We start from the raw sequence: 57,671 nt of genomic DNA, 5'->3' as shown, positions 1-57,671 counted from the left end.
AATAAGCGTCGGCTCAATGGATTACAAATTGCGGCACGATATAAATCCTCTATCACAAAGTATCCGTTCGGTTTCAGCACCCTTGCAACTTCCTTAATGGCCGCTTGCCAATCTGGAATATGGTGGAATACGGCAAAATCAAACACCATATCAAACTCGCTATCGGCAAAGGGTAAACATGTTGCATCAGCAACCGAGAAACTCAGCCCTTTTAATCCTTGCGGCCGAGATTGCCAGCGGGATTGTGCGGAGGCAACCATGTCAGGGTCGATATCCACGGCCGTGATATGTCCCGCGCCAAAATGTTCGCGGATCAACTGAATGCCGTTACCAAACCCACAACCTATTTCTAATGCGCGTTCGCACAAAGCCATAGGTTTTGGCATCATAGAGGTCAATAAGGGCGCTTCGAGATGATTTTGTAGCCAAAAACGTAATGGATGCTGAACGATCTTTTTCTCAAATGGATTTAATTTCATGCCATCCTCTCACTATGGGTAAACTACTGTTGAATAATTTTACTGATCGAACTGCCATTATGGTACGTAATGATAGGAACATAAGTTCACCAGAGGCCACGATGAAATTACCTCTTTTTCCATTACCCATTTGTTTATTGCCCGAAGGTTACACGCAACTGCGGGTATTTGAACCTAGATATAAGCGCTTGGTCGCCGAATCATTAAAGTCAGGCCAAGGCTTTGGCTTATGTATGCTTGAAGAGGATGGTAAAACCATTCAGCCCATAGGCACCTTAGTGCATATTATTGATTTTGAAACCTTACCAGACGGACTATTAGGGATCAGTATTCAAGGTTCTAAACGCTTTAAACTTGATAAAATCAGTGTCGAAGCCGATGGTTTAAAACGCGGAGACGTCAGTTTAATCGACAATTGGCCTGCTGTACGTATTGCGACCGATGAACGTTACTTGAGTCAAATGTTACAAAACATTCTTAAGGAATATCCGCAACATCTCAAGCACTACCAAACAGAACAGTTCGATGATATCGCTTGGGTCTGCCAGCGCTGGCTAGAAATATTACCCGTACAAGCATCCGAAAAGTACACCTGCATTAATGCCTTAGATCATATTATGACCCGAGATCTATTGCGGGCCGTCATTAAATAATGCTGTGAATGATCCTTTATTTAAGCCACTTCGTATTGATTGAAAGTTTGACAACAAAAATGGGCTCAGAAGTGCAACACACTTCTCAATTTTGTCGTTACTGATATCACACTCAGCACTCACGACTGCGATAAGAGCGAAAATAATGGAAAATATTCAATCACAAAGCAGGCAAACTCGGTATCATGTCCCAATCACGTCTCTGACTAATTCGGCTATGGATAACGAAATTCCAGCTTCCCAAACCTGCGAGCCTCAAGCGGATGCTTTAATCACGTTTATGCTACAAGTAGCAGACAACCGAGACAGAGCCGCCTTTGGTCACTTATTCCAGCATTTCATGCCCAAGATCCGAGCCTTTGGTTTACAAAGACTGAATCAACAAGGGTTGGCGATGGATTTAGTACAAGAAACCATGACCAGCGTTTGGACTAAGGCTCATCTATATAATGCAGAAAAAGGGTCAGTGACAACTTGGGTGTTTACCATCATGCGTAATCAATGTTTCGATATGCTTAGACGGGTACAACACAATAGAGAAGATACTTTCGGTGATGATATTTGGCCGCTGTGTGATGCGACCATGGCTCAGGACACACTCACTGATCACAAGTTGACGGCTAAATTACTCCAACATCTTGATGCCCTTCCCATAGCACAAAGACAAGTTGTGCAAGGCATTTACATGCAAGAACTCACTCAACAAGAGCTAGCCGATGCCCTAAAGGTACCAATTGGGACCATAAAGTCCCGTTTAAGATTAGGGCTAGAAAAGTTGAAAAGCTTCTTGGAGACACACAATGATTAAACATCATCCCCAACAAGAATTACTCGTGAGCCATGCTAATGGGAACTTACCTTTATCAATGGCGATAGCAATATCCGCACACTGCGACCTATGTGAGACTTGTCGAGAGCAGCTTGCCCTATTCACAGAACAAGCTGCAAATTTAGCATTAAATCCTGATGGCGGTCATGCTGCAAATGATACGGGCGAAGAGTTGATGCACAGAGAGTATGTTAAGGTGCAACACTCAGGCGACAATCAAGAATCGGCATTGGACATTGACGCTATGATGGCGCAAATCATGGCTCAACCGGCAGCGACAAATGTGCCTAATAACGCCCCTATCGATGTCGACATAAAGCAACAGCATTACACTGTGCCCTCGGTGTTTCGTCAGCATTTGGCCCGTCCATGGCAAATATTAGGCAAAGTCAGTCGCATGCGTTTTGATGTCGACGAAACGAACACCCGCGCTAGCCTATTGCATATAGATGCCCAAGGTGAAATCCCCCAACATACCCATAAAGGTTATGAACTAACACTATTACTAGCCGGAGAGTTTTCCGATCTTAATGGTGACTATGTGCCAGGTGATTTTATCGTGCTTGACGGCCAACATCATCACTCACCGAAAACCATTAACGGTTGCTTATGCTACACAGTATTAGATGCACCGCTGCATTTTACCAAAGGTCTGAGTAAGCTACTCAATCCCATAGGTGAACTGATTTATTAAACCTTTTGACTGAGTTTTTAAACAACAGCAAACGCATAGATTCATTTATAAATTCAGTTTAATAATTCCATTACATAAATGACTATGATTAATCCCATTAAAATGACCTATTTTAGTGGGATTTTTTATAACATTTACCTATAAAACGGCAATATTAACCTTAGTCAATTACCACAAAAATAAAAACCAACCTATAAACAGACCTGACTATTCCTCTTTAAATCAAGTAAATAGCCACGAAAAATACACTTTAATTCAACATTAGCAAATAAATAATGACATCGAATAAAAATTAAACTTGCATAAGCCATTTTTATTGATATACTGCACGTCGTTTTGAGATACACCTTGTTGTTTACCTTTTTAACCCAGCCTGATATTTAGCAATCAGAGTTCGGTCCTCATAAAGAAAGCCTACTACAAGCAAAACCCCATAAGCTCAATCATTCGATATCACTAAAATCATGTGGTTATGTCTGTGAACTTACCGTTCTCCTTGTTGTCATAGTATTGTCATTAAGCTATGGTCAACTGGTTGAATCGAGTTATTCCATTGACGTAATCGACAACATGAAATATTTATCGATTAAGCATCTCTTGATTAATGAATCAAAGATGGGGTAACCTCGATACTCAATAGAACGAATCTTTCGCACAATTGCTAAGGATATTTTATAGTTACAACTATCTCACCTATGGGTGAATTAACAAAAAGGAGTGTGGCATATGTCATACAAAATTAATGGACATGAAATTACAGTGAACTTCCCTGTAGATTCAATCTCAGTAAATAAAACCTCAATTGCTTTTACCGATCGTCAAGGTAAAAACAGACAGACTTTTTCTAAACGTACAGAAGCAATCAGCTTTATGAAATGGTTATTGTCCGCGAACAAATAAGTCAAAAAGTAAGTAAAACGATAAGTTAAAAATTAATACCGCAGTACCCGTTTACTCAAGTGTATTTAATCGGTTTCCATTATCTTCGCAGTACCGAGCACTTAAGTAGACTGATAGCCGAATGTCACGAACACGCTATCCTTTTTTACGTCATTATGACGAGCACATTTGGTTCAGGCTGTATCTCTCTCACACAGATACCTGCCGAACCAAATGAGTCAAATCCAGCGTTAGATCACCTCTTTCCATTGCAGCATCCGCTAATATTCATACACATGAATACTGTTCAGCACATCATCTATGCCAAAACCCAATACTCAAATTGCCATGCAAACCTTGATAAACCAGATCAAAGAGACTATTACACTCAATTTAGAAGAAGCACAACTGTGCCAGGGACAATGTTTAGGTTGTTCGAAGAAAATGCTGGAAATGTTAGATGCCGAAATCAGTTATTGGCAATTTAGTGAGGTGACGCCTAGCCTAAAAGATTTAAAAAACCTCGAAAACATTGGCCGTCGTACCTATAAAATTCTTAAACGGAACCAGTTACTGTCTTAATCGCTTGTATTTGCATTTGACTATTTATGGGGCGTTTTACTTACGCGACTTAAAATAAATTCAAAACTTAACTGACAATATGACCCTAATAGAAATCACATTGCCAGTTTTATCTTAGCTATTGTCGATAGCCGTTAAAAATCACAAATCGATAGGCTCAACTTCTAGATTCTGCCAACCTTGCGCGAATATCTGCTAAAGAATATTCCGTTAATAGTTCACCATCGGCAAATACGGGAACAAACTCGCAATTGTTGACATCTTGCCAGCTGGCTTGATCTTTAAGATAAAATTGACCCTGCTCATCTTTAAATACCGCTACTAAACCCTTAGCGGATTTTTTAGTGCCATCATCAGTTTTAGGATCTTTAAATATTTCTCTGTCTTTACCATCAACTTTCGCAAAGGTCGCTTTCACGGCATAACCGTCAGTATCTCGGGTCACGTGTTGATAGGTAAAACTGCCTATCCCAAACACAATATTGGTTGACGCAAAACCTTTTGCCTTTAAGCCAGCACAAATGGCTTCAGCACGTTCAATGGTGATTGAATCGCCATAGATCAGTCCAACATGGCTATTCAGCGCTTTGTAACCTTTGGCAGTTGTGCTACCCCCAAAGACGTCCCACAGACACTCAATAGCGCCTTTATATTCAGGACTCCCGATTGGTGCTTGTGGATCGCCACAAATGATTTTCACAGGGCAACCCGTATCAGGCCTAAACACCACTTTGCCATCGCGGGCAAGAATGCGGTCTTTTAACGCTAAGGTGAATTCTGTCATCACCTGCCAAAAATCCCAAGAATCTGAAACAATGCTGACAATGCCCGTTGGGTAAATATCTTCAATCAGACGGCGGAACGTCTCTAATTCATTCTCCATGCCACCCGCGCACATCACGCTGTGCTCCGTTGCAGGCACACTGCCACCGACAAGTTCTTTATCACTATCGGCACAGTAATATTGCTCAAGAAAATCAATGGCGGGTATGGTATCAGTCCCAGTAAAACTGAGTAAATGTGCGGCGCCGCTCATGATCGCGGCCTCCGCACCATACATGCCACGGAAACTAAAATCGTGACCCTGCCAATCAACAAAAGCGATGTCACCATCGGTTTCTAGCGCGTAAGTCTCAAATATTTTGCGGTATTGCAGCGCGGTAGTGGCACTGGTACACATACCCCACACATTAGCGGAAAGGATGGTTTCGAGATAATTGGTCAACCAAAAGAACCGCTCATCGGTATTGTACAAAATCAAGCAAGGCACTTTTAATGGATATACTGAGCCTTCAGGTAATGCCATAATTTTAATTGGTAAATAGCCTAAATCATGCAACTCCTCAATATGCTGAGTGCCAACATTATTCGGCCCGAGATAGTTATTGATACGGCGGGAGAATTGACGAATGACCTGATCTTTGGGTTGTTGAAAGAAATCACGGTTCCAACTGTCAATCAAGAAATGCTTGATAAAATATTGCAAGCCAAAAAACACCATTTGGTCAGTGTAACCACGACGGGATTTACGGGCAGTCAGGTTACTAAAAATCACCTGAGTATTATCGGGATATTGACGACGGTGGTCGACTTTGTAGCCATCAATGGCGGTAACAGGATTCAAGTACATAATATTTTCCTTAATGATTCATATAACTCAAAACAGCATGGCAATGACAGAACTCGCTCGAAATATGTGTGGGGACACCTAAACTATCGGTACAAAATAATCTGTCTATGCCCGACTCTCGCAGTACCAACTCGCTGGCCTTATCTTCATAATGTGACACGATCAAAATAACGCTTTGTGCACCCTTTTGCTTTAATTTGATGGCAAGTTCAATAAAGGTTCTGCCACCCGCGCAAATGTCGTCAACGATTAAGCAGGTTTTACCCGATAAGTCATCACAGAACACTTCGGTAGCGATAATATGCCCATTGACCACATCACGATGTTTATCGGCCCTGATCACCGGCATTCCCTGTAACGCTTTAGCTAAGCCGAATACTTTTTTATTCGCACCCGCATCGGGCGAGACTAACACTAGCTCACCCGATAATTGGGCAGTGATAGCGGCGACAAAGCTGTGATTGTCTATAACCTGAACTCGGTCTAACAATGCGGCGGTGACATCACTGTGAGGGTCAAATACAGTGACCGAAGCATATTGCTGCTGATTAATCAGGCTAGCATAGACTTTTACCGATAAGGCCTCACCGGCATTACACACTCTATCTTGGCGAGCGCCCGGCATATAAGGCAGTAACAGATCAATTTGCTCGGCCCCACTGCGATGCAATGCATCAGTTAACAACAAGAGTTGCATGATGGAATGATCGCCACGATAACCGAAGAAAACTGTGACGCGTTTCGCTGGAGGAACCAGTAGTTGAACATGGTTTTCCCCCGCACCAAATTGAAATAAACGGTAGTGAGTCTCATCGCTAGCTGCGGGTAACCGATAAAAATCGGCTTGCGAACATTGAGCGTGAGAAGCATCTTGAGACGTCTGAATATGTTGAGACATAGTAACCTCCTGTCTGTGGCAAGATTGCCGAAATTGACGGCGCCCTTGTTGTCTACATGAAGAATAGTGTCTTAAAGACATTATTGTGTAAAGTTGATTTTTAGACTATTTCAGACGGAGCAACCTGAAATGTTATGCTTAAATGGCATATAGTGTCCTTTAGACACTATTGATAGGCGCGACAACTAAGAAACCACAACATGGGTATCGAGTAATACAAGAACCGGAGACATTAAGGCAAAATCAGTAATTAAACAGCCTTTACTGATTCAAAGTCACCATGAATAAGGCATAAGCAGTCGCCGTTACTCATATTGAGCAAGGCGAATATCTGGCTTAAATCCATATTCACTGTGATCAACATTCTAAATTTCTTAAGAAGCGATACGATGCGGTATTGGGTTTCAAGCGGTATAAATTAGCAGGACGACCACGTTCGGTGCGCTTTAATCCCGTATCGATCAATAAATCAGCCTGTTCAACCCGCCGACGAAAAGATTTACCTTGGATAGGCTTGCCCAGTAAAACCTCATGTACATGCTGCAGTTCTGGCAAGGTAAAAGGTTCAGACAGTGCAAATCCTGGGACTAAAGAATATAAGGCTTTTTGTGTTAAACGTTCCCGCGCTTGCTCAATTAACTGCAGATGATCAAACGCCAAGGGCATCTGCAACACATCTGCTAATGGCCACCACTTAACATCACTCACTGAATCAATCTGGATCTGACACGCTTGATAACTCATCAAGGCGGTATAACATACAGTCACAGACCAGCCTCTTATATCACGACTACGATTACCCACAGTGCATAGCTGCTCAATATAAGGTGGCACTACCGCGGTTTTCTCATGTAGTTTACGTAACACGGTTTGCTCAAGGGATTGATCGCAATTTTCATCGATAAACCCACCAGGTAATCCCCATAAACCTAAAAATGGATGATTTGAGCGTTGTACTAAGAGTACTTTAAGTTGCTGATCGTGATAGCTAAACAATACGGCATCCACTGTCAGTAGCTGAGCCTTAAAAACCTTAGGATCATAATTAGCGAGATATTCCGCTTCAGTCATTGATATTCCCCATCGTTACAAATCATCAGCTTAACTTAGTATTACACAGCTTCAAACATATTATGTCTTAGCGTCACTAAGTCAATGATCAGAGGCACAGAATAAGCCACTTTGCCCAAATTTACGCTGATAACGTGGCAACATGGTCTCGTTCCCGAGTAAGCCACCTTGGTGGATATACATCACAGGACGAAAGCCTCCGCCTTGTAAATATTCCTCAAGCACAATAAAACCTAAGGGATCGTAGAGTAATTCAAACTGCACGCCTGAGGCGCAGACCCGCTGCCACATGGCATAAAATTCCGGATAAAGTTTACCAAAATGATATTTTTTGCCGACATTCACAATCTGTGGATGCTCACTGGTATTGGAATTAAGTAAGGAAAATTGCAAGCGCAAATAATCATCGCTACCGACGACGGCACAAGTCACGACGCGAATATCCGTTTGCTGACGGATAAAATACTGATTTAAAAATAACGCTGTCGTTCCCGTCCCCGAAGGTAAAAACACCGTTAAATCAACCAATCCATTCGCCTTCGCAAACTGTACTATCTCTTGCGCCAATCTATTTACCCCGTATTCAGCGTAAGCACAACGACCCCCCTCAGGAATAAAAAGCGCCGTCGGCTCATTCACGAGTACTTGAGCCTCGATATAATCTTGGCAACTCAGTCGCACATCGCCCACTTGCGCTGTAGGGTCAGGCCTAGCATTAAGATTTGACAAAACGTGAGGTTCAGATTGCGACTGAGTGCACGCCTGCTTTTGTGCTATTAACACACTTAAATCGATAATATTAGCGCCATTCGCTAAAGCGGCAGCGTAATTGCCCGTGGGATGTTTAACCACTTGACTGGCAATATGATCTACATAAAAATCACACTGCCAGTCTTTCATCTTTGCTAATTCTGACAATGAATACAGTGAGTTAGCTAATGGCGAGCCGTGACCTATCACCTTGCTGATGCCTGCAAACTCATGATCTAAAAAATAGCCGAATTTGCGAGCTTTATTGCCACTAAACGCCGGATGCAGTAAATCATCACGTTTTAGGAAAATGTCTCTGCCAGCAAAGGCAAATGTATCAACAGGGGAATTTGCAAACATCAAGCTACTCAAACGATTAAATTCTCTGGTTTTTAAACCAGTTAAGGGAAGGCTAGTGTAACTCCGCCCTTCCTGTTACGCCCTTAAGAAATTATCAATTTGGCGAAAAACTAGTGAAAATGACACATGAATCTCGAATACATATAATTAACCCATTGATTATGAATAATTTAAATAGTTGGCATAGTTATCGCTTAGACATTGACATATATTCAATTTATCGAAGCTAACGATAAAGGCTAACAGGGTAAACATAAGGAGCTTTCAATGGCTGTATTACGCTTAATATTCAACATAGCTTGGTTTGTACTCGGCGGATTTGTAATGGGACTCGCTTGGTGGCTCGCAGGTATCCTGTGTTTTATCAGTATCATTGGTATTCCCTTCGGCCGCGCCTGTTTTGTTATCGGCGAAATGACCTTTTGGCCCTTCGGCCAAGAACAAATGAACCGTCGCCACTTAACTGGACGTGAAGACTTGGGCACAGGTGCATTAGGCATGGTAGGAAATATCATTTGGTTCTTACTGTTTGGGATCTGGTTAGCCATAGGGCATTTGATCCACGCCTTAGCTTGTTTTGTGACGATTATCGGTATTCCCTTTGGGATACAGCATCTTAAGTTAGCTTTACTCAGCCTCACACCGATAGGCCAAACCGTAGTGGCTAAAGCTTAATAAGACAATGTGTTAACTGCGCTATTCACTCTCGATTATTTGGTTTCAAGAGTGGATAGCGCTTTGTCATCCCATACAGCAAATATCGCTTCGTTTAAGGCTATTTCTTCCTCCAATAAATCGTTGCAATCATATTGAGTATTGGCAGGCTCACTATCCACAGAAAACTGCACTTGCGGCTTAGTCGCCCCCACAATGTCCAACAGATAATGCGCCAGTTTTGCGGGTGCATCTATAGCGGCATCGTGACCACAATACGCGAGTACAATCAAATCGGTGTAAAAATGCCGTGCTAACGCCTTACTCGATGCCATACTCACCAGCGCATCACGGTCACCGCAGAGCACAGTTATCGGCACTTCCACTGTCAATGGACATTGGTATTGAAAAGCCGCCCAAAGTTGTCGCCATACATTGCGTCTACTTGGTGTGGTATCGCGGCGAAACTCACTCCACTTGACAATTAACTCTCGATCTCGCCGATGACGAAAACTGGTTAAACGCACTATAGTCGACTCGATTGGATGTAAAGCGTTACCCCGAGCCCGCATGAAAAAAGCCTTCAATGCATTCAGCGGATTAAATCTTTGATACCAAGACGATAAATTCGCCGCACTGCTGTTTAATACAAAGGCATGCCTTATCTGCCAAGGTCGCTGGCATGCCATTTCCAGCGCCAACATACCTCCCATAGACAAGCCGAGGAGATAAATAGTCTCCCCTTCCTGTACCAGCTCATCCAATTGCTGCCACACGGCATGAGCATAATCAGCAATCTTAAGCGGACTTAATTCGTGGGATAGCGTCCCATTGCCCGGAAGATCCGGTGTCAGCACTCGCAATCCCTTTTGTCGCAGACGCTGATCGAAACCATTCCAATGGCGCTGATCACGCATTAATCCCCTTAATAACACCCAAGTGGTCATGACTGAGACTCCCGATACCAATAATGCCGTGCGCACTCTGTCAGCTCAGTCAAACGTTCAGGTGTTAACTGCTCTAACGATTGGGCATAGGCCGCTTCCATCATAAATTGCATGAGTACTGTATGCCTGCGTAAAATCCTGTGGTGACGATGTGTTTTTTGTGGATTAAAAAAGCCAGCAAAATTAAATATTTGTCTAGGATTCTTCTTTATCCATGCCCAAGATCCCATCTCTAATGTCAAAGGTAAAAATGGCACCTGAGCAGAAGGATCAGCCACTTGGTGCTGGCGATAGAGATAATCCCAAATATCACCATGAGTGCGATAAAACTGGCTCTGCGGCGCCAACCGATAATGGCCGTGATGGGGATAACTCTGTTCAAATAATTGTTTTAGATGAAAAATATAATTGGCATTTTCGAAGGCGGTACGGGTATGAGCGTAGGGGAACCAGATATGATCACTCAAGCCAAATCCCGAGTGGGCATCGAGCGAAATCAAACTTGTGCTGCGACTCAACAGTTGTTGTACATAGGCAACTAAGCCCGCAGTTTCCAGCTCCATTCCCCCAATACCGCGATACCAGGGCAGCCGTGACGATATACGCTGTCCTCCCACCATAAAGGACACTTTTTCACGGGATTCTATCGGAGCGTTACGCATCAAATCCACTTGATTACCATTGCCCCGCGTTCCCATGAATAACCCAACAGGATTCACTACAGGTACAAAAGCTAACCGAAGGCCCGTTAACATCTGTTGTAGGTGTTTATCCCAAACAAGCCGCTGCAATAAACTGTTTAACAATGCCAAAATAACTTGAGATCCAATACGCTCAACCCCATGCACGCCACCCACAAAGAGCACTGTCGGACAAGGCGTATCTGTACCACCTAACTCAACACTGTAAAGGGGGAAATGCTCTTGGCGGAATGGAATGTCGGCAAGGATCTGATAATCCAACTTAAGATGATGAGTATCAATGAGTTGCTGCAGCGTATCTAACTCAAATGGAAGCTCAAAAGGAAGTTTCTTCATGTCACCTTAATCAATAAAATGAGAGAACAACTCATGCCGTTAAAGTGATACTAATAGTGAACAAAGACAAAATGATGACAAACTGCATATCAGAAGTGACTTTACGGGGAAATAAGCGGAAAAATAGCGAGTAAAACAAAGAATAAACTATCCTAAAACCCTACATTAGTCTTCACGATAAAGTAGCTCTCCAATGATGGTTTCTACGTCAACCTGCGCTAAACCTTGGTCAACAATATCTCGCCAACGCCGTCCCTCTTCTGTATTACGAAACGCGATATAGAGCTGCTTATTCGCCAGAATTTGCCGATTGATTTGCAACTTTGTCGCCAGCGGCTGTAAGGGCTTTTGCTTGAGTAAATAGTGCAGAACGTTGACATCAATCACCGCGGCATCAATCCGACCTGCGGCAACTTTTTTGACATTATGCTCATCCGAAGTCACAGGTTCAGTCCGCTGTACACCGGAAACGATCATGCGATCTAAGGCCTGAGTATTCACATAATCTTTCACCACACCTAAGGTATAGCGATTAAGATCTTCAATATAATTCCAACTTACTGGATGGGACTTTTGCTCCACCAGCCCCAATGGACTTTCGCCAATCGGTTTTGAAAAGATAAACTTTTCTGTCTCTACATAGTATTCAGGAAAATAACCTATGTAGTCAGAGTTCGGCATTGTCGTAAGTTTGACAGCGCGGCTCCACGGATAGAAATCCACGTCTAATTGGTGTCCCATAACGTTCAGCGCCGCCCGTACCACGGCAATACTGGCACCCTGCTCCGTTAATTGCTCTCCTGAATAAGGCGGCCAAAGTAAAGAAGTGAGCATTAAGGTATCCGCTTTCGCTACGCTCAATCCCATAAAGGAAAGACAATACACAAGGAGCATTGAACGCCATCGAACCATTTAGTACTCCTTTGCCTGCATGGATTTACGACTACATCATCGACAACTCAACGCTTTCGTTTTTATCTGCCGAGATTTTATGATTGGTTAGATTTTATGACTGGTTTTAGTATAGCCATCAAGCCACAGTGGGGAAGTGAAGTTTTGTTACAATTAGAATAACGACATTAGCAGCAAAAGCTAACTCAAAGTACAGCTTGGCTTGATGGTATGACTCGCCGACTTTTTCATTAGCCAATTAGCTTGTTCGTTTATCTGCTAACCGAAATAGCTAGACAGAATAAAATTCAAGCCGCATTGCGCGGCTTGGAAGTCAAATATCAATAGTATTAATCAACTCAAAGCCAAATGACTTAAGCATTAATATCTTCATATAACTCTTGATACATCAGCTCACGCATTTTGAATTTCTGAATTTTTCCCGTCACTGTCATTGGATACTGATCCACAAACTTGATGTAGCGCGGCACTTTAAAGTAGGCGAATTTCTCGGTGAGAAAATGACGAATATCAGCCTCTGTAATCACGGCTCCTGAGCGGACTTTGATCCAAGCACACACTTCCTCGCCGTATTTATCGCTTTGAACGCCAAAGACCGCCGCATCCTGCACATCTTTATGGGTGTAAAGTTTCTCTTCAATCTCACGGGGATAAATATTCTCGCCGCCGCGAATAATCATATCTTTAATGCGCCCCACAATTTGCACATAACCTTGCTCATCCATTTGGCCAATATCGCCCGAATGTAGCCAGCCTTGACTGTCTATGGTTGCCGCCGTTTTCTCAGGATCATTCCAATAACACTGCATAATGCAGTAACCGCGACTACAAACTTCACCGGGTTGATTAATTGGCAGCACTTCGCCAAATTCATCGACAATTTTTACTTCGGTATGGGGTAAAGCACGGCCAACGGTGAGAACGCGTTTCTCTACGGGTGAGTCGATTTCAGTAATGTGATTGAGCGGACTGCATTCGGTCTGACCATAGCCAATCAGCACTTCCTTCATATACATGAGATTTTGTACACGTCGCATCACTTCTTCAGGACAAGTTGCCCCCGCCATCACGCCGGTACGTAAGGAACTCAAATCAAAACGAGCAAATTCTGGGTGTTCCAACTCGGCAATAAACATGGTCGGTACGCCATGCAAAGCGGTGCAACGCTCTTGCTCAATCACTTGCAATGTCGTCAGTGGATCGAAGGATTCTCCGGGGAACACAGCAGCTGCGCCTTTAGCTATGCAGACTAAACTGCCGAGTACCATGCCAAAACAATGGTATAAAGGCACTGGAATACAGAGTTTATCGTGACAGGTAAACTTCATCGCCTCTGCGACTAAATAGGCATTATTCAATATGTTATGATGGGATAAGGTCGCACCTTTCGGGCTGCCCGTCGTGCCAGAGGTAAACTGGATATTAATCGCATCGTACGGGCTTAATTCCTTAGCAATACTCTCGAGCATTATCCTGTCAGCGGCGGTCACATCAACGATCAAGTCATCAAAATTCAACATACCGACGGATTTCTCCGCGCCCATACGGATCACAAATTCAAGCTCAGGTACGGCTTTAGCTTGTAATTTACCCGCTGGGCAAGAGGTTAGCTCAGGCGCCAATTCATATAGCATCTCAAGATAATTGCTGGATTTAAACTTATCGGCACAAATCACTGCGCGACAACCCACGTTACTTAGCGCGTATTGCAACTCTTCAGGACGATACGCAGGATTAATACACACCATGATGGCGCCAATTTTAGCGGTCGCATATTGAGTTAAACACCACTCGATATTGTTAGGCGACCAAATCCCTACCCTATCACCAGACTTAATACCGAGTTTTAAGAGTCCTGTGGCGAGCGCATCGATTTGGGCAAGATATTGGCGGTAATTCCAGCGGATATGTTGATGGTGTACGACGACAGCTAATTGGTCGGGATACTTTGCCGCAATCTCATCAAGATATTGACCTATGGTCTTCTCAACGAGTTTCGGTGATGACTCGCCTCTAAACTCGCTAACATTGAGCGGGCTTATAACTTGGCTTGTAGGAACTGACATTAAGGCCTCCGTGCATTTATTATTATGGTTAGCGAGGTCCAAACTAACCAATCCACGGATCATGTCACAAGTAAAAAAGCACTTTATTAGACTAAAGAGTAAGACAAACGATTAGATAACAATCCATTAAAGCCCAGTGCTAACGGCTGATAAACTCAAAATGAGCACTCGACTTAGGCATATTTAAGCTTTGTAACCGCTCAACAATAGCCAGTAACACGCCTTGGCGACGCATATTTTCTAACACGCCGGGGCTAAAAACCTCGAGTCGCGTCATGGCCGTCAACAGCAACTTACATTGTGCGATACTCGCATCACGAATATAGGCAGGTTTATCGACTAAGTAACTGTTGTTATACCAATAGTCCCAAGTGAAATTAGCCAATAACCAACCTTGCGTTGTCAGGTCATTAATAAATTCCAGCATTCGCTCATGACTTAAGATCACATCACCCGCCGTAAAATCCTTAAGATATTTAGTGTATAAACCACAATCGGATGTCATTGTTGAAGTCCCCATAATACACCTCACAGGTTTTGGTTGCCTCTGCTGCCACAACTTGTACGACACCAGTCACACACCGAGATCGAATTTGACGCTTTGCCTTAGAAACGAGAATTTGCATAAGGCATACCAAATAAGATTGCTGTCAACAGGCTAAGCCACGTTATCTGAACGGAAACTTAATCAAACTCACAATATTTGATATGGGTGACGAACTGGGGTATTCGACAAAATTCAGATAAACTCAGCGGTATTGAAGCGCTTAACGGCAACTATGAGTAAAGGAAACAAGATGAACTACTGGCTTATGAAATCGGAACCAGACGAATTCAGCATAGATGATCTTAAGGCTTGCCCTAACCAAACCGAAGCTTGGCATGGGATCCGTAACTATCAGGCGCGTAACTTTATGCGCGATGAGATGCAGATGGGCGACAAGGTATTTTTTTACCATTCAAGCTGCAAAATACCCGGTATTGTCGGCATAGCAGAAGTCGTGACAAATGCGTATCCCGACAGCACAGCCTTCGATCCCGAATCGAAGTATTTCGACCCTAAGTCAGATCCAACCAAACCAAGATGGCTGCGAGTGGATATCCGCTTTGTCGAAAAATTTAACGAGATGATTCCCTTAAGTTTGATAAAAAGTTTACCCCAACTGGCGGACATGTATTTAGTGGCTAAGGGGTCAAGACTCAGTATCCAACCTGTGACCGCCGAACAATGGCAAGCCGTACTCATGTTAACCCGCTAGAAAGCAATCTTGAACCAGAACGTTCAGCTATAGTTCATTTCGCATCGCCTATTGTTGGCCACATCCAGCATTGGACACAACATCAACTCAATGCCCCTTAGGAGTACAGATGAATAAATTGACCTCAGTGGTAATCACAGGACTTGTCCTCAGCTTAACGATGTCCATCTCAACCTTTGCTAAAGATGACCATGAGCACCATAAAAAGGATAAAAGTCTACCGCCGGGATTACAGAAAAAAGTTGACCAAGGTCAGCCACTGCCACCCGGTTGGCAGAAAAAACTCCACCGTGGTGATGTGCTTGAACATGATATTTATGATCGCGGCCGCATCGTAGTGCCCTTAGACAGAGATGGCATCATTAGCATTCAAGTCGAAGGTGCACTAATCAAACTCGATAATAACAGCCGTAAAATCCTCGATATCGTCAATATCATTACCGATTAACTTCCCATGGCAAAATGGCATTTATAACTGACACTTTTATAACTACGCCCAGCGCTTATCTGGGCGTTGAGTACTGCTTAATACTGCTTTGATCTATCAAAAAACGTTGTCAGTAAGACAATTTATCATCCCAGTCCTCACTCAATAACGTTCTAACTTACAATAAAGCAACATATTGATATTTATCATATCTTTACTATCTGGCTATTGGTCGTAAATTGGCTAAATGCTAGACTCATGCAGGGTGAAAAGATATCGAACAGAACAAGATAAGTGTCACCTAAAAATACTCATGCGGCTAAGGCAAAATCTTAATTGAATTCATAGCATCCCGATAATGACCGTAGACTAACGCTGGATTTTTGATAATGGAAAACACCTCACTTCAACGGGTTAAGCAGGCAATTATTGCGGGGTTCTGGGCATCACTCGCCAGTATTTCTGTGGGGTTTCTATTTAAACTCTGGCTAGCACAATGGGTTGCCAAAGCTGATCTAGCGCTCTATCACACAGTGATCGACATTATCTCACTGTCGCTAATCCTAATGACGGGATTTCGCTCCTCTATGGTGGTGACCTACTCCCAGACCAAGCAAGATGTGGATATCACCAATATATTCCGCTACAGCTTGATCGCTATGGTACTACTGACATGGGGCTTAGTTTTACCCTATATCAAGCACAAACTTCAGCTCAATGTAGAATATTTTCAATTGGTTGGGATTATTCTGAGTATGGGGCTCAAGGTCTATTTTACCAATCAAATTGCCATGTACCGGCTATATGCCATCTCCAATAGAGTCACTTGGTTAGAGCCGCTCGCGCAAGTGACTAGCTTTTTATTATGTTTCTATGGCTTAAAACAAACCGCCATTGCATCACTCTTTTACAGCATGACACTGTCATCGCTCATCGTTGCCTTATATATGTACTTAAAACGGCGCAAAGATATTGCCACTCCGCCCTTAAGTGCAGTGCATTTTGATACGGGTTTACGCAGTTTTATGAAGAAAAGCCTGACGGCGTCCATGGAAGCGGGGGCCAGTATCTTGATGATTTACATCACCGTACTGCTGACTATTGCCTATTTCAGCATAGATGAACTGGGTGATTTCCAAGTGGTGGTGCGGCCGATGATCACTTACCTCACCCTGCTTTTTGTCTTTCCCATCTACCGTTTTGTGCTGCCCGAAGTCGCAGTGTGCGTACGAGAAAAACGCTTTGACGAAGTGCAACAAATTAAGTCATGGCTGACAAAAGTTTCTTTGTGGATCAGCGGTATTTTTTTTGTCGTTATGGTCTTTGCGAGCAAGCCGTTAGTCGCTTGGTTATTCCCCGAGCAATACATTAAAGCGGCCCCAGTATTAATGCATTTCTCCATGTTTTTTATATTTATGATGCTCAATGGCTACCAGCTAGCTTATATAAAAGCTCATGGCTACTTTACTCAAAGCCTACTTATTCGCCTTGCTGGTATCGCAGTACTGGTCGGTACTTTCTACGCTTACCGCCTGTATACGGAGAATGTCGTCGCGGTGATTTTAGCCTTAGGCACAGGCTATCTGATGATGTATTTTATTTCAAAAATCATAGAGAGAAATATTAAAAATAAATAGCAAATATAAAATAATTTAAAAAACCTTTCATTAAACCCACAATAACATTAATCATTCATTGCTAATAATACTTTATAATGAATTAACCTGGTAAACCTGCAAATAATACTTTCTAACGATTGATATATGATAATTATAAAATAAACAAAAAAAGTAAGCAAAATAACCAAATAAGAAACACTCAGTTACAATTAATATCTCGCGAAAAAACAAATAAAATCACAAAAAATAATAACCTTTATAATCAACTAATTAAACACCTTCCACCTAAAAGCAGCCTATCAAAAAACAATTACATGTTACAAATAACGAATAACCTTGTTTAATTAATGTAAAATAAATAACAAAATTGTTCATCTCACCTTAAATGATTGCCACCAAAATTAACCTAAAAACCCCTACCGTTTGACAATCTCGCAACTTGGAAATAAATATGTGGTTGGAGTTGTTAAGTGCAGCTTCAATTTACAACCATAAATTTAACCAATAAAAAATATAAAGGAGAAATGTATGAACTCTTTGTCACTAACGGCAAAAGCGGTTCGCTACGGTATATTTGCCGCAGCAAGTCTAACAGCTTCCACTTTTGTTCATGCCCAAACTGAAGAACCAACTGAAACATTTGAACGTATTGAAGTTACAGGCTCAAAAATTAAGCGTATTGGTGAACTCACGCCTACACCTGTGACAGTTATATCAGGTGATGGGTTAATTGACGCAGGTGTCGTTAACGTTGCTGATTTGCTGCATAAGATGCCCAACACACTAGTAGGACTATCACCTGAAACAACCAATAATACTGTATTTGCTAGCGGATTAAATAATACAGACTTAAGAGGACTAGGCTCTGACCGTACACTAGTTCTTGTTAATGGTCGTCGATTTGTTGCAGGAGCACCTGGTTCAGGTTCTGTAGATCTTAACAATATACCAACAGCTATGGTTGAACGAATTGAAATCACAACTGGTGGTGCATCAGCAGTATATGGCTCAGATGCTATCGCGGGAGTTGTGAACATTATTACGAAAAAAAGCTTTGATGGCATTTCGGTTGACGTTTCGACTACACAGCCAACAGAAGATGGTGGTGAAGAAAAATATGCTTCAATAACATTTGGTTCAGAAGTAGGTAAAGCTAATTTTGTAACTAACCTTAGTTGGGCTCGTCAGGGGCAATTATCCTTTATGGATAGAGAGTTCCTACGTGAAGCTCCAATTGTTGTACGTAATCAAAATGCAACAGGTCCAGATGACCCACAGTCTGTTGTATGGGGTTATGGTCAACAAGTATTAGCTTCCTATAGTAAAACAGGGACATTTGTTTCAAATGGTACTCGATACTCATTTGATGAAAATGGCAATGTTAGACCAATGCAATTAGGACAAGCTTTACCTCCGCTGACTTCTGGTCGTGTCGATTATCTCGGCGGAGAAGGTTATAACTTCGCAGAAAACTCTTTCATCAAAACGCCATTAGATCGCATTAACTTTTTCTCAGTAATGAGTTATGACATCAATGAAAACCATAAAATGACAATGGAAGCAAGCTTAAGTAAATCAGATGCTTATGGAGAAAGCTCTCCTGCATTTTTAAACTTCAAGTTACATGAAGATAATGGCTTCCTATCACCAGAAGCAGCTGCTTTAGTTGCGGCAGGTGAGCCAAAACCAGGAGCAGGAGTTACTCTTGGTTATCTTGCATCAGACTTTGGTAATCGCAAATACAGTCAAGAAAGAACGACAGCTCGTGTTGCTCTGGGGTTCGAAGGCGAGCTTTCTGAAAAATGGGGCTATGATGCCTATGCGACAGTAGGGCATGTTCAAGCCGACACTGAATGGTACGGTGAAATGTTTGAACAACGCTTCTACGATGCCGTTGATACGATCAAAGATGCCAATGGAGATGTCGTCTGCCGTAGTGAAAGCGCGCGCGATAATGGATGCCTTCCACTCAATATATTTGGGCGCGGAATCTACGATAAAAACGCCTATGATTGGGTAAGTACTGACGCAATTCGACGCTCATCTATCACTCAATCAGCTCTCGGAGCATCCGTAAGTGGTGATCTATTTGAATTGCCAGCAGGTTTTGTATCGAGTGCATTCTCTCTCGAGTATAGAAAAGAGCAGGCAGACACTTTACCAGATCCAGCTATGCGAGAGGGCTTACTGTTCAACAACCAATCTCAGCCACTTAAAGGTGAGTTTGATGTAACGGAAGCTTCTGCAGAATTGTCAATTCCATTACTAAGTGACATTACATTAGTACAAGATTTAACACTGGAAACAGCTTTCCGTTATATGGATTACTCGACATCTGGTTCTGATACTGCTTGGAAAGTAGGCTTAAACTGGGCTGTCTTCGACGATTTGAGGATCAGATTAAACCGTTCGAAATCTGTTAGAGCTCCCAATATAGGTGACTTGTATAGCCCACCAGGACAAACATTCAGATCTATAAAGGATTATTGCGCTTCTAGCTACCGCAACCAAATAAATCCTGAATATCTAGACAATGTCTTGGCAAACTGTGCGGCACAAGGCATTCCTACCGATTTCGAACCATCTCAAGAGTGGTATGGTTCGACTCGTCCTGGATTTATAGTAGGGAACGAAGACTTACAAAACGAAGTTGCCGATGACATAACTATCGGTTTTGTCTATACCCCAAGTTATATTGAAAACCTAAGTTTCACTGTTGATTACTGGAAATTTGACATGGAAAATGTCATTAACAGTTTTGATGGCCCAGATGTTGTAAAGTATTGCTACCAATCAAGCACTCTAGACAACCCATTCTGTCCATTGCTTGAACGTGATCCTGATACGCATGAGATCACCAATTACTATGAAAAACCAGTTAACTCTGCGACCAGCATTACTTCTGGTGTAGATATTGAAGCTAACTATAAGTTTGAAAGTAGCTTTGGTGACTGGGGGATCCGCCTCTTCAGTACTTATCTAGAAGAACGTTCATTTAATTCAACAGGTTTTGCTGAAGATGAAATAAAAGAAACAGGTGAACAAGAGCGGCCACGTTGGCGTCATCGTTTTACGACGGATTACACCTACGGAGATTTCTCTGCAGTACTAACTGCGAACTATCGTAGTAATACAGTTTTAAGTAACGATTGGTCACCAAATCAAAACAACTATAATGATATTCCATCATATATTACATTTGATTTAACCAGTCGCTATAACATCACTGATGCATTACAAGTTCGTGCGGGCATACTCAACATGTTTGATGAAACCCCACCTCGTCAACCGAGTGTATATAACCAAGGTGCTTACTATGACATTCTGGGACAACGTATCACTGTAGGCGTTAACTATAAGTTCTAACCAACGTTACTTAAGCTAATTTAAAATCTCCCATTTGAAGTGACATATCATCAATCTCGATATGTCACTTTTTTTACTTTTACATAAAGGTGCCCCATTAAAAATGTTGTGTTAGCGCCCATCGAGCATGCGACCAAGACCTCCGAGTACAGAGCCTTCACCGCGATCACTGCCACCCGCTGATGGGGCATGGGCGATAATGCGGTCTGCCATACGTGAGAATGGCAAGCTTTGTAGCCAAACCGTCCCGTGGCCTTTGAGTGTGGCTAAAAACAAACCTTCCCCGCCAAAGACCATAGACTTTAATGAGCCTGCGCGCTCTATGTCGTAATCAATCCCTGAGGTAAATGCAACAAGACAACCGGTGTCAACTCTTAAGGTTTCACCTTTTAGTTCTTTTTTCACTAAGGTGCCGCCCGCATGGATAAACGCCATACCATCGCCCTGTAGGCTTTGCAGAATAAACCCTTCACCACCAAAAAATCCCGTGCCTAAGCGGCGATTAAATTTCATCGTCACGCGTGTACCTAAAGCCGCAGCCAAAAAACTGTCTTTCTGACAGATAAGCTCACCGCCATGTTCGGCCAAGTCGATCGCTAGGATAGTGCCTGGATAAGGGGCAGCAAAGGCGACTTTACGTTTTTGGTTGCCTTGGTTGGTAAAGTGAGTCATAAAAATGCTCTCACCCGTCAATGCCCGTTTACCCGCGCCCACCAACTTGCCAAAAAAGCCTGACTCAGGCTCAGAGCCATCGCCCATTTTGGCCTCAAAGCTAATATCTTGCTCTAGGTAATTCATCGCGCCCGCTTCAGCGACCACGGTTTCGTTGGGATCGAGTTCCACTTCAACCAACTGCATACTGTGGCCGATAATTTCATAATCCACTTCATGACAACGTCTAGACATACTGTTCCCCTTAACTGTCAGTTCCTTGTTACTATCCTTTAGATTGACCCCGATGGACGACTCTTTACCTATCGCGGCTCAATTTCACTCTTCATCTCGACCCTAATCTAGATCTAAGCTCAATCTGAATTTAGGCCTTATTTTAACTCTCAATCTAAACCTTAATCTGACCTAGGCATTAATCTATGACATAAAATGTCAAAATGCGATTATTTTATGCGGTAACTTGTATCAAAAGATGACAAGCGAAGACTTATCAACCCAAACCCACACCATTAAACTGCTCAGCCTTAGCAAACTCCTCTAATATCAACTCGGTAAAAAGTTGTCCCGCACGACCTAACGGACGCTCTAAGGTCGAGACGAGCTGTGGAATAAACGTAAAACGACTGCCACCGACGAAGTCGATTTCAACTAATTCGCCCTTAGCTAACTCTTCTTGCACTAAAAAGTCCGGCAACCAGCCAAAACCTAAGCCTTTTAACAAGGCGTTCTTTTTCATGATAAAGCCAGAAAGATAAAACACTTTATCGCCGCCAAATTGCATTTCATCGCGGTAACTTTTATTGGGTGAAGAGTCTTCGATAGTTAATTCCACATGTTGCTGCAGCTCAGACAAACTAATTTCGCGAATAAAAGATAAAGGATGCGAAGCACTGGCCACCAGTACGCTAGTAATTGCAGGCAACGGCTGCGGATGATAATAGGGGCCAGTGCGATAATCTTTCACTAACATCAAGTCAGCATTATCACGCTCGAATCGGTGTTGTACACCGCCTAAAAACTCCATATTCAGCTGAATTTTAGTGGGGATCTGATGTTCAGCCATACGCTTTAAGGCCGTCATGATAGGCTCCATCGGTAAGGCACCGTCTATCACTAGCTCTAGCTTTGGCTCCCAGCCTTCACTGAAACGACTGGCAAGATGTTCAATGTTTGCAAGGTGTTGCAGTAACCTTTGTCCCTCGGCCAAAATCACGCGGCCCTCTTGCGTCAGCTCAGCACGATATTGCTCACGGCTAAAAAGCGGCACGCCTAAGTGCTCTTCTAACTTTTTAACTTGATAACTCACCGCCGATTGCGCTTTGTGTAATCGCTCCGCCGCCTTGGCAAAACTGCCCTCTTCCACCAGCACTTGCAGCACATTAAAAGCATCAATATCGATGCGCATGGTCACTCCTTGGCTCTAATGAACATGTCACGGAAACACTACGATTCGTAAAGATTAGAATACCATCTAATTTTTAGATTGAGATAACGGATTTATTATTCTTTTTTTTGTTCATTCAAGCAACTAAATTGATAACAAGATCACATAACCATAACGACAAGCGAAGTAGAGCTAATCTCACGCCGCTGTAAAAACCAAGGATCCTCCATGCCATTTTATGTGAAACAAGGCCAGATTCCCCATAAGCGCCATATCGCATTTGAAAAGGAAAACGGCGAGCTTTACCGTGAAGAGTTGTTCTCAACCCATGGTTTTTCCAATATTTATTCCAATAAATATCACCACAACATGCCAACCAAAGCATTAGAAGTGGCGCCCTACAGCCTAGGCCATGGTGCCAATTGGGAAGATTCGCTGGTCCAAAACTATAAACTCGATTCCCGCGACGCCGACCGTGAAGGTAATTTCTTCAGCGCCCGTAACAAGATTTTTTATAACAATGACTTAGCACTTTATACCGCCAAAGTCACCGCCGATACCGACGAGTTTTACCGTAACGCCTATGCCGATGAAGTGGTTTTTGTCCACGAAGGCGAAGGCACACTCTACAGCGAGTACGGCACGATTAAGATCCAAAAGTGGGACTATCTCGTGATCCCACGCGGTACCACTTATCAACTAAAATTCAACGATTACAGCAATGTGCGACTTTTCGTTATCGAGTCATTCTCTATGGTGGAAGTGCCTAAGCATTTCCGTAACGAGTATGGTCAGCTATTAGAATCGGCACCTTACTGCGAGCGCGATTTGCGCGTACCTACATTGCAAGATGCTGTGGTTGAGCGCGGCGCCTTCCCCTTAGTGTGTAAGTTTGGCGATAAGTACCAACTCACCACACTTGAATGGCATCCCTTTGATTTAGTGGGTTGGGATGGCTGCGTTTACCCTTGGGCATTCAACATTACCGAATACGCGCCAAAGGTAGGCAAAATCCATCTCCCCCCTTCTGATCACTTAGTCTTTACCGCCCATAACTTTGTGATTTGTAACTTCGTGCCGCGCCCCTACGATTTCCACCCTAAATCGATTCCGGCGCCTTATTACCACAACAACATAGATAGTGACGAAGTCTTGTATTACGTCGATGGCGACTTTATGAGCCGCACGGGCATTGAAGCGGGTTACATGACCTTACATCAAAAAGGTGTGGCCCACGGACCACAACCGGGCCGCACAGAAGCCTCAATTGGCAAAAAAGAAACCTATGAATATGCAGTGATGGTGGACACGTTCGCCCCACTGAAATTAACCGAACATGTACAAAATTGCATGAGCAAAGACTACAACCGCTCTTGGCTAGAAGACTAGCCCCAAGCCACCAGCACTCCCATGCGGGAGTCATTAGAGTGACGGCGTGTTGCACTAAAATAACGAGGAAAACATCATGGCAAGCGAACTAAATCCACTGGGCTTATTAGGTATCGAATTCACGGAATTCGCCAGCCCTGATACTGATTTTATGCACAAAGTCTTTATCGACTTTGGTTTTTCTCTGCTGAAAAAAGCCAAGAAAAAAGACATCCTGTACTACAAACAGAATGACATTAATTTTCTGCTCAACACTGAGCGCGAAGGTTTCTCAGCTAAGTTTGCCAAATCCCACGGCCCAGCCATTTGCTCTATGGGCTGGCGTGTAGAAGATGCCGGCTTTGCCTATCGCGTTGCCGTTGAACGTGGTGCAAAACCCGCCGATGATGCCAATAAAGATCTGCCTTATCCTGCGATTTACGGCATTGGTGACAGCTTAATTTATTTCATCGACACCTTTGGCGCAGATAACAATATCTATGCCGCTGATTTTGAAGATTTAGACGAGCAAATTATCACCCAAGAGAAAGGCTTTATCGAGGTCGATCACTTAACCAACAACGTCTACAAAGGCACAATGGAACATTGGGCTAACTTCTATAAAAACATTTTTGGTTTTACGGAAGTGCGCTACTTTGACATCAGCGGCGTACAAACCGCGCTAGTGTCCTACGCCCTGCGCTCACCCGATGGTAGCTTCTGTATCCCGATCAACGAAGGTAAAGGCAGCGATAAAAACCAAATTGATGAATATCTGAAGGAATACAATGGCCCAGGTGTGCAACATTTAGCCTTTAGAAGCCGCGATATCGTTAAATCTCTGGATGCGATGGAAGGCAGCTCAATCCAATGCCTAGACATCATCCCTGAATACTACGACACCATTTTCGACAAGTTGCCTCAAGTGACTGAGAATCGTGAGCGCATCAAACATCACCAAATTTTGGTGGATGGTGATGATACAGGCTATTTATTGCAAATATTTACTAAAAACCTGTTTGGACCGATTTTCATCGAAATCATCCAACGTAAGAATAACTTAGGTTTTGGTGAAGGCAACTTTACGGCCCTGTTTGAATCAATTGAACGGGACCAAATGCGCCGCGGCGTACTGTAAGTATTCATCCTGCTAATAAAAAACGGTACGCACTGCGTACCGTTTTTCTTTCTACGAATATCTACATCGTCATTTAAATCAGCATCAGCATTGACGCCAATCACTCGGCTTTAACTTTCCTGCGCTAGTCCACATCGATAGGTTTGATAACCTTACAAGGGTTCCCCGCCGCCACGCAGTTCGCCGGAATGCTCTTATTCACTACACTACCAGCACCAATGACACAATTATCACCAATGGTCACACCCGGCAGTACAGAGACGTTTCCGCCTAGCCAGACATTATTGCCGATTTGAATTGGCGCGCCGTATTCCGTCGTTTGCCGCGCAATGGGATTAATAGGATGTGTTGCGGTAGAAATCATCACATGGGGACCAAACATCACATTATCGCCAATCGAGACTGAGCAAACATCTAATATGGTTAGATTATGATTGGCGTAAAATTGTTTGCCAATATGGATGTTATAGCCGTAATCGCAAAAGAAATTAGGCTCAATATGGGCGCAGTGTTGAATATCAAGCAGGCCACGAAGATGCTCCATTCGGGCATCAAGCAAAGTCGGTTCGGCCAGATTAAACTGATGACAAATGGATTTCGCCCGCATCCGCTCAGCCAATAACTCATCATCCCAAGCCTTATAGGGCTGGCCCGCCAACATTTTTTGTTTCTCAGTCATCGTATTGTCAACATTCCGTCCATGATGACCTAACCCTAACAATCGATTGATGAAAGTTCAAGAACTGCCTTATATGCTATTGAATGAACTACCCATCTTGCTGACAGAACATTTAGCTGACAGCCAATGTGAGTCACATTCAAGTACTCGATTTCAATCGAGACAAAGGTCATTACCTTTGTTCATCATCACAATAGAGTTCTGCAAATAAATACACTAGACACAAACTGTTCAGCGGCATGACCGGATTTGTCCAAATCATCCGGCTGTGGCGCCCTGCTTCACCGAAGATTTCAAGCAACAAATCCGAAGCCCCATCGAGTGCTTTAGGATGTTCAAAGCAAGATTGATGCACATTTAGCACCCCTTCCAAGCGGTAAATTTGTTTTATCCGCGAAAGCTCACCGCAAGCCTGTTTCAATTGGGCAATAGCATTTAGGGTCGCAAGACGACAGGCAGCGTAGCCTTCGCTCACAGTATGATCTGCGCCCAATTGTCCTTGATACTGAAGCTCGCCCTCTAAATAGGGAAACTGACCCGAGGTCATTAACTGACTGCCAACAATTGAATAGGGTTCATAATTTCCAAGAGCCGCAGCAACCTCAGGTAGTTCAAGCCCTGCCGCTACTAGCCGCGATTCAGGTGTGACCATCATAATATCACCTCCTGAGAGGAGGCATTCGCAAGATTAAGCAGCGGGGCTAGCCAGGTTGTCAAATGCTGAGGATTGACTGTCAGCCAGTTCGCAGCGGCCTCATCTTCCGTCATTCCTTGTCGATTAACCGCATAATCGAGTTCTGCAACCATTTGATTCGATAATACTATGTTATCAAGTACCTGAATTTGTGCGGGCGAGAAATTAACCGCTAACTCGCATTCACGGGCGAGCAATACCGCTTTATCTTTTCCCCCGAGTAAACCTTTAGGGTCCTGAAGATCGCGAATACCGTATTGATGGTGTAAAAATTGTGGATGCCACAAAGGAACGATCACCCACTCGTTTACCGCTACGGCAGACTCAAAAGCCGCGACACAGTCGGCTTGAGTGCCTGTTCTAAATTGATAACCTGCCGCCGTTAATCCATATTGCGTCATGATCTTTTTAGAAAATCGCGTGATCCCCGCCCCCTCACCAATCCCTTGAATGATGGGCCGCATACGTTGCTGCACGTCAGGTTTGAGTAAATCCTCAATGCTCGACACTTGCTCAGCAGGCACATAATCGGGTACGCCCCAGAGCGCATAGGGCTCATAATGTAGCCCGAGTTGCCGCGTAGCAACTCGCTCTTCGACACCTTGTCGATAAATCCCATGGCTATGGGGCAGCCATGCTGAACACAGCATATCCACTTTGCCTTCACCTAGCTGCTCAAAATTAGCCTCGTGCAATGCATAGCTTCGTTGCACCTCTTTGCCCATAATCCCTATCACATGGGCAACCACAGCGGCGGTGACGCGATGAAAACTTAAGTCTGTCACTCCCATGCGAATCATCGGCTTACCCTGTGAGCTCTCCATATTTGTACTCTTATTCAATGAATTCATACCTATCGCACCTCGAGGAAATAATGCCAATGATGCCAAACTGCCCAATCCCAACGTTTGCAATAATTGCCTTCTGAAGACATTAATCTCCGCCATGTTCAGGCTCCTTGGTGTCTAAAATAGTGAGCCTATCCATCACAATCCCTACGATGGCGTTGTCCTTTGCATAGGGGAATATCATCTCTACTTTGATGCCATTCGGATCTTCAAGGAACAACTGATGCTCACCAATCTCAGGCACAATTCGTTCCTGAAAAATCATCCTCTGCTGGCATAAATGCTGCTGCATCTGGTGTAAATCCGTGCCACGAAACGACAAATGGTCAACACGTCCCGAGCCATAAATATTTCTGCTTTCCCCTAAGTAGGCATCTAGCGCCTGATCGCCCGCTTCCACTAAATGCAAAATGGGCTTATTTGAGGCATAGAGCCAATGTCCAGGAAAACCAAACTGTGGCCGCCAACCTAATTTCAATCCAAGGATAACTTGATAAAACAACAGCGTTTCAACCAGTTTGGGGGTTCTGATGGTAAAGTGATCCAATCCGATAATGTTCATATTGTCATCCTCTGGATGTCGTGACTCAGTGACTCGGTATAACCAAGTGCGAATCCAAACCGTTTTAATCCGCAAAAATTATGTGAATAAATTCAGTTCAGATAAGCACTTGGCGTAAGGTTATAAAATTAATTGATGAGATTAATTGTTCGGATTAATTACCACGAACGCCCGCCGCTAACGGCTTAAAACGGAAAATATAATAAGGTGGACTGTTTTCAGCTTTGCCATTATTTAATGGTGCCGATAACGGTAATTGCGCAGCCCCAGAGTACAAGTAACCTTGCTTGCCATAACTCACACCGTCGGGCCAAACCATACGTTCATCATGGACATAAGTGCGATACTGGCGAGAATCGGCAGGGATCACGCCAATGGCCCGTTCTCCCACTTCTGTTAGATACAAATTATTCGCTTCATCAATACTTAAGCCACCGTTGTCGGGCTTATCGGCATAAGCCTCCACTTTGGCAGAGAGTGCCGCAGGCGTTAACGAAGGATTGATGAGATCTGTCATCCGCACACGGTAAACTTTGTCTTTATTCATCGGGGCAAAGTAGAGCCATGTTTGGGTTTTATCTAAAGCAATGCCATCGGCACCCACATAAACTTCAATCTGCTTTCTATCTTTTGAGTTTTTATCGATAATCAGTGGCCGCTGTAAATCTGGCATCACACTGTTATCACCCTGTAATAGGCGCCGACTTTTCCCTGTATTTAAGTCCACAACTACCAGCGCAGCCTTTTCACCAATGGGACCCGTGCCAATCCCCTCATCGGCAATCACAATCGCTTGATGTCGAGATGAGATAACAAAGTCATTATGTTGTGACTCAGGAAGAGAGACTGGCGCGGGCAAATGAATAATGCGATCTAATTGGTTTTTCTTGGTATCCCATGCCACTAATTTAGGCTCAATACGTGGCGCCTGCTGGCCAGAGTCTAATAGCCACACTCTGTCTTGATCGTCGGTTCGCAGCCCCAACACCCAATTAAGGCAAGTGTCAGGTTCTTTCGCTTTGCCCTGCGGATCATGGCATTGCTGCCAATCCGAATTAGGAAATGGCTTAGTACTACCATCCGCTAAAAGCTCTGCCACCTTAATGTTAGGTTGATAGAAAGGGTGATAACTGAAAATCAATCGTTCATCTGATGTGAAAGTAATACCGCCCACAGCCCCATCAAGTTCGGCAAAAACTTCCATTTTTGCCAGCGGCTCAGTCTGTGTCGCCCATGAATAAGAACACAACAAACTGGTTGCCAGTAGAGTAAAAGCCTTTGATAACATTGGGTATGTAATGCGCGTAGATAATATGGTCATCTTCATTCCTCCTAACGTGGGCCAGCTAAAAGCGTTAAACTTGCTTCGCCTAATCTATGCTGCCAAAGATAGAATCCCACCAAAGCGGGCGTTGATCCCTTGTCTATCGGCAACTGCGCCACATCCAAAGCATGCACTGTCCATACATAACTGTGTTCACGTCCCTCTGGTGGACAAGGTCCAAAGTATCCAGGTTTACCTAAATCGGTATTAGCTTCAATGGCACCACTGGGTAGCGCTCCGCCATTCACACCACCTGCGAGAGTCGACACCTGTGCCGGAATGTCATACACAACACGGTGCCAAAAACCACTGCCAGTAGGCGCATCTTTGTCATATAAAGTGACAGCAAAGCTCTTGGTACCGGCAGGTACATTTTGCCAAGTTAAACGCGGCGCAATATTTTCGCCCGAACAACCAAATTGATTCCAATAATACTCAGGAGGGAACCTTGAATTATCAGCTAAATTACTTTCGAGACTAAACGCAGAGGCACTGTCGTCAGCCATAACGTAATTAATACTGGCGGCCAAAGCGACAGTCACCAAGAGAGTCTTTTTAAAAGAGGAGAAATAAGGCGATTTCATAATATGCTGAACCCATTTTTGAACTGTCCTAGAACAGTCATTAACCATTGATTTGAGAATGTGGGTTAGCATATCAATCAAATTATGATTGATAAGGCGCATTTGGTTGATATGAGTTTCAAAAAATATTGGATAATCTCAACATGCTTCTCAGTTATTTTTAGGTTATGGTACTTTCAGCAAAAATAATGCAAAAAAGTAACAGCCAAACGACTAAGATATGTTCTTAACACAATAATATAACGAGGTTTCGCTATGATTAAAGCGGCTTATCAACCTTGGTTTCCCGTGAGCAGAAACCTAAAGCCACACCCGAACCTGAGTTGCAGATTAGAGCATTTATCTTTAACCATACTGTGGCAGGAACTTGATAACGATGCATTCACGATGGAATTGTATTTCCCAACGATTTCAGGAATACAAGTAATTGATGAGTCAAGTTATCAAACCTTCTTAGATAACATAAGTGATAACTTTAGTGATATTCAACATGATGATAAAAGCAATACGCCATTCCCTATTGATTCAGATTTAAATATCAAGAATCAATCCAATGCCGATTATTTTTCTTTACCTTGGCCAATATGGAAGTCGGTAAAAAATGCACGCCGTCCTTATTATGGTGAATTAGGCGAACATATTTACCAAGACCTATACAGTTATTATATAGTGGGCGCCGATCGTGTTTACTTGATCGATACTGATGTAGAACCTACAGTCAATGTCTTATCTTGTAAACTATGAGGTTAATCGCTGTTAACCGAACAACTGCAGAATTAATCACAATGGGGTTAGTGAGCATATTGTTAATGATAACCACAGTATGCTTTTTGCGTGAAATATCGCCAGCCAACACAACCGATTACATTTAAAGAGAGCAAGTTCAAAATAAGCAGATTGGCTAAATCCGCCATTTTCATTACACTATCGCCCTTCTCATCTTCACCCAAGAATGACCAAACCATGCCTGATTTTGCCTTACTCGCTGTGTTTATCCCGACTTTTTTCTTTGTTTCTATCACGCCGGGCATGTGCATGACACTCGCCATGACCCTGGGCATGAGTATAGGTGTGCGCCGCACCCTGTGGATGATGCTGGGTGAACTGGTTGGGGTGGCGTTAGTGGCGACAGCCGCCGTGATGGGCGTTGCCAGTATCATGCTCAACTATCCCGAAGTCTTTCAAATCTTCAAATGGGTTGGCGGAATTTATTTAGGCTTTATCGGCGTACAGATGTGGCGCGCGCGCGGCAAGATGGCCATATTAAGTGATGATGACACTAACCCCAGAGCCAGCAATGTTACCTTGATCTCTCAAGGCTTTATTACCGCCATTGCCAATCCAAAAGGTTGGGCATTTATGGTGTCGCTACTACCCCCTTTTATCAATGCCGAGCGCGACGTCGCGCCGCAGCTCCTCGCCTTACTGAGCATTATCATGGTGACCGAATTTACCTCTATGCTCGCCTACGCCAGTGGTGGCAAAAGCCTGCGCATCTTCTTGAGCCGTGGTGATAATATTCGCTGGTTAAACCGCATTGCAGGCAGCCTAATGATAGGCGTAGGAGTTTGGTTAGCCATGAGCTAACGGTTTGAACTAACCGCTTAAATGTAACCCGTTCTACCTAAAATGAGCCCAATAAAGTCCCGTTAACTCGGTCTTTATGAAGGCTCTTTTTTGTAGGGCAACACATCTTGCATCTGCACCATATATTGCTGCATTTGCAGTGTTTCTTGCTCAACAAAGTCGGCAATCGCCGCCTTAAATCCCAAATGGGCGATGTTATGGTAGGAATACATTGCTACGGGTTCAAAGCCACGCAGCACCTTATGTTCCCCCTGTGCGCCCGCATCAAACACTTGAAACTCATGTTCAATACAATATTGAATACCTTGATAATAACAGGCCTCAAAATGTAAACCGTCAAGCTCAACCGTCGTCCCCCAATAACGACCATATAAGCATTTCTGCCCTCGGGTATTCTCACCTTTTAAATACAAGGCACCAGCGACCATCTCGCCCTTTGCATCTTCAACCACCAACAGTAGGACTTGCGCAGCGAGTTGTGCCCCCAACTGCTGAAAAAAGGTTGGCGTTAAATAGCCGCGATGACCGGAGCGCTTAAGGTAAGTTAATTGATAACATTGGATAAAAGTCTGCCATTGCGAAGCGGTGATCTGCTCCCCTTCGACAAACTGAAACTTAAGATTAAAAGGCTGTAACTGCGCCCGCTCCTTCAAGATATTCTTACGCTTACGGGAACTAAAGCCCGCCAGAAAATCATTAAAATCCCGATAACTGCGATTATGCCAATGGAACTGAGTACCTAAGCGTTTTAACAGCGAATTTGGCAAACTTTCAAATAACGGCGTTTGTGTTGGGGTAACAAACAGACTATGCCATGAGGAAATCGGGCTGTCGCCCTGCTCTGGCCCATTAAGAATAGCTTCCTTAGGTACGAGATTATCCTGCGCTGATATTAGTCGGCGATTCAATGTCATCAGCAGTAATGCCGCCACGCGCAGTTGCTCGGCGCGCTCTACTGCGGGATGAATGCCCATCCGTTGACCTTGCACTGGGGTAAAAGGGATCGCATTCACCCATTTGGGATAGTAATCGAGCCCATGGCGCTCATAGGCTTCGGCCCACGCCCAATCGAACACATACTCACCGTAGGAATGGGATTTTTGGTACAAGGGCATGACGGCAATAAGTGGGAACTGATTGAAGTGCTTAGCCGTTTGCACACTGATAAACCCTCCTTCAGCCAAAGGCGACAAGCTTTTATCCTTGCTGGCGACATCATTTAATGTGTCACCCGCATCGAACACGCATAAATGTCGAGGCGTCCAACCGGTTGCAGTGCAAGCGGAGCGGCTTTGCTCGAGTGCCAACAGAAACTCATGGCGGCAAAATGGATTCGCCTCACCCATGGCGGCATTCCACGCACTGGCCGAAATATCCGACATTGAGCTCGCAAAAGCCAAAATAAGCTGTCTCATTGGGTAAATTATCGTCCTTTACTGGTGTGAACAAGTATACGAGGTTGCAATTAAGCCTAATTCTCGGCACATTGCATAGCCATAATTAAAATAAATTCAGGATTGAGTATGCGTCCAACAAGACCTTTTAGACCTCTTATTCTCGCCATTGCGATGGCGCTTCCCTTACTATCATCTCCCGGTCTGCTTGCCGATGAATCACCAATTTTCAGCCAGATGGCCACCGCACAACCTGTGTGGGCTAAACATGGCATGGTCGCAAGCCAAGAAGCTCTCGCCAGTCGCACCGGCGTTGAGATCCTAAAGCAAGGCGGCAATGCGGTTGACGCCGCCGTGGCTGTCGCCTTCAGTTTGGCTGTCACCTTACCCCGTGCTGGCAATATCGGCGGCGGTGGTTTTATGCTGGTGCATATTGCCAAAGAAAACAAAACCATCGCAATCGATTACCGTGAAATGGCGCCATCTAAAGCCAAGAAAGATATTTTCCTCGACGAAAATGGCGACGCAGTTGAAAAACTGAGCCGCGAACACGGCCTTGCCGTGGGTGTGCCAGGTACTGTGATGGGCATGAGCTTAGCCCTTGAAAAATATGGCACTATGACTCTCGCCCAAGTTACGGCACCCGCGATTAAAATGGCGCAGGAAGGCATTAGCGTAACGCCAGATCTTGCCCAATCCCTTGCCGGCCTAAAACGTCGCATGGCCCAATGGCCAACCACGGCCGCTATCTTCTACAAAGCTGACGGCAGTGACTATCAAGTGGATGATATTCTTAAACAACCTGAGCTTGCCCATTCGTTAAGTCTTATCGCTGAAAAAGGCACCAAAGGATTCTACGAAGGTGAAACCGCCACTAAGCTCATCAATGCGGTGAAAGACGCTGGCGGCATTATGACCTTAGACGATCTTAAAAATTATAAGGTTGTGGAACGTGAACCCGTGCGCGGCGAATACCGCGGTTACCAAGTTGTGTCTATGCCACCACCATCATCGGGCGGCGTGCACATCATCGAAATGCTCAACGTATTGCAGCAATTCCCGATAGACAAACTTGGCCACAATACCGCGCAGACGATTCATCTGATGGCAGAAACCATGAAGTACGCCTATAGCGATCGCAGCGAATACTTAGGCGATCCCGACTTTTATAAGGTACCCGTCAGAGCCTTAACCAGTAAGGACTACGCCCAAAAAATCGCCAGCCAAATTGCGGTGAATAAAGCAACACCGAGCGCCGAAATCAAGCCCGGCAAGCTCGCCCCCTATGAGAGCGACCAAACCACTCACTTCTCGGTAGTAGACAAATGGGGCAATGCGGTTTCAAACACTTACACCTTAAACTTCAGCTACGGCTCAGGTTTAGTGGCTAAGGGAACAGGGATTTTGCTCAATAACGAGATGGATGATTTCTCTGCCAAACCCGGCGTGCCAAACGGCTACGGTTTAGTAGGCGGTGATGCCAATGCGGTCGAGGGCAATAAACGCCCACTCAGCTCAATGAGCCCAACAATAGTAATGAAGGATGGCAAACCCTTCCTCGTCACTGGCAGTCCAGGTGGTTCGCGCATTATCACCACCACACTGCAGATCATCATGAATGTGATCGATCATGGATTAAACATCGCGGAAGCCAGTAATGCGGCGCGGGTTCACCATCAATGGCAACCCGATGAATTGCGAGTCGAGTCCAGCTTTAATCGCGATACCATTTCCCTGCTCGAAGCCAAAGGGCACAAAGTGAAAGTACAATCCGCTATGGGCAGCACACAATCAATCATGGTGACCGAACAAGGAATTTTTGGCGCGTCTGATCCACGCCACTCGGGTAGCGAAGCCATCGGCTACTAGCATCTCCATGATGCCGATTTTAGTGAAAGAGATGAGTGTAAAGAGATGAGTGAGAGAAATAGGTGGATGAGATAAAAGGATTTATGACCTATTCGAACTAGGTCATAAACCCTGAGTAAAGCTTGTACTTTCACTCAACGAATACAAACTCGCAATCAAAAAGCCCTGCTATACATCACTGTATAAGCAGGGCTTTTTATTGTGTAAAAAAGTTATTGTGCTGATTTGCATTGTTTTTTACTTTAGTGACGCTGCAATAGAGTCATAAAATATCATACTAAACACCACTCACTTCAAGACAAACCATGTAGGTGAATTGTACTGGGTGGCCAGTTATTTCTATCGTTGGGACACTTGCGTTGGCTGGTATCCACTCATATAGGCTTGCCATGGCATTCACTCATCGACGCGCAGCCAGTCCGTCCGTGGATGCTCGACCGCCCCATCCATGGGGCGGACGGTCGTCTCGCTAATCACCATGGCTCACCTTTTTGGCACTAGTGTAACCTGTCTGTATGAAGGAGATACCCAGCACGCTTTTGGACAGAAATCATTTAGTAGCTTTAGTTATTAGCTCCATTTGTGGGCCAATGACCTATCCAGAAAATGCATAATAATTAAACTAATTTGAATATTCATATCTGCTATCTCGAAAAAAAACAGCACTAATTTAAAAATATCGAGCTCTTTTCATCAAGCATTAACTACGTGAAAAGAGCTCTTCATATCACTACAACTGCCCACCCACACCTTTGAATTTTTCAACAAAAGCGGCAATTTTCTGAAAAACCGTTTGCTTCTGGGTTCGGTACTGTGGGTTCAATGGGCTAAGTTTGGGCAGCGCCTCATTAAGTGCAGTGCCATTTTCAGAGGCGTACTCACGTTTGAGTGATGACGCAATATAGCGTTTGGCAGCATCGATATTGAGCTTTTCAGAGGCTATAATGGCATCGGCTTCGCGCTTCTGCTCCGCCTGGGCGAATTTGAAGAAAGCGTCGATAATGCTGGCTTTGTCATTGATCTCATCTAGGTTTGTCTGGTTAATAAAATCAACCACCAAGCTCTCTTTCGCTCTATTGCCAAGGCTACCGCGGATCATACGGCGGACTTCTTCAATCAAGCCTTCTTTGCTCTTGTTCTTCTTATTGTGATCAAAAATCAGTTCAAGAATGTAATCGAGGTTTATTTCTTGGGATTTAAGCAAATCAATTTCAAAGACCACATCGTCCCAGTCTACCGTTGACTTATCTTTGTCCTGACCTTCTTTATCGCGTCGCAACCAGTCACGGGTATCGTTGTAAGTAGAGCGATAATCTTGGATAGCACGTTCGCTTGGCATATCGATGGTTTGCATTGCCTCGATGTCAGCATCGTCTAGATAGTACTTTGACTTGAACTCTTCAACAGCTTGTTCATCACTGGTATCTAAGCTTTGCAGCGCTTTTAATCCAGCAAACTCATCGTAGTTTTGTAAAATATTTTCTGCTTTGAGGTATTCACCAAAGAGCTTGGCAAACTCTTTTTTATCTTGTTCTTTTTCAATATTTTCTGGGTTTGGAAAGCGTTCTTGCAGCTCTTTGACGATATCAACAAAACCTCGACGCGCTTGGCCAGTAGCAATATCGTTAAAGCCTTCCATGTATTCTTTGTAGCTCTTCTCCAACACCACGTTTTTGGTGTTTTTGTCACCAAACAAGGTGATGGCGTCAATGGTTGCCTGTTCCAAGTCCCGGAAGGTAACAATATTGCCAAAGGTCTTCGTTGCATCATAAATGCGATTGGTGCGAGAAAACGCCTGCATCAAGCCGTGATAGCGCAAATTCTTGTCAACAAACAAGGTATTGAGCGTAGGCGCATCAAAGCCCGTTAAAAACATACCGACCACTATGAGCAGATCTATTTCTTGATTCTTCACGCGCTGGGCAAGGTCACGGTAGTAGTTCTGAAAGCCATTACTGTCCACGCCATAGTTAGATTTAAACATGGCGTTGTAATCTTTAATCGCGGCGCTCAAAAACTCTTTTGCGCTGCTGTTCAGGCTACTTACTTCAAAGCTCTCATCTAAAATATCACCAATGGCGTCCTGCTCTTCATTGGCAGCAAATGAGAAGATAGTTGCAATGCGCAGAGGTTTACTTGTAGGTCCATTCTCAGCCTCGGCCTGCAATGTTTTGAAGGTTTCATAGTAGGCTTTCGCCGCATCAACACTACTGACCGCAAACATGGCGTTAAACCCTTTGGCGCCAGAATAGGCTCGATGTGTTTTCTGGTTAAAATGGCTCAGAATATACTGCGAGATTTCACCAATGCGCATTGGATGTAAGAAGGCTTTCTTATTCTCCGCCGCACTAAGCTTCTTATCATCCTGCTCAGTCTCAATGCTCTTAAATTGCGGACGAACATCGTTATAGTCCACTTTGAACTTGAGTACTTTTTCATCACGAATGGCATCGGTGATCACATACGTGTGCAACTGCTGGCCAAACACGCTACCCGTGGTTTCTGCGCCCAGTGCATTTTCTGGGAAAATGGGCGTACCTGTGAAGCCAAACTGGTAGTACTTTTTGAATTTCTTCTTCAGGTTTTTCTGCGCCTCACCGAACTGGCTTCGATGACACTCATCAAAAATAAAAACGACTTGCTTGTTGTATATAGCTAAATCGCTTTCGCTTTTGATTAAGTTGTTGAGCTTTTGGATTGTGGTGACGACAATCTTGTTATCGTCTTTATCCAGGTTACTCTTAAGCCCTGCGGTACTGTCTGAACCGTTCACACTATCAGGCGAGAACCGCTGATACTCTTTCATCGTCTGATAGTCGAGGTCTTTTCGGTCCACCACAAAGAAGACTTTATCGATACAGTCTAAATCGGTGGCCAAACGTGCCGCTTTAAAGCTGGTGAGTGTTTTGCCTGAACCCGTAGTGTGCCAAATGTACCCACCGCTCTCGGTGCTGCTCCAGTTCTTAGCGTTAAACGCGCTCTTTATCTTCCATAAAATGCGCTCAGTAGCCGCAATTTGGTAAGGGCGCATTACAAGTAAGGTATTGCTGACGTCAAACACCGAGTAACGCAAGATCACTTCAAGCAAGGTCTCTTTCTGGAAAAAAGTGGCGGTAAAGTCTTTTAAATCCTTGATCAGCGTATTGTCTGACTTCGCCCAGTTCATCGTAAAATCGAAGCTGTTTTTGTCGCGCTTGGTGGTATTGGCAAAATAGCGCGTGTCGGTGCCATTAGAGATCACAAAAAGCTGCAAGAACTTGTACAAGGAGTGATCGCTATTAAAGCTTTCTTTGCTGTAGCGATGTATTTGATTAAACGCCTCACGGATCGCCACACCACGCTTTTTCAGTTCGATTTGCACCAAAGGCAAACCATTGATCAAAATCGTCACATCGTAACGGTTGGCATGGCTTCCCGTTTGCTCAAACTGCTTAATGACCTGCACTTTATTGCGCGCAATGGTCTTCTTATCAAACAGGTAGATGTTTTCTATATGGCCATCATCAAAGACAAAATCGAAAATATAGTCACTGTGCACTTTGCGAGTTTTATCAAGAATATTGTCGCTTGGTGTGTTCAGGTATTGCTCGCAAAAGCGAGCCCACTCGGCATCGGTAAATTCGACCTTATTAAGGGCTTGTAGCTGCTTGCGCACATTCGCCAGCATGGCATCGGGCGTGGTTAGTGCCGATAAATACTCATAGCCCTGGTTGCTTAGGTCCTGAATCAGCTCACGTTCTAAATCACCTTCGCTTTGAAAGCTTTCGTTAACCTGCCACTCTTTAGTGTATTTATCTAACACAATAAAGTTATTGGATTCTGCCACCGCTTTATAAGTCGTCATTCGTTTACATCCTTTTTTGTTAGCCGTGGTGTTTTCCAAAATGGAACCAGCCACTGCATCGCATTATTCAATTACTTGCCAATGGCCGGTTTTATCTGAGCCTACCCGAGTTAACCTGCCTTCTTTTTGTAGTTTGCTAATGGCGCGACCAATGGTTCTAACGTCTTTATTCAAGGTATCAGCGAGTTGTTGTCGGGTTAGCTCGGGCGTGTTACTGAGCAATGCTAAAATAGCCTCAGGCGTTTTAAGACCCGTTACATTGATAAGGGTATTTACAGGGGCGTTTTTACCTTCTTTTAGAGGGGTGCTTACAGAGGCGTTTTGCGCCAGCGTTTGCTGAATAACCGACAACATAAAATGAATAAACGGCGTACTGTCTGCTTGGTTATCGGCCTGCTCAAGGGCGTGATAATAGGCTTGCTGATGGTCTTTAATCACACTTTCTAGCGGCAAAGATAAAAACAACGGATGCCACTTGGATAAAATCAGCGTTTGCCATAACCGCCCCATACGACCGTTACCATCGGCAAAGGGGTGAATAAACTCAAATTCGTAATGGAATACACAACTGGCGATCAATGGGTGATCTTTTGTTTGCTTAAGCCATTGGATTAAATCAGCCATTAAACCGGATACCTGATGCGCAGGCGGCGCAACATGGTGCACCACACCACCTTTATGGATACCCACGCCTTTACTGCGAAACTCACCGGCATTCACAAGAATATCTGACAGCATTAAACCGTGAGCCGTGAGTAAATCGGAAATCTCGCTGGGTGTGAATGCAGGCAGTGCATCATAAGCGGCAATCGCGCCTTTTACCTCGGCTAGCTCGCGCACGCTGCCCAGCACCGGCTTACCCTCAACAATGGCAGTGATTTGCTCTTCGGTTAAGGTATTGCCTTCAATCGCCAGCGTGCCGGTAATGGTTTTGATGCGGTTTTGTTTGCGCAGTTGCGGCGAGGCATTGAGCTGGCTAGCGTTTAATTCACCCACCTGCTGGCTGATTTGTGCCACCAAATTGAGAATCTCGGTGGTAATGGTAAAAGGCGGTTGGTAGGCCATTAGGCTGCCTCATCTGAATGAGATTTCGGGAAACTCAATAACAGGTCACGATAATACTCGTATTGCTTTTGGCGTAGCTCAATTTCGCGGGGGAGCCCTTCTTGCAGCGAAGTTGTTAAGGTGTCGAATTTATCCAATACGGCTACAATTCGCGCCTGCTCGACCAATGATTTCTCAGGATCATTTGCGTAAGGAACAGGTAACCTAAAGTTCTTGATGATTGTCGAATTGAGATCTCCTCTTGCACCTTGTCCTAGAGCTTTTATGTTCTCATAATTGAAACTAACCCAATGAAAGACGTATCGGTATAGGGCTTTTTTATCGTCGATTTCCAAACATCCACAGTGCTGATTTGTTGTTAGTGGAATCTTATTAATTGCTGATCTTCCAGCAGTTGCTCCAGAGATAGCAATTATTACACAGTTTTCTGGAATCCATTTGGCTGATGAATTTTTCAACGCAGCTGGCGTTATAAATACCTCAGTTTCAGATACGTCAGAAAACTTCACTTCCTGAGTTCTCAACCAAGGAATATTGCCGCCTTCGTAGAATTCAGGCTTTCCAGCAGTAGGTGTACCACCTGAGTACCATTTTTTTGTGACATCACCTAGGGTCATCCATTCAAAATCACCTTCTTCAAAACTTAGCAACTGGTCGCGGTAGTAGTTGTATTGTTTTTTCCGCATGTTAAGCTCGGCGGTCAGCTCGGCGGTCATGGCGGTAAATGCGTCCAGAATGCGGACGATTTCAGCTTGTATTGCCAGCGATTTTTCTGGGTTATCAGGGCAGGGGATGGGGATTTGAAGCTTTTTTACAATCCCCGCATTTATATTTGTCTGAGAGCCTGCCCCGAGCGATTTAATATATTCATATTGACTCAGCAAGAAATGGAATACATATCGGTAGTTTGCGACGTTATCAGCAAGTTGAATGTTTGCGCACGCCTGATTGGTAGTCATAGGAATTTTGTTAATCCCTATTTTCCCTACTGTCGCCCCATACATTGCAACGATCACACAGTTTGCTGGTATCCAATTCGCGCTTGAGCTTTTTAGTCCAGCTTCCGTGATCTTTACTCCTGTATCCCAAATTTCCCCAAAATCAACTTCTTGAGTTCGCAGCCAAGGGATATCGCCGCCATAATACTCAGCAACTCCAGTTCTAGGAGTGCCGCCTGACGAGATTTTTAATGAAACATCCCCAAGCGCCTTCCACTCCACCTCAACCCCATCCAACAGCTTTTCCATATAACTTAACTGGCTCATTTTGCTTCTCCCTGCAATTCGCGCTCTATTTGTTCAATACTGGGCAAGTTGCTTTCCAGTGTTTCAGGTAAGGCTTGTTGCAGCTTGTATTCGGCAATGCCCATGGCTTGGCTTTTATCGCCTAGGGCGTATTCGGCGACCACTTTGTCTTTGCTTTTACACAAGAGTAAGCCGATGGTGGCGTTGTCTGGTTCGGTTTTTAGTTGCTTATCAATGGCGGTCATGTAAAAGCTCAATTGGCCTAAATGCTCGGGTTTAAACTTTCCGGTTTTAAGCTCTATCACCACATAACAGCGTAGTTTGAGGTGGTAAAACAACAGGTCGATAAAAAACTCTTCATCCCCGACTTGCATTAATACTTGGCGCCCGACAAAGGCAAAGCCTGCGCCGAGTTCTAACAAAAACTGGGTAACATGCTGCACCAAGGCGTGTTCAATTTCACGCTCTTGGGCGGCTTCGGTTAGCCCTAAAAAATCAAAGCGGTAGGGGTCTTTAATCGATTCGCGGGCAAGGTCAGACTGCGGTTTGGGTAAGGTTGCGGCAAAGTTGGTGATGGCCGCCCCTTGGCGCTGGTGTAAACCCGATTCTATTTGCATCACTAACACATTGCGCGACCAGTTGTTTTCTAGCGCTTTTTGGGCGTACCACGTGCGTGAATCGGTATTATCGAGCTTATCTAAGAGCGCCAACTGGTGATACCAAGGCAATTGTGCAAGCAGCGCTTGCACAAATTCCAAATCAGGCCAAGCCTCGGCAAAGGCGCGCATGTATTTCAGGTTGCGTGGTGAAAAACCTTTCATATCGGGGAATGCCGTGCGCAAGTCATGTGCCAGCCGTTCAATCACTTTGGCGCCCCAGCCAAGCTCTGCTTGGCGGGTTAAAATGTCTTGGCCAATTTGCCAATACAGCAAGACTAACTCTTGGTTTACCGCCAGTGTAGCGCGTTGCTGGGCACTGTGGATTTTTGTTTTTAGCTCGCTTAACCAATCGCTGTACCCTGCGGGCGCTTGGCTTAATGAAACGGGTTTCTCTGCCATGCTAAACGCCTTCTATTTCATTGACTATGCGGTCAATATCACTGCGAAGTAGGTCGATTTTAGCGACAGTGGTTTTAAGCTCGGCATTTAGCTCAGTAATGTTTGTGACTACGCGGTTATCTTTGGCTTCCACATAACTGCTCACCGACAGGTTGTAGTCGTTGGCGGCAACTACATCCAAATCAACGCATTTGGCAAAGTGCTCGACGTTTTCTTTGCTGGCAAACACCTTAATGATTTGCTCAATATGCTCGTTGCTTAGGGTGTTGTTATTAGTTTCTTTTTTAAACAGGCTACTGGCATCGATAAATTGCGTGGTGGTGTCGGTTTTGTGCTTAGACAGCACCAAAATATTGACAGCAATAGTGGTGCCGAAGAATAGGTTTGGTGCCAATGAAATCACGGTTTCGACATAGTTGTTATCAATAAGGTACTGGCGAATTTTTTGCTCAGCGCCACCACGGTAAAAAATACCCGGAAAGCAAACAATGGCTGCACGGCCTTTGCTTGATAAGTAATTCAGCGCATGCAGCACAAAAGCAAAGTCGGCTTTTGATTTTGGTGCCAGTACACCTGCGGGCGCAAAGCGGTCATCGTTGATTAAGGTTGGGTCGTCGCTGCCAATCCATTTCACCGAATAAGGCGGGTTAGAGACTATCGCATCGAACGGTTTGTCATCGAGAAAATGTGGCTCGATTAAGGTATCGCCCAACTGAATATTAAACTTGTCGTAGTTAATGTTATGTAAAAACATGTTCATACGCGCTAAGTTGTAGGTGGTGTGATTGAGCTCTTGGCCAAAAAACCCCTCTTCAATGATATGCGCATCAAAGTGTTTTTTTGCTTGTAAAAGCAACGACCCAGAGCCCGCCGCAGGGTCATAGATTTTATTGACGCTGGTTTGGCCGTGCATGGCCAGTTGCGCGATCAACTTAGAGACATGCTGAGGGGTAAAAAATTCGCCACCTGATTTACCCGCATTGGCGGCGTAGTTTGAAATAAGAAACTCGTAGGCATCACCAAACAGGTCGTTTTCGTTATCTTCAAATTGGGTAATATTCAGCCCTGCCACGCCTTTTAATACCGCCGCTAAGCGTTTGTTTTTGGCCTCTACCGTATTACCTAAGCGGTTACTGGTAGTATCAAAGTCGGCAAATAAGCCTTTGATGTCTTTTTCTGAATCATAGCCATTGGCTGAGTTTTCAATCGCTGCAAAAATAGCGGCCAAATCTGTGTTTAAATTTTCGTTTTTGTTCGCATTCGCCGCCACATTGCTGAACAACTGGCTAGGGTAGAGAAAATAACCTTTGGTTTTAATGGCATCTTCTTTAGCAAACTTGATGTTTTCATCATCGTCGAACATGCCAGCATAATTAATGCTCTCATCACCGCCGGTGATGTAAACTTCAAAGTTCTCACTGATAAAGCGGTAGAACAGCGTACCCAGTACGTACTGTTTGAAATCCCAACCATCGACTGAGCCTCGAACTTCGTTAGCTATTGCCCATATTTGGCGTTGAAGTTCGGCGCGTTGTTGTAAACTTGTCATTACTTAAATTCCTGATCGTTTTGAATTGCACTTTATGAGGGCAACCCATTCATTATTAGTTTGCTTCATCTAGTTGTTCTAAAGCTTGCTCTGCGATATGCCAAGGTAGGCGCCTGCCGTTAGTTTGCATCTGCTTGTAAGCCAATCGTGCTTGTTCAGTGTTAATTTGCTGATGAACCACCAACTGACTTACTAGCCAAATGGTGCCTTTTACAATGGCGGCTTCTTTCTCTGCTACTTTTCTAAGCGCCATATCTCCCGTCAGCAAAGGGCACTTTTCCTGTTTGGCTAAAGCAAGAGCAAAGCAATCATTTCGACTCGCTTGGGTGTAGGTTCCAGTTAGCTGCATGGCATACATCATTGACGCTGAAGAAACTTCTTTTAGTGCTAACCCTAAACCGAGTAAGTGCGTATGCTCCTCTTCAAGCTCTTCAAAAACAGGATGTCTGGTGTTGCGAAGTCATACGGCAGTTGGAACATTACTTCAAGCAGGCCACCTTCTTCCATATCAATGAGGATATTGGCGTCACTAATTAGAAGCTGCTGCACCTTTAGCCTCCAGAGCTAACTGTGATTGAATCGGCACTTCCAACTTCCGTTCTTTATGAAAGCTAGAAACCGACATTCCCAGTAACTCTGCGGCTTTTGATTCCCCAATATACTCTTCACCTAGCGCACGATAAACGAGTTGCTTGTGTAGATAAGTCGACTCATGCGGGTAAGCTTTTCCAGGTTCTTCAGTTCGCCAACCATTTTTACTAAACAACATAAACAGATTTTTCTGTGTCGCTGGCGTAATTATTCCACATTGCCCAGCTCGAAACAGTGCTGCCAACATGCTAATGCCGTATTCGTGCTTAAGCATGAGTAATTCACGCGGTTCAATATGACGGCGTTTTTCACCCAAGTGTTCAATAAGTTTTTGAGTAGGTAAAAGGAAAGCGCCAGCAAAAGTATTACAGGCCTTCTCTTCGTCAAGGGCTTCAACTAAACGTCCATGCACCACTAAGTGTCCAAGTTCGTGGGCTAAGGTGAAACGCTGTCGGTCACCACTTTGAGCCGTGGAGATAACGACGACAGGCGTGCTGCCAATTTTCCCCGCCAACCCATCAAATTTTTTATCAGTTTCCACATCAGTGGTAATGATCATCACCCCTTTAGCTTCAAGTGTATCGATCATGTCGTGAATTGGGTTTAGACCAAGGTCCCAAGCGTGGCGCATTTGAATAGCTAAGTCTTCAACTTGTTCTATGCTAGTGATTTGTTCAGGAAGCTCATTTGGTAAAGTAAACTCAGGGATAGGTTTCACTGAGTCGGGATACAACTCTAAAAGCTCTTGCCAACGTTCAGCTTGTTCTAAAACATCGCCATTAATTCGGTCTAAAACTTTCTTTGGTGTACTAGCACGCTTGCGGTACTCTACGCCCTCTAGTTTCACCTTCGTTGGACGAAAGAAGTACTCAGTGCGCACATCGAGCGCTTTCGCGAGTTTTAGTAGGTTTGAAGAAGAAGGCATAGCCGTGCCATGTTCATACTTTTTAATGGCGTTAGCGGACAGTCCTACCTCGTTGGCTAATGCATTCATGGATAGCCCGGCAGCCTTACGGGCTCGTTCTAAGCGTTCTGCAAACATGGAATCCTCTCAAGCAATAGCTCGGTTTATAAAGTCATTAAAATTATGTTTAATATAAACCTTATAAATAAGATTTTCTATCTATTTTGCAGCGCAGGGTTCTCCATTTTGCTCATGCCTAACCTTACAACCTACCGATGTATATAGACTTATTACGGGTAACGTCAAAACTCTATATCTTCAGATATATTTAATGCATCTTCCATTTCTACCCCTAGATAGCGAATGGTACTATCCAACTTGACATGGCCTAGTAGTAGCTGCACGGCTCGTATGTTCTTTGTTCGAGCATAGATCAACGTTGCTTTTGTTCTTCGCATAGAGTGAGTTCCATACAGGTGAGAGTCATAGCCAAGTTGTGATGCCCAACGACGAATGATTGTTGAATAACAGCTATAACTCATTGGTCTGCCCGATTTTCGAGGACTTGGGAAAAGATAGTCTGAAATGGCTAATTGGCTGTGTATAAACCACTGGGTTAACGATTGTGCCGTGCGTGACGTGATTTCAAATTGTACCTCTCTACCCGTTTTACTTTGGCTATAAAGGACACGATTTTGGATAATACCACCTGACGAAATATCCCTTACTTTCATCCTGAGTAAATCACATGAGCGTAACTTGCAATCAATAGCGAGATTAAGTAACGCTAGCTCCATGATATTACCTTCGATTTCGAGTCTAGTGCGGATACGCCAGATATCCTCGAGCTTAAAGGGCTTTTTCTGCCCAGTTCGATGGCCTTTTTTCGTCCACATAACTGACCCCTAAATGACTTTAGAAATGTCCTTATTTATTTTAGCTTGAGATTGAGGTCAATGAGTTGAATAGATATGCAATTTAGGAAATTGTGACAGATTTGAAACTCAAAACTGTAGTGTATTTGGTCTAACTGATAATGGGGCAGCAATAGCTTTTTAGCAGAACGGGCAGCGAGAGGGTTGGTTAGGATTGGCATTGTTGCAACAGTGACCGTTGGCGGCATGGATGCCGCCGTCGAGCCTATAGGGATATATTTACGGCGAGTCACTGGGGAAACAATGACAATTCATGCTGCACTATTGACGACAAAGTTATCTTGCTTTGTGCATTAGCATTTTAGCTAAACGAACAGCGAAAGGGTAAGTGAGGATTGGCATTGGTGTACCAGTGACCGTTGGCGATATGGATGCCGCCGTCGAGCCTATATGGATACTTCTTATGAAATAAAAAGACGGCGAGTCACTGGGAAAACAATGACAATTCATGCAGCACAACTGACGATATAACTCACTAGCTTTGAGCCTTTGAGTATTTAGAGTTGAAATGGCGAAAATCTAAGATTTAACCGCCGTTTCCGTATGAACCTTTTATATTCAGAACGACTTTATTGCTCCCTACACTTTTGTGTCATCCCAAAATCACTTTGCAAAGAGCACTATTTAACCGCCGATAGCTCGATAAACGCTGCGGTATACATTTTTAGGTTCAGCATGAATTGCTTGTGGGTGATGAACTCTTTTTCGGTATGGCCTGTGTATTCCACGCCCAGCATCGCTTGGGCAAAACTTAAAGCAATGGGGAGTAATTTACTGTTCGTTGAGCCGCCAATTGCAATGGGTTTAGGGTCGACTAAGCCAAGAAAACGTGCCTGAGACGCGGTAATATCCTCGCCCAGTTTGCCATCATTTTTTGCTTAAAAGCCTGAAACAAAACATTTGTTACAAACTAAACACAAAATCGATGGAACCCCTAGTCCGATACATGTTAAACAGTCACATTAAGCTTAATTTAATGGTTTTAGCCGCACGTAGACTTCAATTTTTTCTTGAAATCCAAGGCCATCATCATGCAAACATCCATAACAATATCGACCTAACGGGGAACAAATAATGAAGGGACTAACCCTTAAAGCGCAAGCCCGCACGCTAAGTGCTATCGCTTTAGCCTTAACATTGGGCGCCTGTAGCACACAACAACCCGATGCCAGTGTTCAAGCAAGTGCGGCGCCAAATGCCGTGTCAGCGCAAATTATCAGCCAGAATGCGACTAATCCATTCTTTAAACCCTATGATACGTTTATGGAAATTCCGGCCTTCGATAAAATCAAGCCTGAGCATTTCCTCCCCGCATTTAAAGCAGGAATCGCTCAACAACACGAACAAATTCAAGAAATTGTTGATAATAAAGCCAAACCCACCTTCGCCAATACGATTGAAGCCATGGAGTTTTCTGGCGATCTAGTGACGCGCGTTTCTAACGTCTTCTTTAACCTGACGGGCGCGGATACGAATGAAGCATTGCAAGCACTCTCGAAAGAAGTGTCGCCTATGTTATCGTTCGCCGAAGACGATATTTTGCTTAATGACAAACTGTTTCAAAAAGTTAAAGCCGTCCACGACGCAAAAGACAACCTAAAGCTCAGCACAGCCCAAGCCAAATTGCTGGAAGATACCTATAAATCTTTCACCCGTGGCGGCGCGAACTTAAGCGAGCCAGATAAAACCAAACTGCGCGCGCTGAACGAAGAGATCGGCAAACTCAATTTAACCTTTGGTGACAATCTATTAGCCGAAACCAATGCCTTCGAATTAGTGGTTGATAGCAAAGCCGATCTCGCGGGTTTACCCGCAGATGTGATTGCAACTGCCTTTGAAACTGCCAAAAAACGTGGCCATGAAGGCAAGTGGGTATTTACCACGTCTCGCCCTTCTATTACGCCTTTTTTGACCTATGCCGATAATCGCAAGTTACGTGAAAAACTCTACAAAGGCTATATCGAGCGCGGTAACAACAATAACGCCAACGATAACAAGATTATCCTCGCTAAGATTGCTGCCCTGCGTGCTGAACGTGCTCAACTGATGGGCTATAAAACCCATGCGGATTTCGTGTTAGAAGAACGCACAGCTAAAACACCAGAAAACGTCTACGGTTTACTCAATAAAGTATGGCCAGCGGCATTGGCCCAAGCCAAAACCGAAGTGGCTGATATGCAAGCCATGATTGACGCTCAAGGTGGCAATTTTAAGCTGCAAGCGTGGGACTGGGATTACTACGCCGACAAGATCCGTGTCGCTAAGTACAGCTTTAACGAGCAACAAACCCGCCCGTATTTCTCCCTCGACAGTACATTAAAAGGCGTGTTCTACACGGCTAACCGTTTGTACGGTTTGACCTTTAAAGAACGCACCGACTTACCCAAATACAATGCCGAAGTCCGTACTTGGGAAGTTTACGATAAAGACGGCAAACTGATGGCCATCTTTATGGGTGACTATTTCACCCGTGACAGCAAACGTGGCGGCGCTTGGATGAACTCCTTCCGCAAGCAATACAATATGAATGGCGTTGATTCTAAACCTATTATTATCAACGTATTAAACTACCCTCGCCCAGCGGGCAATGAGCCAGCGTTGCTGACCTTCGATGAAGCCAGCACACTATTCCACGAATTTGGCCACGCACTACACGGCATGTTATCGAACGTCGAATATCGCTCACAGGGCGGCACCGCCGTACCTCGCGATTACGTTGAGTTCCCATCGCAAGTGAATGAAAACTGGATGACTCAGCCAGAAGTGTTAGCCCAATTTGCCAAGCACTACAAAACCGGCGAAGTGATCCCGCAAGAACTGGTGAAGAAAATCCAAGCAGCCAGCAAGTTCAACCAAGGTTTTTCTACCGTTGAATACATGGCGGCCACTAAACTCGATTTAGATTGGCACACACTGACCGACACTACGCCAAAGGATGCGGCCAAGTTTGAGGCGGACTCGTTAGCGGCAATGGGACTGATTGAAGAAATTAGCCCACGCTATCGCAGCACTTACTTCTCGCATATTTTCGCGGGCGGGTATTCCGCAGGTTATTACAGCTACCTCTGGTCGGATATTTTAGGCGCTGATGCTTTCGAAGCCTTTAAAGAAAACGGCATTTTCGACAAGGCCACTGCGGATTCCTTCCGTAACAATATCCTTTCGAAAGGCGGCAGCGATGATCCTATGCTGATGTATAAAAACTTCCGCGGTAAAGAAGCCGGTATAGAGCCGCTACTGCGTAGCCGCGGATTACTGGCCGAGTAACATAACATCATCCCTCTAAATTGAAGTTTGAAATATCACCAACAGGGAGCTAACACTCCCTGTTTTTATTTTACTGATACCAAATAGGGAAATGGCGAGAAAGGTCAAGATGACAGAGTGCAGCTTGGCAGGTAACATCTTGGGAAAAAGATGTTACGGAACTTACGCCTAAACTTTTTAAACGCGGATTAGTAACAGTGGTACGTTTCCGCTTCACATGTTAACCCACTTTAATTCACCGCTTAGGCGACATTAAATCTTCAATAGAGTTATATGATGAATATTGAGATGGTAGAAAAAGCAGATCATCTTAGTCTGCTCGATATTTGGGAAGCATCGGTAAGAGCAACCCATGACTTTTTAGCAGAAGAAGATCTACAACAATTAAAGCAGCTGATCCTCGAACAGTATTTTGATGCCGTTCACTTAAAGTGCGCTAAAAATGACAATGGAGAAATACTCGGATTCTGCGGGGTACATGATGGCAATATTGAAATGCTGTTCATCTCACCTGACGCGCGCGGAAAAGGTATTGGTTCCATGCTAGCGACACATGCCATTAATGAACTGGGAGCCACAAAGGTTGATGTTAATGAGCAGAATCAGCAAGCATTAGGTTTTTACCAGCATATTGGTTTTTCAGTAACGGGTCGCTCACCCGTTGATGGACAGGGTAAACCTTATCCGCTGTTGCATATGGCGTTATATTCCATTGAGGGATTGTAGATGTATCCTGATTCAATCGATGAGAATAGGATTGGAGAATATCCGGCGGAAACAAAATCAGGCGGCGGTTATTTCTATGATCAAGTACTAGAATATCGTGTTTGGTGCCGCCCTTGGCAAGGTGCTCCAGATGAATTTGATGGTGAAATCTACTATTACGCATTTCATACTTATAATGAGGCTCTTGAATTTTCGAATGAAACTGATGGGTCTGAAGCGCCTTTAGTACTTATTAAACAGCTTGAATGGATTGATGAACCAGAAGCAGGAAAATTCATTCATAAAAAGGGTGAGCGCCTAACTGAATGGAGGGTTGAGTGGTTATTAGAGAGTAAACGTACGGAGGACACTATTGCTAACTTTATAAGTGACAATCAAACATAACAATTTAATCAATAAAAAAATAGTTTAAGACTGTCTTTCGACAACATTCCAACAAACTATTTTGGAACTGTGATTAGGAGCGTTACCTGCAGATTTCCTTATCCTCTAAACCTCCTGTCTTGAAACAAAAAATGGTTAATAAATCCGCCCTGACATCAGTAAAAAAAGGCTTGCTAGGTTTCCCTAACAAGCCTTTATCTTTTTACAATTAATCAATTAATCGACTAAACCACGGCGCTTTAACAGTGCCTCTGTTGTCGGTTTTTTACCGGTAAAGTGAATATAATCTTGCATGAGATCTTCACTGTTACCTTTAGATAAGACTTCCTTACGGAATTTGTCACCATTATCGGCTTTTAAGCCACCTTGCTCACCCATATAGGCAAAGGCATCGGCGGCAAACACTTCGGTCCACAAATACGCGTAATAACCTGCGGAATAACCACCGGAGAAGGCATGGCTAAAGTAGCTCGATTTATAACGGGGTGGAATTGGCGCAAAATCAAGACCATGTTTAGCTAGCACTTGGTGCTCAAACTTCTCTACATCGCTAATTTGAGTATCGGCGCTGATAGAGTGCCATTCCATATCTAACAAGGCCGCTGACAGGTACTCAACGGTATCAAAACCTTGGCCAAACTTATTTGCCGCTAAAATTTTATCGAGCAGTGCCTTAGGAATTGGCTCACCCGTTTTGTAGTGTTTGGCATAGTTAGCAATCACAGCAGGGTCGATATTCCAATCTTCGTTGACCTGCGATGGGAACTCAACAAAGTCACGTGCGGTTGATGTGCCAGCCACGCTTGGGTATTTCACCTGCGAGAATAAACCGTGTATTGCATGGCCAAATTCATGGAACAGAGTGGTCACTTCATCGAAGGTCATTAGCGTTGGGCCATCGGCTGGCTTAGGAATATTAAGCGCGTTATAGACTACGGGCTTAGTGCCGAGCAGACCGCTTTGGGTGACGAACTCATCCATCCACGCGCCGCCGCCTTTGCCTTCACGGGCATACGGGTCTAGATAGAATAAGCCAATAGAACTGTTATCTTTATCAAAGACTTCAAAGGCTAAAACATCGGAATGCCACACGGGTAAATCGGTACGCGGTTTTAAGCTGATGCCATACAATTTATGCATAGCGAAAAACAGCCCGTCTTTCAGCACAGTATTAAACTCGAAATAAGGCTTGATACTGCTTTCATCGAGGGAGTATTTCTCTTTACGCACTTTATCGGCGTAGTAAGCCCAATCCCAAGGTTGCAGCTCAAAATCACCGCCCGCCTTTTTGATTTCAGCTTGAATATCAGCCGCTTCCAGTTTGGCGCGAGCTAAAGCTTTTGGCGCTAAATCATCGAGGATTTCATACACAGCGGCTGGTGTTTTCGCCATTTGATCGGCAACCGCATAGGATGCCCAAGTATCAAACCCCAGTAAATTGGCTTTTTTAGCCCGTATTTGCGCCATTTTGACAATCAATGGACCATTGATTGCGACGGCTCTGTGCGCCGAGGTTTCCCATACTTTTTGGCGCAGTTCACGGTTGCTCAGGCTAGAAAGCACAGGTTGACGTGTCGTGTTGACTAAAGTAATCAAATAGCCTTCTTTACCAGCAGCTTTAGCAGCCGCAGCTAAAGTAGCAATTTCGCTGTCGGATAAACCGGCTAACAGGGCTTTATCAGTCACAACAATCACATCATCTTTAAATGATTTTAAGCTGTTTTGTGAAAAGTCCGTCGCTAAGGTTGCAAGTTCAGCGTTAAAGTCGCGCATCTTAGCTTTATCTTCGGCCGACAATTTCGCGCCAGCGCGAACAAACTGCTCATAGTAGTATTCAACTAAACGCTGATCTTCCGCATTTAGGCTGCTCTTTTGCTGGTATACGGCTTCAACACGGGCAAATAAAGTCGGATCAAGATAAATATTATCTCGGTGGGCAGATAGCTTAGGTGCAAGATCCGCTTCGGTTTTCTGGAAATCATCATCAGAAATCAGACCTGCGAGATTAAAGAAGGTACGCGATACGCGCGTTAACAATTCACCCGAGGTTTCCATGGCGAGAATGGTATTGTCAAAACTAGCCGCTTGTTTGTTATTCACAATCGCAGCGATTTCTGCATCGTGAGCTTTAATGCCCTGCTCGAAGGCGGGAGCATAATCTACAGACTGAATAAGATTAAATTGCGGCGCTTGATCTTGCAGTGGACTCTTGCTCAGCAGCACATTAGTTGCTTGCGCTTTAGCGGCGGATTGAGTCGCAACGGCATTTTTGGCTTCATTGGTGCTTACAGCAGGCTTGTCTGAACAAGCGCCAAGTAACAATGCCGCAGCTACGGCTGTGGTAATAACGGACTTACGCATATTAACTCCCTTGGATGTTGCTGCCCTTTCGATTGTATTTTTAAGGTAAAAAGGTGCGCGCAAACGGATTTTGGCTTTCGGTTTACAACAGTCTGTTTTAACGAACTTGTGTAGCTTCGTACGTCAATTTCGATGAACTACCTTAACAAGTTACGCGCATTTCAGCCAAGTTTTACCCGCCCAGAGCACAGCTAATTTGTATCACTTTATGTGTATTACTCGTCTAAATAAGCCTATGCCAACGCTACGCTAAACCTAACTCGCCTCAATCAAGCCAAGAGACATGCGAGCATAAGTGATCAACATTGGCTAAAATTTGATGTAAAAGAATTATTTAAAACAATTCTACTGAAGTTTTACGTCAAATATCCCCGACATAGACAAGGGGCTGAGCGAATAAAATGCCATTCCAATAACAAATATTAATTCTTCTTAATAAACTGTTTACTGTAATTATTTAAACATTGGCGTAACAAATAAACAGGCTAAACGGCTCACTATTTAGGCAAGCAAACCTTGAGTCACAATTTGAAACAGCTTTTATCCGATTAATGTCACATTCAGATCATCAAATGTCTTTATAATTCCCGCTCGTTAACTTAGCAGCAAATTAACCTAACAGTTAAATTACGCTGAATTAACGGGATGATGGGCATGTTCTTTTACGGAACATGCATTGGGGTCAAATAAATATAAATAGAGATAACTATGTTAAATAAGAAAATACTCGCAGTGATGATCACTGCCGCCCTTGGTGTAAGCGCCTGTAATTCTGATGACGACAAAGTCGTTCAAGCCGATTTACGGGTACTCGAAACCACAGATCTGCACACAAATATCATGGATTTCAACTACTACAGTGGCAAAAATGACCCAACTATCGGTCTAGCCCGTACTGCAAGCTTAATCCACGCTGCACGCAACGAAGCCAAAAACAGCGTACTCGTCGACAACGGCGATCTACTACAAGGCAGCCCAATGGGCGATTACATGGCTAAAGTTGGCCTGCAAATGGGTGATATTCATCCAGCCTATAAAGCCATGAACCTATTAGATTATGAAGTCGGTAATATCGGTAACCATGAATTTAACTATGGTTTAGATTTCTTAAATAAATCCATTAGTGGTGCAGATTTCCCTTATATCAACTCAAACGTTTATTGCGCCGACGATAATGGTTGCTGGAATGAGGTTAAAAAAGGTGAGCATTTATTCACCCCTTATATCATCAAACAAAAAAACATCATCGACAGTGAAGGTAATAATCAAACCATTAACATTGGTTATATTGGTTTTGTGCCACCGCAAATTCTATTGTGGGATAAACAAAATCTGACGGGTAAAGTGACGGTCGAAGATATTATTGAAACCGCGAAAAAATATGTCCCCGAAATGAAAGCCAAAGGGGCCGATATCATTATCGCCATTCCTCACTCTGGCATTGGTTCAACGGAAAATCCTGGCGATCCTATGGCTGAAAATGCCACTTACGCTTTGACTTATGTTGATGGTATCAATGCGATTCTATTCGGCCACAGCCACTCTATCTTCCCTGATGCTAAGTATGCCGACTTACCCAATACCGACGTCACTAAAGGCCTACTGAACGGCGTCCCCGCAGTGATGCCAGGTCGTTGGGGTGATAACTTAGGGGTTGTTGACTTTAAACTTGAACGTAGAGATGGTAAATGGCATGTCCTTAGTGCGAAAACGCAAGCTCGCCCCATATATAATGGTGCAACTAAGGAAGAGTTAGTTAGCCAAGATCCCGCAATTAAAGATGCAGTCGCAGCCGAGCATCAAGGCACCCTCGCCTTTGTGGATGAACCTATCGGCGTTGCCGCAGCCGACATGTACAGCTTCCTTACCTTAGTGCAGGATGACCCTACGGTACAAATCGTTTCCGACGCACAAATCGCTAACGTGAAAACAAAATTACCTGCAGCATTAAAAGGGCTGCCAGTGCTGTCAGCCTCTGCACCTTTTAAAGCGGGCGGTCGCCACGGTACAACCAGTGATGCCGATCAATTTGTGCAAGTCGATAAAGGTCCACTGACCTTCAAAAACGCCGCCGATCTGTACCTGTATCCCAATACTATGGTGGCAGTCAAAGCAACGGGCGCCGAATTGAAAGATTGGCTTGAGTGCTCAGCGAACCAGTTCAATCAAATCGACCCAGCAAAAACCACCCCACAAGAGTTAATCAACTGGAATGGCCATCCAACCTACAACTTCGACGTACTGGATGGCTTAACCTATAAAATTGATGTGACCCAACCAAGCAAGTTTGACCGCGATTGCGCCGTCGTTAATGCCAACGCAAACCGTATCGTTGATTTAAGCTATAAAGACGAAAACGGCAAAGTCATCACAGGTGAAGAATTTGCCGCGAAAGAGTTTATCGTTACCTCAAATAACTACCGCGCCTTTGGGGGTAAGTTTGCTGGTACGGGTAGCGACCATGTGGTGCTTGAACTGCCCGATACTAACCGTGAAGCACTAGCTGCTTATATCACAGCGCAATCTCAGTACAACGAAACCACAGGCAAGTACGAAGGTATGGTCAATCCAAGTGCTGATTACAACTGGGATTTCAAAACCATCACTACCAACGTCACATTAGACATTCGCTTCGAAACCCAAGACAGTGACAAAGCCGCTGCCTTTATCGAAGCCAATAAACAACGTGAAATGAAGAAGATCGGTAAGGATGAACTGGGTTTCGCCGTTTATAGCATCAACCTAACCAAATAAGCGTTCAATCCCAAATATCATGCTCAAAAGGCTCCTCGTGAGCCTTTTTTATTCCCTACCGATTAAATTAACGCTAATCTGCGCGCTATAAACAGTGTGTCGCCATTTAGTTCATCATGCTCCACACTAAAGGTTAAACCTGCTTTGTGTCGCCAAATATCTGCCTTATTATTTAGCGACGTCCTCGCAACAACAGAGAAAGCTTATGAAATATCAATCAATCTTATGTGCCACAGCATTAGTGCTGGGGACTGTGCAGCCAGCAACGGCCGATGTTCATCTAAACCTACCTAAAAATGCTGAAGTGCTAACAGTCAATGGCAAGCCAGCCGTAAAGAGTGGCAACCTCGTTTTAGCCGATGGTATTAATCAGATTGCCTTTCGCTATGCCGCGCAATACCGGCAACAAGCTGACTCAGTGCATTATCTCTCCGACGTACTCATCGTCCGTTTTGATGCGTCAGCACAAACACTCACGCTGACACTTCCCGCCATCAACTCAGCCAGAGATGCAAAGAAATTTGATGAGTCACCTAAGCTGACACTATTAAATGCTCAAGATGAAGCCGTGGGTTTTACCAGCGATAAATTGATTAAGAATGGCATTCAACTGGGACGGGATTTCGAACACGAGATACTGCAGTACAACCTTAGTAATCATCCGGCTTCATTAAATCTCATTATGAATATCGCGCCAACACAACCAAGCGACGCTATTACACCAATATTGGCAAGCCAGCCGCAAATACGCCAAACATCAGCAGCCACATCCACGAGCTTGATCGCGCCAGCAGTTATGTCGTCCTCAGTCGCAGCGAACAATGATAAGGCTCAGCAAATCACTCCAGCGACGACACCTAGCCAAGCTGAAATCAGTCAAATGCTGGATTACTGGTACAAACAAGCTAACGACAATACCAAAGCCAGCTTCAAAGCTAAAATAAACAAAGAGTGACCCATAGAGCACGCAAGCGTTAAAAAGGGTATTTGTCCTCTAACCATCAACATTGCTTCAGCTATCTATTTCAAACCGCCAGCTTAGTGTCACTATGAACTGGCGGCTCTATTAGAGTTCATAAAATGAGAACTTAGTAAAACTTAAGCTCATTAAAAAAGCGCCCAGTAAACCATTTCCACTTCACAACTTAATGTTATTTCAAACAATGAAACGGTTTCAAAAACGCTAAAACATGTAAATTGCAGATGCAAAAAAGCCAACTTATTCAGCTGGCTTCGTTGCATCTCAATGAGATCATTAGGCGCTTGGCGATGACCTATTCTCACATGGGGGTGAAATCATAGCGCTATAAATACGGAGTATTTAGCATGATTGAACGCGAAGAAGCTTGTCTTCGTAGCTGGGGAGTCCGCTTAGCGGCGGGCGACTGCCATGGATGGTGGAAGTGTCAATATTGGAGGAACATTTATTGACCGACATCGAGATAAGTTTTTGCGAAGCGTATAAACAAAAAAGCCCTAGCGGTTTAGGCTAGGGCTTTTTTGTTTATTTGGATGCTTGGCGATGACCTACTCTCACATGGGGAGACCCCACACTACCATCGGCGCGTTTGCGTTTCACTTCTGAGTTCGGGATGGGATCAGGTGGTTCCACAAGGCTATTGTCACCAAGCAAATTCTGTTTATTACCGTGTCCATCTCTGGCTCACGTTAATAATAATTCGGAAAGCTGATTTGCTTTGTTTGAGTTCAAACTTTATCAAGTGTCGATATTCTGTCTAAGGCTTCTTTGTAAAACCCATCTTAAAACCCATCT

The 57,671-nt window shown here is 44.1% G+C and carries 48 protein-coding genes, 1 rRNA gene and 1 pseudogene (1 of these 50 running past the window's edge); 20 read left to right on the top strand and 30 right to left on the bottom strand.

All coding sequences use genetic code 11. The annotated features are described in order from the left end of the window. Positions 1–479 carry the 5' portion of a class I SAM-dependent methyltransferase gene (locus L5M28_RS08365; RefSeq protein WP_263203060.1) on the bottom strand. The gene continues 136 nt to the left of window position 1, outside the view, so 479 of the gene's 615 nt are visible here — the first part of the coding sequence; the start codon lies at positions 477–479; the stop codon falls past the left edge of the window. Positions 480–580: 101 nt separating this feature from the next. On the opposite strand from L5M28_RS08365, the gene L5M28_RS08360 reads away from it, so the two are divergent. From L5M28_RS08360 to L5M28_RS08340, 5 genes are all read left to right on the top strand, one after another. After that, a complete protein-coding gene (locus tag L5M28_RS08360) occupies positions 581–1,132 on the top strand; it encodes an LON peptidase substrate-binding domain-containing protein (RefSeq protein ID WP_028759610.1) in 552 nt (183 codons plus the stop codon). Positions 1,133–1,277: 145 nt separating this feature from the next. Then, a complete protein-coding gene (locus L5M28_RS08355; protein WP_028759609.1) occupies positions 1,278–1,940 on the top strand; it encodes a sigma-70 family RNA polymerase sigma factor in 663 nt (220 codons plus the stop codon). Beyond that, positions 1,933–2,655: a ChrR family anti-sigma-E factor gene (locus tag L5M28_RS08350; protein WP_263203058.1), complete on the top strand. Its 723-nt coding sequence runs from the start codon at positions 1,933–1,935 to the stop codon at positions 2,653–2,655. Before L5M28_RS08355 ends, L5M28_RS08350 begins: the two co-directional genes overlap by 8 nt. Positions 2,656–3,381: 726 nt before the next feature. Next, complete coding sequence (locus L5M28_RS08345; protein ID WP_006082106.1) at positions 3,382–3,555, top strand: hypothetical protein; 174 nt, start codon at positions 3,382–3,384, stop codon at positions 3,553–3,555. Between the two features lie 300 nt (positions 3,556–3,855). Beyond that, positions 3,856–4,116 carry a hypothetical protein gene (locus tag L5M28_RS08340; protein WP_263203056.1) on the top strand — a complete coding sequence of 87 codons (261 nt, stop codon included), beginning with the start codon at positions 3,856–3,858 and terminating at the stop codon, positions 4,114–4,116. Positions 4,117–4,273: 157 nt separating this feature from the next. Here L5M28_RS08340 and L5M28_RS08335 read toward each other — a convergent pair whose 3' ends face one another. From L5M28_RS08335 to L5M28_RS08320, 4 genes are all read right to left on the bottom strand, one after another. Beyond that, positions 4,274–5,746, bottom strand: coding sequence for a nicotinate phosphoribosyltransferase (locus L5M28_RS08335; RefSeq protein WP_263203055.1), 1,473 nt, complete (start codon positions 5,744–5,746; stop codon positions 4,274–4,276). Positions 5,747–5,756: 10 nt separating this feature from the next. Continuing rightward, entirely contained in the window at positions 5,757–6,644 is an 888-nt protein-coding gene (gene prs / locus L5M28_RS08330; RefSeq protein ID WP_263203054.1) for a ribose-phosphate diphosphokinase, read from the bottom strand. Between the two features lie 357 nt (positions 6,645–7,001). Then, on the bottom strand, positions 7,002–7,715 hold the full coding sequence (locus L5M28_RS08325; protein ID WP_263203052.1) for an NUDIX hydrolase: 714 nt from the start codon (positions 7,713–7,715) through the stop codon (positions 7,002–7,004). An 81-nt stretch (positions 7,716–7,796) separates the two neighbouring features. Continuing rightward, a complete protein-coding gene (locus tag L5M28_RS08320; RefSeq protein ID WP_263203050.1) occupies positions 7,797–8,825 on the bottom strand; it encodes a pyridoxal-phosphate dependent enzyme in 1,029 nt (342 codons plus the stop codon). Between the two features lie 267 nt (positions 8,826–9,092). Between L5M28_RS08320 and L5M28_RS08315 the strand changes: the two genes are divergently transcribed. Beyond that, complete coding sequence (locus L5M28_RS08315; protein WP_263203048.1) at positions 9,093–9,500, top strand: YccF domain-containing protein; 408 nt, start codon at positions 9,093–9,095, stop codon at positions 9,498–9,500. 35 nt (positions 9,501–9,535) lie between these two features. Here the strand turns inward: L5M28_RS08315 and L5M28_RS08310 are convergent, their stop codons facing one another. The 5 genes from L5M28_RS08310 to L5M28_RS08290 form a co-directional block, all read right to left on the bottom strand. Then, positions 9,536–10,426 carry an alpha/beta fold hydrolase gene (locus L5M28_RS08310; RefSeq protein ID WP_263203046.1) on the bottom strand — a complete coding sequence of 297 codons (891 nt, stop codon included), beginning with the start codon at positions 10,424–10,426 and terminating at the stop codon, positions 9,536–9,538. Beyond that, positions 10,423–11,463 carry a M14 family metallopeptidase gene (locus L5M28_RS08305; RefSeq protein ID WP_198573683.1) on the bottom strand — a complete coding sequence of 347 codons (1,041 nt, stop codon included), beginning with the start codon at positions 11,461–11,463 and terminating at the stop codon, positions 10,423–10,425. Before L5M28_RS08305 ends, L5M28_RS08310 begins: the two co-directional genes overlap by 4 nt. 165 nt (positions 11,464–11,628) lie before the next feature. Continuing rightward, a complete protein-coding gene (locus tag L5M28_RS08300; RefSeq protein ID WP_173244227.1) occupies positions 11,629–12,375 on the bottom strand; it encodes a substrate-binding periplasmic protein in 747 nt (248 codons plus the stop codon). A 353-nt stretch (positions 12,376–12,728) separates the two neighbouring features. Beyond that, positions 12,729–14,441 carry an AMP-binding protein gene (locus L5M28_RS08295; protein ID WP_263203043.1) on the bottom strand — a complete coding sequence of 571 codons (1,713 nt, stop codon included), beginning with the start codon at positions 14,439–14,441 and terminating at the stop codon, positions 12,729–12,731. A gap of 139 nt (positions 14,442–14,580) precedes the next feature. Beyond that, positions 14,581–14,961 carry a DUF6508 domain-containing protein gene (locus L5M28_RS08290; protein ID WP_263203042.1) on the bottom strand — a complete coding sequence of 127 codons (381 nt, stop codon included), beginning with the start codon at positions 14,959–14,961 and terminating at the stop codon, positions 14,581–14,583. Positions 14,962–15,238: 277 nt separating this feature from the next. On the opposite strand from L5M28_RS08290, the gene L5M28_RS08285 reads away from it, so the two are divergent. From L5M28_RS08285 to L5M28_RS08270, 4 genes are all read left to right on the top strand, one after another. Beyond that, positions 15,239–15,700 carry an EVE domain-containing protein gene (locus tag L5M28_RS08285; protein ID WP_263203040.1) on the top strand — a complete coding sequence of 154 codons (462 nt, stop codon included), beginning with the start codon at positions 15,239–15,241 and terminating at the stop codon, positions 15,698–15,700. A 109-nt stretch (positions 15,701–15,809) separates the two neighbouring features. Next, positions 15,810–16,148 (top strand): hypothetical protein, encoded by a 339-nt coding sequence (locus L5M28_RS08280; protein WP_168827409.1) that lies wholly within the window; start codon positions 15,810–15,812, stop codon positions 16,146–16,148. Positions 16,149–16,516: 368 nt separating this feature from the next. After that, complete coding sequence (locus tag L5M28_RS08275) at positions 16,517–17,764, top strand: hypothetical protein (protein WP_263203038.1); 1,248 nt, start codon at positions 16,517–16,519, stop codon at positions 17,762–17,764. 510 nt (positions 17,765–18,274) lie between these two features. Then, positions 18,275–21,112, top strand: a complete 2,838-nt coding sequence (locus tag L5M28_RS08270; RefSeq protein ID WP_263203035.1) for a TonB-dependent receptor plug domain-containing protein — start codon at positions 18,275–18,277, stop codon at positions 21,110–21,112. 111 nt (positions 21,113–21,223) lie between these two features. Here L5M28_RS08270 and L5M28_RS08265 read toward each other — a convergent pair whose 3' ends face one another. Further along, positions 21,224–22,018 (bottom strand): TIGR00266 family protein, encoded by a 795-nt coding sequence (locus tag L5M28_RS08265; RefSeq protein ID WP_113940919.1) that lies wholly within the window; start codon positions 22,016–22,018, stop codon positions 21,224–21,226. A gap of 256 nt (positions 22,019–22,274) precedes the next feature. Continuing rightward, the gene (locus L5M28_RS08260) at positions 22,275–23,189 is read right to left on the bottom strand and encodes a LysR family transcriptional regulator (RefSeq protein ID WP_028759592.1); all 915 of its coding nucleotides are present in this window, start codon (positions 23,187–23,189) and stop codon (positions 22,275–22,277) included. A 207-nt stretch (positions 23,190–23,396) separates the two neighbouring features. Here L5M28_RS08260 and L5M28_RS08255 point away from each other — a divergent pair, with 207 nt between their 5' ends. Beyond that, the gene (locus L5M28_RS08255; protein ID WP_263203033.1) at positions 23,397–24,557 is read left to right on the top strand and encodes a homogentisate 1,2-dioxygenase; all 1,161 of its coding nucleotides are present in this window, start codon (positions 23,397–23,399) and stop codon (positions 24,555–24,557) included. 76 nt (positions 24,558–24,633) lie between these two features. After that, entirely contained in the window at positions 24,634–25,674 is a 1,041-nt protein-coding gene (gene hppD, locus L5M28_RS08250) for a 4-hydroxyphenylpyruvate dioxygenase (protein WP_263203031.1), read from the top strand. A gap of 124 nt (positions 25,675–25,798) precedes the next feature. On the opposite strand, the gene L5M28_RS08245 is transcribed toward hppD, so the two are convergent. The 6 genes from L5M28_RS08245 to L5M28_RS08220 all read right to left on the bottom strand — a co-directional run bounded on the left by L5M28_RS08245 (position 25,799) and on the right by L5M28_RS08220 (position 30,365). Further along, the gene (locus L5M28_RS08245) at positions 25,799–26,353 is read right to left on the bottom strand and encodes a sugar O-acetyltransferase (protein WP_131525027.1); all 555 of its coding nucleotides are present in this window, start codon (positions 26,351–26,353) and stop codon (positions 25,799–25,801) included. Positions 26,354–26,525: 172 nt separating this feature from the next. Then, positions 26,526–27,008: an Atu1372/SO_1960 family protein gene (locus L5M28_RS08240; protein WP_263203028.1), complete on the bottom strand. Its 483-nt coding sequence runs from the start codon at positions 27,006–27,008 to the stop codon at positions 26,526–26,528. Continuing rightward, complete coding sequence (locus L5M28_RS08235) at positions 27,005–27,994, bottom strand: glycine betaine ABC transporter substrate-binding protein (protein WP_263203026.1); 990 nt, start codon at positions 27,992–27,994, stop codon at positions 27,005–27,007. The genes L5M28_RS08240 and L5M28_RS08235 overlap by 4 nt, the downstream gene beginning before the upstream one ends. Further along, complete coding sequence (locus L5M28_RS08230) at positions 27,981–28,457, bottom strand: VOC family protein (protein WP_028759587.1); 477 nt, start codon at positions 28,455–28,457, stop codon at positions 27,981–27,983. Before L5M28_RS08230 ends, L5M28_RS08235 begins: the two co-directional genes overlap by 14 nt. 154 nt (positions 28,458–28,611) lie before the next feature. After that, positions 28,612–29,778 (bottom strand): major royal jelly family protein, encoded by a 1,167-nt coding sequence (locus L5M28_RS08225; RefSeq protein WP_258547657.1) that lies wholly within the window; start codon positions 29,776–29,778, stop codon positions 28,612–28,614. An 11-nt stretch (positions 29,779–29,789) separates the two neighbouring features. Beyond that, positions 29,790–30,365, bottom strand: a complete 576-nt coding sequence (locus L5M28_RS08220; protein WP_113940925.1) for a YbhB/YbcL family Raf kinase inhibitor-like protein — start codon at positions 30,363–30,365, stop codon at positions 29,790–29,792. Between the two features lie 255 nt (positions 30,366–30,620). Between L5M28_RS08220 and L5M28_RS08215 the strand changes: the two genes are divergently transcribed. Further along, positions 30,621–31,109 (top strand): hypothetical protein, encoded by a 489-nt coding sequence (locus L5M28_RS08215; protein ID WP_263203025.1) that lies wholly within the window; start codon positions 30,621–30,623, stop codon positions 31,107–31,109. 219 nt (positions 31,110–31,328) lie between these two features. Then, positions 31,329–31,952: a LysE family translocator gene (locus L5M28_RS08210; protein ID WP_263171908.1), complete on the top strand. Its 624-nt coding sequence runs from the start codon at positions 31,329–31,331 to the stop codon at positions 31,950–31,952. Between the two features lie 74 nt (positions 31,953–32,026). Here the strand turns inward: L5M28_RS08210 and L5M28_RS08205 are convergent, their stop codons facing one another. Next, positions 32,027–33,367: a GNAT family N-acetyltransferase gene (locus L5M28_RS08205; RefSeq protein WP_263203023.1), complete on the bottom strand. Its 1,341-nt coding sequence runs from the start codon at positions 33,365–33,367 to the stop codon at positions 32,027–32,029. Between the two features lie 108 nt (positions 33,368–33,475). Between L5M28_RS08205 and ggt the strand changes: the two genes are divergently transcribed. Further along, positions 33,476–35,215 (top strand): gamma-glutamyltransferase, encoded by a 1,740-nt coding sequence (gene ggt, locus L5M28_RS08200; RefSeq protein ID WP_263203021.1) that lies wholly within the window; start codon positions 33,476–33,478, stop codon positions 35,213–35,215. A 730-nt stretch (positions 35,216–35,945) separates the two neighbouring features. On the opposite strand, the gene L5M28_RS08195 is transcribed toward ggt, so the two are convergent. The 9 genes and pseudogenes from L5M28_RS08195 to L5M28_RS08155 all read right to left on the bottom strand — a co-directional run. Further along, positions 35,946–39,059 (bottom strand): HsdR family type I site-specific deoxyribonuclease, encoded by a 3,114-nt coding sequence (locus L5M28_RS08195; protein ID WP_263203019.1) that lies wholly within the window; start codon positions 39,057–39,059, stop codon positions 35,946–35,948. 63 nt (positions 39,060–39,122) lie between these two features. Next, positions 39,123–40,124, bottom strand: coding sequence for a Fic family protein (locus L5M28_RS08190; protein WP_263203018.1), 1,002 nt, complete (start codon positions 40,122–40,124; stop codon positions 39,123–39,125). Beyond that, on the bottom strand, positions 40,124–41,389 hold the full coding sequence (locus L5M28_RS08185; RefSeq protein WP_263203017.1) for a restriction endonuclease subunit S: 1,266 nt from the start codon (positions 41,387–41,389) through the stop codon (positions 40,124–40,126). The genes L5M28_RS08190 and L5M28_RS08185 overlap by 1 nt, the downstream gene beginning before the upstream one ends. Further along, the gene (locus tag L5M28_RS08180) at positions 41,386–42,426 is read right to left on the bottom strand and encodes a YhcG family protein (protein WP_263203015.1); all 1,041 of its coding nucleotides are present in this window, start codon (positions 42,424–42,426) and stop codon (positions 41,386–41,388) included. The genes L5M28_RS08185 and L5M28_RS08180 overlap by 4 nt, the downstream gene beginning before the upstream one ends. A gap of 1 nt (position 42,427) precedes the next feature. Beyond that, on the bottom strand, positions 42,428–43,975 hold the full coding sequence (locus L5M28_RS08175; RefSeq protein ID WP_259214941.1) for a type I restriction-modification system subunit M: 1,548 nt from the start codon (positions 43,973–43,975) through the stop codon (positions 42,428–42,430). A gap of 55 nt (positions 43,976–44,030) precedes the next feature. Continuing rightward, positions 44,031–44,324 (bottom strand): hypothetical protein, encoded by a 294-nt coding sequence (locus L5M28_RS08170; protein WP_259214942.1) that lies wholly within the window; start codon positions 44,322–44,324, stop codon positions 44,031–44,033. Positions 44,325–44,504: 180 nt separating this feature from the next. Further along, complete coding sequence (locus L5M28_RS08165; RefSeq protein WP_259214944.1) at positions 44,505–45,608, bottom strand: helix-turn-helix domain-containing protein; 1,104 nt, start codon at positions 45,606–45,608, stop codon at positions 44,505–44,507. 164 nt (positions 45,609–45,772) lie between these two features. Continuing rightward, on the bottom strand, positions 45,773–46,366 hold the full coding sequence (locus tag L5M28_RS08160; protein WP_012588474.1) for a tyrosine-type recombinase/integrase: 594 nt from the start codon (positions 46,364–46,366) through the stop codon (positions 45,773–45,775). A gap of 659 nt (positions 46,367–47,025) precedes the next feature. Continuing rightward, positions 47,026–47,238, bottom strand: a pseudogene (locus L5M28_RS08155) (hypothetical protein); the annotation flags it as partial. Positions 47,239–47,479: 241 nt separating this feature from the next. Between L5M28_RS08155 and L5M28_RS08150 the strand changes: the two are divergent. The 3 genes from L5M28_RS08150 (at position 47,480) to L5M28_RS08140 (ending at position 50,782) form a co-directional block, all read left to right on the top strand. After that, complete coding sequence (locus L5M28_RS08150) at positions 47,480–49,672, top strand: M3 family metallopeptidase (RefSeq protein WP_263203013.1); 2,193 nt, start codon at positions 47,480–47,482, stop codon at positions 49,670–49,672. Positions 49,673–49,948: 276 nt separating this feature from the next. Then, on the top strand, positions 49,949–50,398 hold the full coding sequence (locus tag L5M28_RS08145) for an acetyltransferase (RefSeq protein WP_131525949.1): 450 nt from the start codon (positions 49,949–49,951) through the stop codon (positions 50,396–50,398). Continuing rightward, entirely contained in the window at positions 50,399–50,782 is a 384-nt protein-coding gene (locus L5M28_RS08140; protein ID WP_131525945.1) for a GCN5 family acetyltransferase, read from the top strand. Between the two features lie 216 nt (positions 50,783–50,998). Here the strand turns inward: L5M28_RS08140 and L5M28_RS08135 are convergent, their stop codons facing one another. Further along, positions 50,999–53,143: a M3 family metallopeptidase gene (locus L5M28_RS08135; RefSeq protein ID WP_263198612.1), complete on the bottom strand. Its 2,145-nt coding sequence runs from the start codon at positions 53,141–53,143 to the stop codon at positions 50,999–51,001. Between the two features lie 708 nt (positions 53,144–53,851). Between L5M28_RS08135 and L5M28_RS08130 the strand changes: the two genes are divergently transcribed. Both L5M28_RS08130 and L5M28_RS08125 read left to right on the top strand, forming a co-directional pair. Beyond that, the gene (locus L5M28_RS08130) at positions 53,852–55,897 is read left to right on the top strand and encodes a bifunctional 2',3'-cyclic-nucleotide 2'-phosphodiesterase/3'-nucleotidase (RefSeq protein ID WP_263203012.1); all 2,046 of its coding nucleotides are present in this window, start codon (positions 53,852–53,854) and stop codon (positions 55,895–55,897) included. A 205-nt stretch (positions 55,898–56,102) separates the two neighbouring features. Continuing rightward, positions 56,103–56,852 (top strand): DUF2057 domain-containing protein, encoded by a 750-nt coding sequence (locus L5M28_RS08125; RefSeq protein WP_263203010.1) that lies wholly within the window; start codon positions 56,103–56,105, stop codon positions 56,850–56,852. A 559-nt stretch (positions 56,853–57,411) separates the two neighbouring features. On the opposite strand, the gene rrf is transcribed toward L5M28_RS08125, so the two are convergent. Next, a 5S ribosomal RNA gene (rrf, locus tag L5M28_RS08120) occupies positions 57,412–57,527 on the bottom strand. Between the last annotated feature and the right edge of the window lie 144 nt (positions 57,528–57,671).

Source organism: Shewanella sp. SW32 (assembly GCF_025653365.1).
Classification (GTDB): Bacteria; Pseudomonadota; Gammaproteobacteria; order Enterobacterales; family Shewanellaceae; genus Shewanella; species Shewanella oncorhynchi.
This window is presented reverse-complemented; position numbering and strand designations above follow the sequence as displayed.

Coding starts and splice junctions, on each gene's coding strand:
- L5M28_RS08260 (WP_028759592.1), bottom strand. CDS start 23,189: ATGCGCATCGATATTGATGCTTTTAATGTGCTGCAAGTGCTGGTGGAA.
- L5M28_RS08235 (WP_263203026.1), bottom strand. CDS start 27,994: ATGGCGGAGATTAATGTCTTCAGAAGGCAATTATTGCAAACGTTGGGA.
- L5M28_RS08205 (WP_263203023.1), bottom strand. CDS start 33,367: ATGAGACAGCTTATTTTGGCTTTTGCGAGCTCAATGTCGGATATTTCG.
- L5M28_RS08275 (WP_263203038.1), top strand. CDS start 16,517: ATGGAAAACACCTCACTTCAACGGGTTAAGCAGGCAATTATTGCGGGG.
- L5M28_RS08340 (WP_263203056.1), top strand. CDS start 3,856: ATGCCAAAACCCAATACTCAAATTGCCATGCAAACCTTGATAAACCAG.
- L5M28_RS08135 (WP_263198612.1), bottom strand. CDS start 53,143: ATGCGTAAGTCCGTTATTACCACAGCCGTAGCTGCGGCATTGTTACTT.
- L5M28_RS08315 (WP_263203048.1), top strand. CDS start 9,093: ATGGCTGTATTACGCTTAATATTCAACATAGCTTGGTTTGTACTCGGC.
- L5M28_RS08185 (WP_263203017.1), bottom strand. CDS start 41,389: ATGAGCCAGTTAAGTTATATGGAAAAGCTGTTGGATGGGGTTGAGGTG.
- L5M28_RS08285 (WP_263203040.1), top strand. CDS start 15,239: ATGAACTACTGGCTTATGAAATCGGAACCAGACGAATTCAGCATAGAT.
- L5M28_RS08320 (WP_263203050.1), bottom strand. CDS start 8,825: ATGTTTGCAAATTCCCCTGTTGATACATTTGCCTTTGCTGGCAGAGAC.
- L5M28_RS08295 (WP_263203043.1), bottom strand. CDS start 14,441: ATGTCAGTTCCTACAAGCCAAGTTATAAGCCCGCTCAATGTTAGCGAG.
- L5M28_RS08225 (WP_258547657.1), bottom strand. CDS start 29,778: ATGACCATATTATCTACGCGCATTACATACCCAATGTTATCAAAGGCT.
- L5M28_RS08230 (WP_028759587.1), bottom strand. CDS start 28,457: ATGAACATTATCGGATTGGATCACTTTACCATCAGAACCCCCAAACTG.
- hppD (WP_263203031.1), top strand. CDS start 24,634: ATGGCAAGCGAACTAAATCCACTGGGCTTATTAGGTATCGAATTCACG.
- L5M28_RS08305 (WP_198573683.1), bottom strand. CDS start 11,463: ATGAAGAAACTTCCTTTTGAGCTTCCATTTGAGTTAGATACGCTGCAG.
- L5M28_RS08240 (WP_263203028.1), bottom strand. CDS start 27,008: ATGATGGTCACACCTGAATCGCGGCTAGTAGCGGCAGGGCTTGAACTA.
- L5M28_RS08245 (WP_131525027.1), bottom strand. CDS start 26,353: ATGACTGAGAAACAAAAAATGTTGGCGGGCCAGCCCTATAAGGCTTGG.
- L5M28_RS08310 (WP_263203046.1), bottom strand. CDS start 10,426: ATGACCACTTGGGTGTTATTAAGGGGATTAATGCGTGATCAGCGCCAT.
- L5M28_RS08165 (WP_259214944.1), bottom strand. CDS start 45,608: ATGTTTGCAGAACGCTTAGAACGAGCCCGTAAGGCTGCCGGGCTATCC.
- L5M28_RS08290 (WP_263203042.1), bottom strand. CDS start 14,961: ATGGGGACTTCAACAATGACATCCGATTGTGGTTTATACACTAAATAT.
- L5M28_RS08210 (WP_263171908.1), top strand. CDS start 31,329: ATGCCTGATTTTGCCTTACTCGCTGTGTTTATCCCGACTTTTTTCTTT.
- L5M28_RS08160 (WP_012588474.1), bottom strand. CDS start 46,366: ATGTGGACGAAAAAAGGCCATCGAACTGGGCAGAAAAAGCCCTTTAAG.
- L5M28_RS08125 (WP_263203010.1), top strand. CDS start 56,103: ATGAAATATCAATCAATCTTATGTGCCACAGCATTAGTGCTGGGGACT.
- L5M28_RS08300 (WP_173244227.1), bottom strand. CDS start 12,375: ATGGTTCGATGGCGTTCAATGCTCCTTGTGTATTGTCTTTCCTTTATG.
- L5M28_RS08360 (WP_028759610.1), top strand. CDS start 581: ATGAAATTACCTCTTTTTCCATTACCCATTTGTTTATTGCCCGAAGGT.
- L5M28_RS08255 (WP_263203033.1), top strand. CDS start 23,397: ATGCCATTTTATGTGAAACAAGGCCAGATTCCCCATAAGCGCCATATC.
- L5M28_RS08355 (WP_028759609.1), top strand. CDS start 1,278: ATGGAAAATATTCAATCACAAAGCAGGCAAACTCGGTATCATGTCCCA.
- L5M28_RS08335 (WP_263203055.1), bottom strand. CDS start 5,746: ATGTACTTGAATCCTGTTACCGCCATTGATGGCTACAAAGTCGACCAC.
- L5M28_RS08170 (WP_259214942.1), bottom strand. CDS start 44,324: ATGCAGCTAACTGGAACCTACACCCAAGCGAGTCGAAATGATTGCTTT.
- L5M28_RS08215 (WP_263203025.1), top strand. CDS start 30,621: ATGATTAAAGCGGCTTATCAACCTTGGTTTCCCGTGAGCAGAAACCTA.
- L5M28_RS08130 (WP_263203012.1), top strand. CDS start 53,852: ATGTTAAATAAGAAAATACTCGCAGTGATGATCACTGCCGCCCTTGGT.
- L5M28_RS08145 (WP_131525949.1), top strand. CDS start 49,949: ATGAATATTGAGATGGTAGAAAAAGCAGATCATCTTAGTCTGCTCGAT.
- L5M28_RS08220 (WP_113940925.1), bottom strand. CDS start 30,365: ATGAAATCGCCTTATTTCTCCTCTTTTAAAAAGACTCTCTTGGTGACT.
- L5M28_RS08270 (WP_263203035.1), top strand. CDS start 18,275: ATGAACTCTTTGTCACTAACGGCAAAAGCGGTTCGCTACGGTATATTT.
- L5M28_RS08175 (WP_259214941.1), bottom strand. CDS start 43,975: ATGACAAGTTTACAACAACGCGCCGAACTTCAACGCCAAATATGGGCA.
- L5M28_RS08345 (WP_006082106.1), top strand. CDS start 3,382: ATGTCATACAAAATTAATGGACATGAAATTACAGTGAACTTCCCTGTA.
- L5M28_RS08280 (WP_168827409.1), top strand. CDS start 15,810: ATGAATAAATTGACCTCAGTGGTAATCACAGGACTTGTCCTCAGCTTA.
- L5M28_RS08140 (WP_131525945.1), top strand. CDS start 50,399: ATGTATCCTGATTCAATCGATGAGAATAGGATTGGAGAATATCCGGCG.
- L5M28_RS08195 (WP_263203019.1), bottom strand. CDS start 39,059: ATGACGACTTATAAAGCGGTGGCAGAATCCAATAACTTTATTGTGTTA.
- prs (WP_263203054.1), bottom strand. CDS start 6,644: ATGTCTCAACATATTCAGACGTCTCAAGATGCTTCTCACGCTCAATGT.
- L5M28_RS08265 (WP_113940919.1), bottom strand. CDS start 22,018: ATGTCTAGACGTTGTCATGAAGTGGATTATGAAATTATCGGCCACAGT.
- ggt (WP_263203021.1), top strand. CDS start 33,476: ATGCGTCCAACAAGACCTTTTAGACCTCTTATTCTCGCCATTGCGATG.
- L5M28_RS08150 (WP_263203013.1), top strand. CDS start 47,480: ATGAAGGGACTAACCCTTAAAGCGCAAGCCCGCACGCTAAGTGCTATC.
- L5M28_RS08325 (WP_263203052.1), bottom strand. CDS start 7,715: ATGACTGAAGCGGAATATCTCGCTAATTATGATCCTAAGGTTTTTAAG.
- L5M28_RS08190 (WP_263203018.1), bottom strand. CDS start 40,124: ATGGCCTACCAACCGCCTTTTACCATTACCACCGAGATTCTCAATTTG.
- L5M28_RS08350 (WP_263203058.1), top strand. CDS start 1,933: ATGATTAAACATCATCCCCAACAAGAATTACTCGTGAGCCATGCTAAT.
- L5M28_RS08180 (WP_263203015.1), bottom strand. CDS start 42,426: ATGGCAGAGAAACCCGTTTCATTAAGCCAAGCGCCCGCAGGGTACAGC.